Consider the following 57,033-nt stretch of genomic DNA (forward strand, 5'->3'; position numbering starts at 1 on the left):
GTCCCTCCGCCCGACAAGCTATTCCTACGCTTGCCAGGGCAGAACATACAAGCGACCTCCGGTCGCGATGCGGCGATTGCGGAGCGCCGGCTTCGACTCAGGCGGCTATCGCGAGCAGTCTCGCTCCCACCAAATCGTTTCTCATCCCGCATCGAGCAGGATGTCGACGCCGTCCGTCCTCACCCCGGTGCCGTCCTCCGTGCGCCCGATCAGTCGATACACCACGGTGTCGCCCTTGCCCTTCAGGTAGAGCGTCTGCGGTTCGTGGAAGTCGTACCGGCTGCGCAGCCGGAGATAGGTTGCGGTATCGACCTGCACCATGCCGGGTACACCTTCGGTGGTGATGCGGCTGGCCAGATTCACCGTGTCGCCCCACAGGTCGTAGATGAATTTCTTCTTGCCGACCACGCCGGCGACGACCGGGCCGGTGCCTATGCCTATGCGCAGATCGAGCAGTACGCCGGTGCCGGTGGTCTGGTTACGCAGCCAGTCGCGCATCTCCAGTGCAAGATCGGCGATGGCGGCGGTGTAGTCGGCGTTTCCGGAGTTCAGACCACCGGCCACCATATAGGCGTCCCCTATGGTCTTGATCTTCTCAAGGCCGCGCGCCTCGGCCTGTTCGTCGAAGCGGGAGAACACGCGGTTCAGCATCGAGAAAACCTGCGATGGCGTCATGCCGGCGGCGACCTGGGTGAAGTTCACGATGTCGGCGAACATGACGCTGACGTCGGCGAAGCCGTCAGCGATGTTCTTCTCGTTCTGCTTCAGCCGTTGCGCGACCGGACCCGGCAGGACGTTCAGCAGCAGTCGCTCCGAACGTTCCTGCTCCTGTTCCAGCAGCGTGTGCGCTTCGGCCAGCCGGCGCGCGATGATCTGTTTCTGTTCGATGGCAAAGCGCAGCAGCATGAACACGATGCTGGAGACGGCAAGAAAGTTCAGCGCGAAGAACACGACGCTGGTTTCCACCGGCACCAGCGCGTTGCGGTAGGTTGCGGCGTCAGCGAGGTAGTAGTCGAAGAAGCCGGTCAGTGCGACCAGGAAGGCGTAGGCGAAGAACCAGGCCAGCGCCTCGCGCGCGCCGATGCACAGGATGGCACCGATCGGTGCCAGCAGCCCCCACAGCAGGATGCCGCTGGCGGTGATGAAGTTGCCGATCGCCCATTGCGCAACGAAAGGCGCGAACAGGAAAAGTCCGAGCTGCGTGTTACGGAACAGCCGGAAATTGCCGCCGTACAGGAAGAGGGCGAGGTTGCCCGCCAGCAGCAGCTGGTAGGCGAAGGGCAGCGTGGCCGACAGCCGCGGCCCGAGACTCCAGTAGACCGCCAGCCACAGCGTCGAGGCGACGCAGACCAGGCCAGTCGCCAGCACCAGCAGCGACTTGTTCAGACGCTCGTCGGCGCTGTCCGTCGGCAGGATGCCGCCACGACGCAGGCGCGTGAAGAAGCCGGTACTCATCGCACGGGCCCTTGAAGATCTGTCGTTGTGGCGAGGCGGGTCACGGCAGCTGCCCGGAACTGATCATGCGGCCGAACAGCACGAAGCGCGATTCCCACAGCACCAGATCGTCGAACTCGCCGCCGACCGCGTCCGCGCTGCTGCTGCCCTCCCGCGCATACAGCGTCTGTTCGGCGTCATTTGCAGGTTGGGAACTGTTCACGTCTTCGTCAATGTTGCTCGTCGAATCGTCGGCGATCAGTGTGCCGACAGCAGTCGTCGCGCCGCGGCCGTTCTCGCCATGCGACCACAGCGCGTAGGCGACCGCGGTCTGGGTGACGATGTCCGAAGGCGTGCCGGCGGCATTGCGCGCGATGATCCTTAGGCTGCCGACGTCGCTGAGCGCGATGCGCCCGGCCGGGCTTTTCACCATTCCGGACGATACGACGTAGCCGAGCCGGTTGCCCCAGCCGTCGAGTCCGCGTACCCCCAGCGTCGTCCACGGCAGCAGGCCGCGCCGGCTGGCGCAACTGCCGCCGGCGCGGCTCTGTTCGGAGCCGTCGATGGCCGACACGGCGGGGCAGGGCAGCGAGCGATTGGCGACGGCGTAGGCGGTGACCGCCTCGCGCGCCTCGCGCAGCGCGTCCTGCGTTTCGGCGATGCGCGCGCGCAGCATGGCCATCTGCAGCGTACCGATCGCGCCGACGCTGAGCAGCGCGATGATGGTCAGCGCCACCGCGATCTCGACCAGCGTGAATCCGCGCGCCGTCTTCATGTTCCGCCGCACGGGCTGGCGCACGCCGGGAAGACGCCGAGCGCGCGCGACACGCTGCCGCCGTCGGCCAGCGTGATGCGTCCACCGGTGGCGGTGACGCAGATCTGGGTGCACCACAGGTTCTGCGTCCACCAGGGGTAGGGCGGCGTGCCGCCTGCGAGCTGGATGTCGCCGAGCACGCGCGCGCCGGCGGTGGCGAACAGGCGCGGCGTGTCCATGCCGAGCACGCTGTCGTTGAAGCCGTCGCCGGCGAGCCGCGTCACCGCATTCAGTCCGCCGCTGTGTGGGTAAGGCGTGCCGCCGACCTCGACGTCCTCCAGGAACTGCGCGAGGTCGCCACTGCGGCAGCCGGACAGACCGCTGACCGCACCGCGCTGCTGGCCGGGCAACGGCAGTCCGGGTGCGAAGATGACCGCCGCCAGCCGGCGACCGGTGGCGCCTTCTGCGTTCACTTCGACGATTTCACCCGGTGTGGCCGGATTCAGTGCGGGCTTGTCCGCCGATGTGCCGCGTTCGCTGGTCTGGATGTTGTTGCTGTAGCGCGGACTGCGGGCGTACCAGAGGCATTCCCCGGCGCCGTCGAGCAGCGGACCCAGGCCCAGCGTGCGCCAGGGCAGGCGACCGATGTGCGCGCTGCAGTTCAGATCCGATACGCCGTCGTTGTCTAGATCGGGGCAGGGCAGCGCGCCCGGCGAATTGTCGTGGCTGCCGGCTGCATTGCCGAGCGCGCCGTAGGCGACCAGCGCTTCGCGTGCCCGTGCCAGCGCGCGCTCGGTGGCCAGCGCCGCTTCGGCGCCCGGCGGCGATGAAAGGGCGCGTGCCAGCGTGGCCATCGCCAGCAGGCCGAGCAGACCGACCGCGATCAGCAATGCGCTGCCGTGCTGACGACGCTTCATCGGGTGCGCCCCGGGCGGATGTCGATGGCGGCACCCGATGGCGTGGCTTCGCCGGCTTCGTCCACCGCCGCCTGCTCGCCCGGACGCAGACGCAGCGGGCGGCCGTCGGCGCCCTTCAGTTGCAGGGTGGCGCCGACGGTACGGGCCGGCAGCGTCGACAGCGTTTCGCCATCGGCCGGCGCCCCATTCACGAACCAGGTCGGCGGGCCGGACGAACGGGTGACGACGCCGTCGTGGCGCACCGTGCCGACCTGACGCGGTGCGGTGTTGTCGACCGGCTGACCGCGACGGGCGTCCAGCCGGGCCCGTTCCTCGTCGCTGAAGAAAAGCCTGCCCAGCGGCTGCGCCGCAGCGGCGCCGCAGAGCGCGACGAGCAGCAGAGCAAGTACGTGCCGCTTCACGAGCCGGCTCCCTGGCGTGGCCGGAAGGTGATCCAGTCAAGCAGACAATCGGCCACCAGCTGTTCCGCGTCACTGGCGATGGCGGCGCGCGTGACGCTGCATTCGCGTACGCGCACGACGGCCGACGCGTTGAATGCGAGGTCGTCGAGCAGGGCGATCAGCTGACCTTCGTGCAGCAGCGGCATGCGGATGCGCAGCGTGCTGCCGGCGGCTTCGAGCTGATCGGCATCCGCCGGCGCGATCAGCGGATCGAGCGGACGCTGCGGCGAGAACTCGTAATCGACAGCACCGAGGTGGTGTCGTGCGCGCGCGTCGCGGATCAGCTCCACCCAGGCCAGTCGCTGCTCCGTACCGACCGCACCACGCTCGACCAGATGGCGGAAGCGGTCGATCTTGGCGGCGATTTCCGCTTCTTCGGCGCGTGCGCCGGCGAGCGCGCGCTGCGCCTCGGTGCGCGCGGCAAGGGCGCGCTCGTGTGCCTGACGCACGTCGCCGGCGAGCCGGGTGCTGGCCCACACTGCTGCCGCGCCGGCCAAGGCCATCGCCAGCGCCAGCAGCGCACTGGCGCCCGCCCTGCGCAGATCGTTCAGTCGCATCATGGTGCCAGCACCCTGCTGATGCGCAGCGAGAACGGTGGCGCATTGCCGGCGTCGGTCCGTTCGGTGCGGGTGCCGCCCCGCAATACCTGGCCGGATTCGAGATCGAAGGGCTGGCGCAGCACCTGGACGTCCAGTCCGGGGCGCACGCGTAACTGGCCGGCCAGCGCGTCGACCACCTCCAGTGCGCGCCGCTGCTGCGCACCGAATTCCTCCGGCAGATGGGCGTGCACGATCAGTTCGGCGCGCATCGGCGGCAGCGCAGCGGTGTTCCCGTTCGCCGGGTCGGCGGCGAGCCGCCATTCGAGCTTGTCCAGCGTCACTTGCGGCAGCTGTTCGAGTACCGCCCCCAGCTCACGCATCAGACCGTCCGGCATCGCGCTGCGCTGTTCGATCTGCAGGCTGCGCTCATGTACGACGCGCAGGGTGTCCAGCGGTACCGGCGTTGGCGGCAGCCGGCGGATGATGTCGGCGCGCGCACGCTGCGCGCGCTGCGCGTCGTCGTTCAGGCGCAGCGTGTCCTGTCGCATCTCGAAGCTGTCGAGTGCGCTGTGTGCCGAGAACAGTAGACAGGCCGCCAGTGCCACGCTGCCGGCGGCGCGCAGCGCAAAGCGGGTAAGCCAGAGGCGGTGGAAGCGACGTTCGGTCGACGGCGCGAACTGTTCCGCGGGGGGGCTGCGCATCAGCGCCTGCACGAACAGCGTTTCGCTGTTCATGTCCTGCGGCGGCGGGCGCAGGCCCAGGCGGGCAGCCGCCTGTTCGCTGTCTATCAGTTCGAACTGCAGCGTGTCGTTCGACCGGCAGGCGAGCGCGAAGTCGTCCATGTTTGCCGGCGGAACCAGCACGCGCACGGTCAGTGGCGTGTTGCGGGCGATCAGGCGCTGGCCGAGCAGATAGGGATGCAGCCGTCGCGCCTCTTCGGCGCAGGCGCGCGGCAGGTCGTTGCTGGACAGCGCGCTCAGCGGCGTGAGGCGGGAGAAGCGCAGCCGGCCGCCCTCGAAGAAGCTCTGCCGCACGCCGGCCGGGCTGATGCCCAGCAGCAGGGTCTGGCCTTCGGTCAGGCGCAGCCGTTCGAGTATCGGTTCACTGACCAGCGGTACGCTGTGGATGCCGCTCAGTGCCGCTTCCGCACCGCGCAGCGCGGCCAGCCAGGGCTCCAGGTGAGCCGGGCGGGTGAGCGCGCAGAACAGCATCTGCTCGTCGCGGCGGCCGCTGCGCAGCCGGCCGAGCGAATGCGCGCAGGTGAAGGGGGTGCCGAAGAAATGCTGCGCCAGCTTGCGACGCAGCAGCGACACGCGGTCGCCGCCGCGGACGAAGGGCACGCTCTCGGCGACGAAGGCTTCGTCCACCAGATCGCACAGCAGCAGGAAAAGACTGTCGCGGCGCTGGCGCAGGAACTCGGCGAACTGCGCATGGCCTTCGGCGTCGTTGGCGAAGCGCCCGCGCAGCGTCACCTCGCCGGCCCGCCATCCCCAGGCGACCAGTTGCGTGGCGTCGAGATAGAGCACGTGGCAGCGCGGCATCAGATCTTCAGCCGGGTCAGCATGTCGTAGACCGGCCCCAGCACCGAGAAGGCGACGCCCATCAGCAGCAGGCCGAGCACCAGCGTCAGCGTCGGTTCCATTGCCGCCTGCGCGCGGGCGATCGACTCGCGCACGTCGCGCGTGTAGAAGTAGGACACCTCACGCAGCGCGCGGTCGAGTGCGCCGGTGCTCTCGCCGACGCGCAGCATGCGCACGACCAGCGGCGGAAACAGGCCCACGCTCTGGAAGGCGGCGGTGACGTTCTGCCCCTGGCCGATCAGCATGCCGGCACGCCGCAGCGAGTCGCGCACCGCCTCGTTGCCGACCACGTCCTCCGAAGTACGCACGGCGTCGATGATGGGGATGCCGGCGCCGTACATCATCGCGAACATGCTGGCGAAGCGCGACAGCACCACCTTGTGCAGGATGGGGCCGACCACCGGCAGATTGAGCTTGATCCAGTCCACCCGCTGGCGCAGCGCCGGGTTGAGGCGCAGCAGGGCCGCACTGCCGACGATCGCCAGCACGACGAGCAGAATGAGCGCCGGCCACCAGGCCTGCAGGAATTCCGACGTACCCATCAGGATGCGCGTCTGCAGTGGCAGTTCGAGCCCGGTGTTGCGGAAGAAGCGCGCCAGATCGGGCACCACCACCAGCATCAGCACGCCGATCACGAACAGCAGGAAGGTGCCGACGATGGCCGGGTAGGTGAGCAGACGGCGGGTCTGCGACACCAGCTCGTCCTCCCACTTGAACGCTTCGACCTGTTCGCGCAGCACCTCCGGCAGGTTGCCGGTCAGTTCACCGGCGCGCACCAGCGCGCAGAACACTTTGCTGAAGGCGCCTGGATGCTCGGCCATGGCCTGAGACAGCGAGCGCCCGCCCTCGATGCTCTCGACCAGCGAGGCGACGATTTCGCGCATTCGCGGGTGCTCTGTCGAGTCGCGCAGGTCGGTCAGTGCTTCGATCAGCGGCACGCCCGAGCGCACCAGCTGCTCGAGGTGGAAGCTGAAGTTGATCAGTTCGATGCGCGGCAGGCTGTGGCCGAACAGCGGCTGCGCGTGCTTCATCGGCTGGCCGTTCACGAAGTCGAGCTGCATGCGCTTCAGGCGCATTTCCAGATCGACCAGATTGGCGGCATCCATACGGCCGAACACCATGCGGCCCTGCGCGTTCATCGCCTTGTACGAGAAGATGGCCACTGCGCTACCTCGCGTACCAGTCCGGCCCGCCCTGGCTCATGCGTTCGGTCAGGTCGACCACGCGCGCCAGCTCCTCCAGCGAGGTCGAGCCGTCGAGTACGCGCCGCAGGCCGTCCTCGGCCAGCGTACGGAAACCCTTGGCACGTGCCGCGTTGCGCAGTTCGCGCGAGGTGGCGCGGCGGGCGACCAGCTCGTCCAGGTCGGAATCCATGCGCAGCAGTTCCATCACCGCCAGCCGGCCACGGTAGCCGGTGAATTCACAGGCCGGGCAGCCGACCGCATCGTGAATGTCCGGCGGATTGCCGTCGCGCACGCCGAGCAGATGCACTTCGTGCGGTTCGGCCGTGCGCGCACGGCGGCAATAGACGCACAGCCGGCGCAGCAGACGTTGCGCGATCACGCCAATGATGTTGCCGGCCATGATGTCCGGCAGGATGCCGATGTCGAGCAGGCGCGGAATGGCACCCAGCGCCGAATTGGTGTGCAGCGTCGAATACACCTGGTGGCCGGTCATCGCGGCGCGGAAGGCCATGTCGGCGGTTTCGGCGTCGCGGATCTCGCCGACCAGGATGATGTCTGGGTCCTGCCGCATCATCGAGCGCACGCCGTTGGCGAAGTCCAGTTTCACCGACTCGGCGACCGAGGTCTGGCGGATCAGCGCCATCGGGTACTCGACCGGATCCTCCAGCGTCATGATGTTCACGCCTTCGGAATTGATGTGGTTCAGCACCGAGTAGAGCGTGGTGGTCTTGCCGCTGCCGGTCGGGCCGGTGGCGAGGATGATGCCCTCCGGTCGCGCGATCATCAGTTTCAGCTGGTCGAGCTGCGACTCGGCCAGACCGAGGCCGTCGAGCGGCACGATGCCGCGCGCGCGGTCGAGGATGCGCAGCACGATGTTCTCGCCGTGCAGCGTCGGCTGCGACGATACGCGGAAGTCCACCGGCCGGCCGCTGATGGTGAGCGAGATGCGACCGTCCTGGGGCGCGCGCATTTCAGCGATGTTCATGCCCGCCATGACCTTGATGCGCACCGCCATCGCCGGCCAGTAGGAGCGGTGCAGCGCACGGATCTGCCGCAGCAGGCCGTCGATGCGGTAACGGATGCGCAGGAAGCCTGCTTCCGGCTCGAAGTGGATGTCCGACGCTTCGCGCTTGACCGCATCGGTCAGCAGCGCGTCGATCAGACGCACCACCGGCTGGCTGTATTCGTCGGCCGACGCGGCCAGCGCACGGTAGTCGACCTCGCCGGTTTCCAGTTCGGTCAGGATGCCTTCGATCGACAGTTCGTGACCGTAGGCCTGGTCGATCGCGTGCGCCAGCTCGGTTTCGCCGGCCAGCACGGTGTCGAGGTCCATGCCCTCGGGCAGCAGCGCGCGCAGCTGGTCGAGGGCGACGATGTCGTTCACGTCGGACACCGCAACCGTCAGCCGGCGGGCGCTCGGCGCGTAGTTCAGCGGCAACAGCAGGTGGCGCTTGGCCAGCGCCTGCGGTACCAGGCGCAATGCGTCGGCATCGACCAGCGCGTGCGTCAGGTCGACCGTGCGCTTGCCCAGCGTGACGCCGAGCGCGTCGCGCAGCGTGGCTTCGCTGACGAAACCGAGCTGCACCAGCAGCCGGCCCATCGGAATGTTCTGCCGTTGCTGTTCCTGCAGCGCGATGCGCAGCTGGTCCTCGGACACCAGTCCTTGCGCCAGCAGCATCTGGCCAAGCGGCTGACGTTGCGGTTTGACCGGGGCATTCATCGCGTCAGCGTGCCTCCAGCGACAGGATGCGCGCCGCCACCGTGTCGGGATCGAAGGCGGCGGCCTGCTGTGCGCGCAGCGACATCGCTTCGCGGTAGTACTGCAGTGCGAGGCGCGGCTGGCGCAGCTGGTCGAGGCTGACGGCGAGGTTGTAGGCGTGGTCGGGCTGCCCGGGCGCCAGCGTGTAAGCGTTGAAATAGGCCTGCTGCGCCTCGCGCCAGCGCGCCTGCGACGCATACAGCGAACCGAGCGCGAAGGCGGCGGCGGCCGATTTTGGCTGGGCGGCCGCGATGTCGAGCAGGCGCGCTTCCTGGACCGCCGGATCGACGTTGTCGCTCAGCGCGACGCGAGCGGCGGTGTCCGACGGATCGACTTCGGCGATGCGCCGCATCAGCTGGCGCACGCCGGCTTCGTCACGCCGGTGCTGGGCGAGTGCGGCCAGGCCGTGCAGCGCGTCGGGGTTGCGCGGATCGGCGCGCAGCGCACGCTCGTAGGCGACGCGGGCGCGTTCGTACTCACCGGCCTGGAAGGCGGCGTAGCCGTCCGCGACGTCCTGTGGCACGGCGGGGGCGTTGCGGGTGATGCGGATCGGCGCGGCGGCTGGCGTGGGCGGGGGGGTCTCGACCGCCGGCGGGTTCGTCGTCAGCTGACCGGACAGGAAACGGGATGAATCCGGCACCGCCGACGCGGTGAGCGCGGGTAGGGGAGGCGCGGGCCGGCCGGGGGCGGTCGGCTCGGCAGCCGGTGCGATAGCGGCCGGGGTAGCCACGGCCACCGGAGACTGTTCGACCGGAGGCTTGACGGCTTCGGCCATGGGCGTGTTCGCCAGGGCTGCGACCGGTGTCGCCGCGGGTATCGAAGGCGCGGACCGGCCGCTGTCCAGCGACGACAACTGCCAGGCGACCCAGCCGCCGACGCACAGCAACAGCAGCGCGCCGCCGCCGAGCAGCCAGGCCAGGGGGGACGGGCGCGAAGTCGGCTTCTTCGCGTCGAACAGCAGGCGCGCCGCCTCGCTGCCCGGGCTGGCGGGTGGCGGAACGGACGGGGTGGGTTCCGGCACGTCGAGCCCGGCGAAGCGGGCGGCCTGAGCGATTTCGTCGTCGATCAGTTCGAGTTCGTGCGCCGGGGTGATGCGCGGGGCGACGGGCGCGGGCGGCGGCTCGGCGGCGGGCGTGTCGCCGCCTTCGTCGTCGCGACGCTTGGCTGCCTCGGCCTTCTTCAGTGCCTCCAGCAGCAGGCTCACGGTGCCGGCTCCGTGGTCGGCCCTTTCGGCGGCTGCAGCGTCGGCGGCGGAAAGGACGGCGTCAGGAAGTCACGACCCGGCAGCGCGCTGCTCAGCGGCGCGTAGTCGCCGTCCAGGCTGGCGTCGACGATGACCACCGGGCGGATCAGCACCACCAGTTCGGTCTTGCGCGAGGTTTCGTTGCGCGCCGACAGCAGCGGGCCGAGTATCGGCAGCACCGATACGCCCGGAATGCTGTCGCGACGGAAATTGATCTCGTCCTGCATCAGCCCGCCGAGCACGGCGGTTTCGCCGCTGGCCACGCGCATCACCGACTCCAGTTCGCGCGTCTGGATCACCGGCACCAGATTGGGGGTGCTGAGATCCGGTGTCGGATCCTGCGCGTCGCCCACCTTGCGCGAGATCGTCGGTCGCACATTGAGCAGCACGAAGCCATCGGCGCTGATCTGTGGCGTCACCGCCATCACCAGACCGACCGACACCGAGCGCGGCGTCGCGGTGAAGCTGCGTACCGCCTGCGTGTTGGTGTTGGCGACGACGTCCGACTTGATCTCGAAGTAGACGATGTTGTTGACCACCTTGAGCAGCGCGGTCTGGTTGTTCAGCACCGACAGTTTCGGGCTGGACAGCACCTTCACGTCGCCATAAGCCTCGAGCAGCTTGATGCTGTCCGACAGTTCGCGGTTTCGCCCGAGTCCGATCGCGAAGGGCTGATTGGTGGTGAAGTCAGTCGAGGTGGTGTTCAGCGACAGCGTGGCGCCACCGCGCTTGCCGCCGCCGGCGAAGGCGGTCCAGTCTATGCCCTGCTGGTAGTTGTCGGTCAGCTGCACCTCGGCAATGGTTGCTTCGATCAGCACCTGACGGCGCGCGATGCGGGTCACCTGGGTGATGAACTCCTGCACCTTCTCGTGCTGGCGTGAGGTGGCGCGCACATTGATGACGCCGGTCTCGGGATTCAGGATGACGGCCGCCGCTTCGCGAAAGGTGGTCCGCCGCTCGGGCGGCGTCGCCGTGCCATCGGCACCGCCCACCGGAGCCACCGCCGCGTCGCTGCTCTCGGCCGGCAGGAGCTTGTCGGTCTCGCGCAGCAGGTCGCGGATGTTGCGTTCTAGCGATTCCCAGAAGCGGTTCCGGGCGACGTTCTCGATGCGCGTGCTCGAACTGTTGCCGGCTGCCGTCGCCGCGCTGCCGGCCGCGCTGCCGCCGGTTGCGCCGCCGACCGCAGCCGACGTGGTCGAGGCGATCTGCGTGTTGATCGACACCGCGCCGGTCACGTCGCGCGACATGTTCACGTAGTCGACGCGGTAGCTACGCAGGAAGGGTGCGTCCGGCATCACCACCAGGTTCTGGCCATCCAGCTCGAAGCGCATGTCGACCTGGTGGGCGATGCGTGCCAGCAGTTGCGGCAGCGTCTGGTCGATCGCGTTCAGCGTGACCGCGCCCTCGATGCCCGGGTGGATGTCGACGTTGACCCGCGCGTCGCGCGCCAGCGCGAACAGCAGTTCTCGCACCGGTACCTGATTCACCACCACGCTGTAGGTTTCGGTCTTGTGCCGCGGTTGCGGCTGCGGTGGCGCGAGCGGCCGGGCGACCGGCGGCGGGATTTCGTCGGCCGGTCGCGCCGTGGGCTTGTCGGCCAGCACGTGGGCGGTTGACGCAGGTTGTGGCGTGTGCACGGCGCAGCCGGCCAGCAGCGCCATCAGGGCGCCGAGCAGAGCGGTGCGGCAGGGTCGGGAGGGCCGTCCGGCCCGGGTGTCGGCAGGTGCAGCACGCATCGATGCGGTCATGGTCGCGGTGGCGGACGGGGTTCGGAAAAGGATGGTACGCGCAATCATTGGCGGATCAAGATGATGCGCGGGCCATCGTACACGATAAATTCCATCGTCATTGTCCGTCGGCGCGCAGGCTGCGCAGCTGGCGGACGACGGGCCGCGTGCCGCGTATCCATTCGGGCATCGCCTCGACCGCCTGCTGCGCGCTGCGCAGATCGGCGAAGTCGCCGTAGATCACCGCGAGCTGCGTGTCGCCCGCGGTGTCCGTGCGGTAGGCGCGCAGCTGCTGCGCATCGAGCGCGCGGCCGGCGCGACGCACGTAGTCGAGCACGTGGTCGGCGCGACTGGCGGGCACCGACATCAGCTGCACGAACCAGCGCTCGCCCGGCGCCGTCGTGGACCAGGCGCGGCTCGCCGCCAGCAGCGCCTCCAGCGGATCGGCAGGGATCGGTGCGGGGGGCGTGACCGGCTCTTCTGCGCTCGCGGGCGGTTCGGCCGGGGCGGGTGCCGCCGCCGGTCGCTGCGTTGCGACCACCTCGGCGCGGGCGGCCACTGCGTCGGCGAGCGGCGGCTCGGCCACCCGGTCGCTGCGGCCGAGCAGGTAGCCGGCGCCGAGCAGCACGATTGCGCCCAGCAGCAGCAGCGCGTTGCGTGCTGCCTTGCGGGGCGGCGGCAGGTCGGCACGCGTCTGCGTGTCGGCGGCCGCGCGCTGCGCGTCGGCCAGCGTCACCGCGTGTGCGTTGCGGGCGAACGCGGCCAGCAAGGACTTGTCGGCCAGCACGTTGATGCGCCGGGTGAGGCCGCCGGAGTCGCGCGCGATGCGTGCCGTCGCCGCCCGCTCGAACACCGCCGGGCCGCGATAGCCGGCGGCGCGCATGCGGAAATCTATATAGGTCGCGACGTCGTCCGGTGCCAGCGGGTCGAGCCGGAAGTGCTGCGTGATGCGGTCCTTCAGCTGGCGCATGTCCGGCCGGTCGAGCAGGGCGTCGAGTTCCGGCTGGCCGAACAGCGCGATCTTGATCAGCTTGTGGCGCTCGGATTCGAGATTGGACAGCAGGCGGATCTGTTCCAGCGTATCGGCCGGCATCGCGTGCGCTTCGTCGATCAGCAGCACGATCTGCCGACCCGCCGAGAACTCGGCGACCAGCGCCTGCTGCACGGCGCGCAGCATGCGGTGAGCGCTGTCGCCAGCGGTTTCGGCGCAGCCCAGCTCGTCGGCCAGCACGGCCAGCAACTCGCCGCGGTTCATCAGTGGATCGGCCAGATAGATCGCGCGCAGGTGCGGCGGCAGTCTGCCGATGAGCACGCGCGCCAGCATGGTCTTGCCGGTGCCGACTTCGCCGCTCACCTTGACCAGGCCCTCTTCGCGGCCGAGCGCGTAGACCAGCGCGTCGAGCAGCGCGCTGCGGTTGGCGCCGCCGAAGAAGAAATCGGCGTGCGGAGTGATCAGGAAGGGCGCTTCGCGCAGGCCGAAGTGGTCGAGATACATGTCAGTCCTGCGCGCCGGCGTCGCCGTCCGGCGCTTCCATCCGGTGGTAAAGCGTGGTGCGCGCGATGCCGAGCAGGCGCGCCGCCGCGCTGACGTTGCCGCGCGCCAGCCGCATGGCTGCATCAATATAGGCGGATTCCCACTCGCGCAGCTTGGCGTCGAGGCGGAAGCCGCCAGCGCGCAGTTCGGCGGTGGCGATGTCTATCAGGTCACCGTCCTCGCCCGCAGCCGCACCGCTGCGTATGGTCGGGTCGAACTCGGCGAGCAGGGCCTCGCGCCCGACCTGCTGCCCCGGATACTTGGTGGCAAGACGGATGACGATGTTGCGCAGTTCGCGCACGTTGCCGGGAAAGCCGTAGTCCAGCCAGGCGGTGCGCGCCGCGGTGTCGAGCGTGAAGGGCGGGCGGGCGAGTTGGGCGCAGAACTGGCTGCGGAAGTGATCGAGCAGGCGCAGGCGGTCGTCGCCCATGTCGCGCAGCGGCGGCAGCGAAATGGTGAATACGCTGAGCCGGTGATAGAGGTCGGAGCGGAAGCGGCCGGCGCGCACTTCGGCGCCGAGGTCCCGGTTGGTGGCGGCGACGATGCGCGCGTTCGAGCGCCGCAGCTGGGTCTCGCCGACGCGCTGGAATTCGCCGTTCTCCAGCACGCGCAGCAGCTTGGCCTGCAGGTCCAGCGGCAGTTCGCCGATCTCGTCGAGGAAGAGCGTGCCGGCGGCGGCTTCTTCGAAATAGCCCGCGCGCGCCGACTGCGCGCCGGTGAACGCACCGCGGGCGTGACCGAACAGCGTAGGCTCGACCAGGCTGGGCGAGATCGCGGCGCAGTTCAGCGCCAGGAAGGGACGGTCGCTGCCGCCGACGGCGTGCAGACGGTTGGCCACGATGTCCTTGCCGGTGCCGGATTCGCCCTCGATCAGCACCGGGTAGGGCAGGCGTGCGTACTGTTCGATCTGAGCGCGCAGGCGCTCCATTTGCGCGCTGACGCCGATCAGGGCCGGCAGCGCCGGCGCTTCCTCCTCGTGGCAGGTCCGCGCCAACTGGCGCAGCAGCGCATTGAGCGCCTGCGGCTGCGCCGGTTTGGCGACGAATTCGGTGGCACCGAGTGCGCGCGCGTGGCGCGCGACGTTTTCCTCGCCCTGACCCGACAGCACGACGATGCGCGTGTCCGGCGAATGCGCCAGCAGGTCGGCGATCAGCGCGTAGCCTTCATCGGGACGATGCGGGTTGGGCGGCAGGCCGAGATCGATCAGCGCCAGCGCCGGCGGACTCGCCTGCTCGCGCAGCCAACTGATGGCTGCGCCGCGCGACGCGTGGCTGACCACGTCGAAATCCGCTTCGAGCAGGAAGGACAGCGAGTCGGCAATCAGCGGATCGTCGTCGACGATGAGCAGTCCGGGGCGGCTCGCAGGGGATCGGGCTGAATTCGGCATGTGTGCCGGCCATCATAGCGCAGCGCGCAGCGGTGGATTCCGCCCGGCGGAGGCGCCCGGCGCGTCTGCTACAATCCGCGACCTTTACCACAAGACCGTTCCGCGCTCGTGTCCGCTTCCCCTCCGGCCGAAGACATTCTGGTCGACCTGTCGAGTGTCGACTTCGCGTACGACAAGCGGCCCATCCTGACCGGCATCAGTCTGCGCATTCCGCGCGGCAAGCTCGTCGCCATCATGGGTGGCAGCGGCTGCGGCAAGACCACGCTGCTGCGTCTGATCGGCGGTCAGCTGAAGCCGACCGCCGGCCGCATCCAGGTGGCCGAACACGATCTGGCCAAGCTGTCGCGTCGCGACATGTACGCGCTGCGCCGGCGCATGGGCATGCTGTTCCAGTTCGGCGCGCTATTCACCGATCTGACCGTGTTCGACAACGTCGCCTTCCCGCTGCGCGAGCACACCGATCTGCCGGAAGACATGATCCGCGATCTGGTGCTGATGAAGCTGCATGCGGTCGGCCTGCGCGGTGCGCACAAGCTGATGCCGAACGAGCTGTCGGGCGGCATGTCTCGCCGGGTGGCGCTGGCCCGCGCGGTGGCGCTCGATCCGATGCTCATCATGTACGACGAGCCCTTCGCCGGCCTCGATCCGATCTCGCTGGCGGTGGTCGGTCAGCTCATCCGCAAGCTCAACGACGCGCTGGGTGCCAGTTCCATCATGGTGACGCACGACGTGCACGAATCGCTGGAAATCGTCGATTACATCTACTTCCTGTCGGGCGGCAAGGTGGTGGCACAAGGTACGCCGGACGAGATACGCGCCTCGACCGACCCCTTCGTGAAGCAGTTCGTCAATGCCGAAACCGACGGGCCGCTGCCCTTCCATTACCCGACCGACGATTACCGCAAGGCCCTGATGGAGGTCCGTTCATGATCGCGCGCGTATTCCGCGCCATGGGCGCCCGCACCGTCGATGGCATCTGGCGGCTCGGTTTCGCCACCCGCTTCTTCTTCGCCATCCTGCTGCGCTCGGGCACTTCGTTCGCGCGCTTCCAGTTGACGATACGCGAGGTGTTCTCGACCGGCGTGCTGTCGCTCATCATCATCCTGGTGTCCGGCTTCTTCGTCGGTCTGGTGCTCGGCCTGCAGGGCTACGAAACGCTGCAGCGCTACGGTTCCAGCGAGGCGCTGGGCATCCTGGTCGCACTGTCGCTGGTGCGCGAGCTGGGTCCGGTGGTCGCCGGCCTGCTGTTCGCCAGTCGCGCCGGCTCGGCGCTGACCGCTGAAATCGGCCTGATGAAGACCACCGAACAGCTGAAGGCGATGGACATGATGGCGGTCGACCCGATCGCCCGCGTCGTTGCACCCCGCTTCTGGGGTGGTGTCATTTCGATGCCGCTGCTGGCCGCCCTGTTCTCGACCATGGGCGTGTTTGGCGCCTGGTTCATCGGCGTCGTGTTCATCGGTGTCGATGACGGCGCTTTCTGGTCGCAGATGCAGGCGTCGGTCGATTTCCGCTACGACATCGTGAACGGCGTCATCAAGAGCGTCGTTTTCGGCTTCGCGGTCGCGCTGATCGCGGTTTTCGAAGGTTATGACTCGGCGCCCACCGCCGAGGGCGTGTCGCGGGCGATCACCCGTACCGTCGTCAATTCGGCGCTGGCCATTCTGGCGCTGGACTTTGTGCTGACCTCCTTCATGTTCAGGGGCAATGGATGAACCGTACCGTTCTCGACCTGTGGGTCGGTGTTTTCGTCGCTGTCGGCGTGGCAGCAGTGTTGTTTCTGGCACTAAAGGTTGGCAACCTTGCGTCCGCTAACATCGGGGAGACATACAGGCTGCAAGCCAACTTTGATAACATCGGCGGCCTGAAACCGCGTGCGCCCGTCAAAAGTTCGGGTGTCGTGGTGGGCCGGGTGACGGAAATCACTTTTGACCCGAATCTGTATGTCGCCGTGGTGAAAATGGATGTGGACAAGCGCTACAGTTTCCCGCGCGACACCTTCGCAACCATTCTGACCTCGGGTTTGCTGGGTGAGCAGTACATCGGTTTCGAAGTCGGTGGCGACACCGAAATGCTTCAGGCCGGTGCCACCATCACCAAGACGCAGTCTGCAGTGGTGCTTGAAAAGCTGATCAGCCAGTTCATGTTCAACAAGGCTGCCGAGAGCCCGACCGCTCCCGAGCAGTGACGTACCGAATGCATAGCCGGGAAGCCCGACAGATGACCAAAACCAACAAGCAGTCGAATCTCAACATCCGCTCGGTGCTTGCCGCCACCGCCGCAGCCGCGCTGTTCACCGGCTGTGCGACCTCGGGCAACCCCAAGGATCCGATCGAAGGCTACAACCGCGCGATGTTCTCGTTCAACGAGACGGTCGACAAGGCGGTGATCAAGCCGGTCGCCCAGGGCTACGACTTCGTGATGCCGGATCCGGTGCAGACCGGTGTATCCAATTTCTTCGCCAACATCGCCGACCTGTGGACGGGCGTTAACAACCTGCTGCAGGGCAAGCCGGTCGATGCGCTGTCGGATGCCGGCCGCGTGCTGGTGAACTCGACCCTGGGCATTCTCGGCCTGTTCGACGTCGCCACGCCGATGGGTCTCGAAAAGCACGAGGAAGATTTCGGCCAGACCCTCGGCCGCTGGGGTGTCGGCGATGGCGCCTACGTGGTGCTGCCGATTCTCGGCCCGCGCACCGTGCGCGATACCTTCGGTCTTGCTGCAGACATCTATGTCGACCCGGTGCGTGACGCCGATGGTCATCGCGGCTACCGCAACACCGCCATCGCGCTGCGCGCCATCGACACCCGCGCCAACCTGCTGAAGGCAGAGGATGCGCTCGAAGCGGCGGCCATCGACAAGTACGCCTATGTGCGCGACGCCTATCTGCAGCATCGCCGCAGTGCCATCCATGATGGCAACCCGCCGCGCGAAGCCGATGACTCGGCGTCGCTGCCGAGCGCGAACCTTCTGACGATGGAACCGCTCGAATCGACGTGGACGATGATGCTTGTCGGCGCGCCGGAGAAGTCGGACGTTGATGCAGCGAATGCGTCCGAGCCGGCCACCGGATCGGTGGACACCGCAGCCGTCTCGTTCTGATCGGCAAGCCCGGCGCTACGCCGGGCAGCGCGGTCATCACGGCCTGTCGCGTTCCGACAGGCCTCTTTCTTTTCCGGGAGCACATATGTTCAAGCGCTTTGTTCAATTACTGATGGTTGCCTTCGCCGCCAGTGCGGTCGCGCAGGCAAACGTGCTGAAGGCGCCCGACGTGCTGGTCAAGGAAGTGACCGAGGATGTCCTGACCACGCTGCGCACCGATCCGTCGATCAAGGCCGGCGATACGGCCAAGACGGCGGAACTGGTCGAAACCCGCGTGCTGCCGCATTTCAACTTCACGCGCATGACGGCGCTGGCGCTCGGCAAGGAGTGGCGTGCGACGACGCCCGAACAGAAGAAGGTGCTGACCGAAGAGTTCCGCACCCTGCTGGTCCGCACCTATTCGAACGCCCTGACCAGCTACCGCAACCAGACCATCGATTACCGCCCGTTCAAGATGGGCGCCGCCGACACCGACGTGACGGTGCGCACCCAGATCAACCAGCCGGGCGGTCGCCCAATTCCGCTCGACTACGCGCTGGAGAAGAAGGAAGAGGGCTGGAAGGTGTACGACGTGATGGTGTCGGGCGTCAGTCTGGTGACCAATTACCGCGAAACCTTTGCCGCGGAGATCCGCGCGGGAGGCGTCGACGGCCTGGTGAAGACGCTGCGCGCCAAGAACGCATCGAACGTGCCGGCGCCGCTGCCGGCACCGGCAACGGCGACAAAATGATCGCGCTCGACAACGGCGTGCTGCGCGTCAGCGGCACGATGCGACTGCCCGAGGCGATGGCGCTGCGCGACGCCGGTCTGGCGCTGCTGTCGTCGGCTGCATCCATCGACCTGTCGGCGGTCGAGGACGTCGATTCGTCGGCCATCGCCGTGCTGCTCGCGTGGGAACGTGCGAGCGGCGGCAGCGATGGCCCGCTGCCGGTCACCGGCGCACCGGCCGGATTGACCAGCCTGGCCCGTCTGTACGAGGTGTCGTCCTATTGCGGACTGGACGCCGACGACGCGACCGCTCGCTGATGTGTGCTTCTTCCGGTCTCCCGCGGGGGCCGGTACTGCAGTTTCTTCATGTCTGATTCCACCGCTGCCTTGCTGATCGAAGGCGTCTGCAAGCGATTCGGTTCGCTGCAGGCGCTCGACCACGTTACGCTCGAAGTGAAGCAGGGCGAGTTCTTCGGCCTGCTCGGGCCGAACGGCGCCGGCAAGACCACGCTGATTTCGTCCATGGCCGGCCTGTGCCGTGCCGATTCCGGCTCGATCCGCGTGCTCGGGCACGATACGGTGACCGACTATCGCGCCGCACGCGCCCGGCTGGGCGTCGTGCCGCAGGAACTGGTGTTCGATCCCTTCTTCACCGTGCGTGAGATGCTGCGCATCCAGTCCGGCTATTTCGGCTTGCGGCGCAACGACGACTGGATCGACGAAATCCTGCAGCGGCTCGATCTCGAGGCGAAGGCCGACGTGAACATGCGTCGCCTGTCCGGGGGCATGAAGCGACGCGTGCTGGTGGCGCAGGCGCTGGTGCACCGGCCACCGCTCATCGTGCTCGACGAGCCCACGGCCGGCGTCGACGTCGAACTGCGCCAGGGCCTGTGGGCCTTCGTGCGCGACCTGAACAGGCAGGGGCACACCATTGTGCTCACCACGCACTACCTCGAAGAGGCGGAGAGCCTGTGCGGCCGGATCGCCATGCTGAAACAGGGCCGCGTGGTGGCGCTGGAACGGACAGCCGACCTGCTGTCGCGCCGTGTGCAGCAGACGCTGCGCCTGCGTCTGGGCAGCGGCACCGCGTTGCCAGCCGAGTTTCGCGCCGTGGCGCGGGCCACGCCCGATGGCCGGGTCGCCATCGTGCTCGACAGCGCGGACGCTGTCGCTGCCTGTCTTGCACGCATGCACGCGGCTGGCGTCGCGCTCGACGACATCGAACTGGTGAAGCCCGATCTCGAGGACGTGTTCATTGCGATGATGCAGGAGGCCGCCTAATGAGCATGGCGCTGCGCACCCTGCTGTACAAGGAGCTGCTGCGGTTCTGGAAGGTGAGCTTCCAGACGGTGGGCGCGCCTGTGCTGACCGCGCTGCTCTATCTGCTGGTGTTTTCGCACGTGCTCGACCGCACGGTCGAAGTCTATGGCGGTGTCAGCTATACCGCCTTCCTGGTGCCCGGCCTGGTCATGATGAGCCTGCTGCAGAACGCCTTCGCCAACAGCTCGTCGTCGCTGATCCAGTCCAAGGTGACCGGAAACATCGTGTTCGTGCTGCTGCCGCCGATTTCCTACCGCGAATTCTTCGCCGCCTACGTGCTGGCTGCCGTGATTCGTGGCCTGGTGGTGGGCGCGGGCGTGTGGCTGGTGACGCTGTGGTTCGTCGAGCTGCCTTATGCCCATCCGCTGTGGATACTGTTCTTTGCCACCGTGGGTGGAGCAATTCTTGCAAGTCTTGGCGTGATTGCGGGCATCTGGGCCGACAAGTTCGACCAGTTGGCCGCTTTCCAGAATTTCGTCGTGATGCCGCTCACCTTCCTGTCGGGTGTGTTCTACTCCATACACACGCTGCCCGACTTCTGGCAGGCGGTGTCGCACCTGAACCCTTTTTTCTACATGATCGACGGTTTCCGTTACGGCTTCTTCGGACAGTCGGACGTTTCCCCGTGGATCAGCGCCCTGGTCGCGGGCGGCAGTTTCGCGGTGCTCGCGGGCATCACGCTGAACATGCTGGCGCGCGGCTACAAACTGAGAAGTTGAACATGGTCACTCCCGAAAGCATCCAGGCTTCCATCACCGCCGGCATCGACTGCCAGCACTGTCAGGTCGCTGGTGACGGCCAGCATTTCGAGGCCATCATCGTGTCGACGGCCTTCGAAGGCCTGCGCAGCGTGCGCCGCCACCAGCTGGTCTATGCCGCGCTGGGCGACCGCATGCGCGAGGAAATCCACGCGCTGTCGATGAAGACGCTGACGCCGGACGAGTGGAAGGCCTGATCGCCCGATGGACAAGCTGTTGATCGAAGGCGGCCATCGTCTGCACGGCGAGGCCGAAATGTCGGGCGCGAAGAACGCGGCGCTGCCCATCCTGTGCGCCGCGCTGCTGACGCGCGAGCCGCTCACGCTGACCCATGTGCCGCAGCTGAACGACATCGGCACCATGCTCAAGCTGCTGGCGCAGATGGGCGTGGCGGTGCAGCGCGACGGTTCGACCGTCACGCTGGATGCGTCCGGTATGAACAATCCGGTGGCGCCCTACGAAATGGTGAAAACCATGCGCGCCTCCATCCTGGTGCTCGGCCCGCTGGTCGCCCGCTGTGGCGAGGCGCGCGTGTCGCTGCCCGGCGGCTGCGCCATCGGCGCGCGCCCGGTGGATCAGCACATCAAGGGTCTGCAGGCGATGGGCGCCGAAGTCGCGGTCGAGCACGGCTATGTCGTCGCGCGCACGGCGCGGCTCAAGGGAGCGCGCCTGTTCACCGACATGGTGACGGTCACCGGCACCGAGAACCTGATGATGGCCGGCGTGCTCGCCGACGGCGAGACGGTGATCGAGAACGCCGCGCGCGAGCCCGAAGTGGTCGATCTGGCCAACTGCCTGGTCGCGATGGGCGCCCGTATTTCCGGCGCCGGTACCGACGTGATCCGCATCCAGGGCGTCGAACGCCTGCATGGCGCGACCCACCGCATCATGCCGGACCGCATCGAAACCGGTACCTATCTGTGTGCCGCCGCCGCGGCCGGCGGCGAAATCCGCCTGACCGGCACATCGGCCGGCTATCTGGACGCAGTGATCGACAAGCTGATGGACGCCGGCTGCGACATCCGCACCGAGAAGTCGCCGTCCTTCGAAGCCATCGTGCTGAAGGCGCCAGACAAGCTGAAGGCGGTGTCCATCCGCACTGCGCCCTATCCGGCCTTTCCGACCGACATGCAGGCGCAGTTCATGGCGATCAACACCGTGGCCGAAGGCACCGCCATCATCCGCGAGACGATTTTCGAGAACCGTTTCATGCACGCGGTCGAACTGGCCCGTCTGGGTGCCGACATCCGCATCGACGGCAATACCGCCGTGGTGCAGGGCGTGGCACAGCTCGACGGCGCGACCGTGATGGCGACCGACCTGCGCGCCTCGGCCGGTCTCATCATCGCCGGTCTGGTGGCGCGCGGTGAAACGCTGATCGAACGCATCTATCATCTGGACCGCGGCTACGAGCGCATCGAGCAGAAGCTCAGCGCGCTCGGCGCCACCGTCCGCCGCGTGTCCTGACGACACGCCATCCATACGAGGCACACCGTGCAAGGCATCACCCTGGCGCTGTCCAAAGGACGCATCTTCGAAGAAACGCTGCCGCTGCTGGCGGCGGCCGGCATCGTGCCGACCGACGATCCGGAGTCGTCGCGCAAGCTCATCATCGGTACCAACCGACCTGACGTGCGCCTGGTCATCGTGCGCGCCTCCGATACGCCGACCTATGTGCAATACGGTGCGGCCGACCTCGGCATCGCCGGCAAGGACGTGCTGCTGGAGCATGGCGGCGCCGGCCTCTACCAGCCGATCGACCTGAACATCGCGCGTTGCCGCCTCAGCGTGGCGGTACCGGCCGGTTTCGATTACGAACAGGCGGTGCGCCGGGGCGCGCGGCTCAAGGTGGCGACCAAGTATGTGCACACCGCGCGCGAACATTTCGCCGCCAAGGGCGTCCACGTCGACCTGATCAAGCTGTACGGATCGATGGAACTGGCGCCGCTGGTGGGTCTCGCAGATGCCATCGTCGATCTGGTCAGCAGTGGAGGCACCTTGCGTGCGAACAATCTGGTCGAGGTTGAACACATCATGGACATCAGCTCGCGTCTGGTCATCAATCAGGCGGCGCTCAAGGTGAAGCACGATCTGCTGACGCCCATCCTGGAGGCGATTCAGGGGGCGGTGCAGGCATGAGTGCAACGAAAATCAGCCGCTTTGATTCGAGCGAACCGGACTTTCTCGGTCGGCTGGATACGCTGCTGGCCTTCGAAAGTTCGACCGACGACGCGATCGAGACGGCCGTCGCCGGCATCCTGCGCGACGTCCGTGTGCGTGGCGACGAGGCGGTCATCGAATACACACGCCGTTTCGACCGCATGGACTGCGCCGCCATGGTCGAACTCGAACTGCCGCGCAGTGAGCTTGACGCCGCCTATGCGGGACTGGGCGATACGCAGCGCGCCGCGCTGGCCGAAGCCGCCGACCGCGTGCGGCTCTATCACGAGCGCCAGAAGCAGGATTCCTGGGAATACGCCGAAGCGGACGGCACCCGCCTCGGCCAGAAAGTGACGCCGCTGGACCGCGTCGGCCTCTACGTGCCGGGCGGTCGTGCGTCCTATCCCAGTTCGGTGCTGATGAACGCAATTCCGGCCAAGGTCGCGGGCGTCAAGGAACTGATCATGGTGGTGCCGACGCCAGGCGGCGAACGCAATCCGCTGGTCCTGGCCGCCGCGGCGATCACCGGCGTCGATCGCGTGTTCACGATAGGCGGCGCGCAGGCGGTTGCCGCGCTCGCCTACGGCACGCAGACCATTCCGCAGGTGGACAAGATCGTCGGCCCGGGCAACGCCTATGTCGCCAGCGCCAAGCGGCGCGTGTTCGGCACGGTCGGCATCGACATGGTGGCCGGTCCGTCCGAGGTGCTCATCATTTCCGACGGCCACGGCAATCCGGATTGGGTGGCGATGGATCTGTTCGCTCAGGCCGAGCACGACGAACTGGCGCAGTCCATCCTGCTGTGTACCGACGCCGCCTTCCTCGACCGCGTGCATGCGTCGATCGACCGGCTGCTGGCGGAAATGCCGCGCCGCGACACCATCGCCACTTCGCTTGCCAACCGCGGCGCGCTGATCAAGGTGCGCGATCTGGCCGAGGCCTGCGACCTCGCCAACCGCATCGCGCCTGAGCACCTCGAAATCTGCACCGAAGATCCGCGTGCGCTGGTCGATAGCATCCGTCACGCGGGTGCGATGTTCCTCGGCCACTACTCGGTCGAGGCGCTGGGCGACTACTGCGCCGGGCCGAATCACGTGCTGCCGACGATGCGCAGCGCGCGCTTCTCCAGCCCGCTGGGCGTGTACGACTTCCAGAAGCGCACCTCCATTCTCGACATTTCGGCCGAAGGCGCGCAGAAGCTGGGCCGTATCGCGTCGGTGCTGGCGCACGGTGAGGGCCTGCAGGCCCACGCCCGCTCGGCGGAAATGCGGCTGAAGGACTGACTTCCACGCGGCCACGACCCGGCGTACAGTGGCGCCCGGGTCGTGCGCCCGACCTGACCGGTCATGCGCACGTCGTTGCAGCAGTGAACCGATCAGGGAGCAGCCATGCAGCAGTCCGAACACCCCGAAGCGCCACAAGCCGTCGGGGATGCGCAGGATCTACCTTTCCCGGTGGTGCGTGAAGTCGGGCTGTTCGCCTGTTTCGACTGGCTTGGCCGGGCGTTTCAGGACATGCGCGCGAGTCCCGGTGGCAGCCTTTTCTACGGCGCCTGTTTTGCCTTCATGGGGCTGGTGCTGACCACGGTGTTCCGCCATGCCTATCACCTGACTTCGGCGCTGGTGTGCGGCTTCCTGCTGCTCGGCCCCTTCCTGTCGCTCGGCCTGTACGACCTGTCCCGCCAGCGCGAGGCCGGGCAGCCACCGGTGCTCGCGCATTCGCTCACCGCCGGCGGCCACAATGCCGGCGCGATCGGCGTATTTGCGGTCATCCTCATCATCATCTTCCTGGTGTGGGCACGTGCCTCGCTGGTCGTGTTCGCGCTGTTCTACACGACGCAGATGCCGTCGGTGGACCACTTCCTCGAACAGGTGCTGACGCTGCAGAACATTGAGTTCCTGATGGCTTACGCGGTGGTCGGCTTCATCTTCGCGTCACTGGTGTTCGGCGCCAGCGTGGTCGCCATTCCGCTGATGCTGGACCGTCGGCAGGACGCGGTGACGTCCATCCTCGCCAGTCTCTTCTCGCTCGGCCGCAATCCGGGGCCGATGCTGGTGTGGGCCGCGCTTATCGTGATCTTCGCGGTGATCGGCTTCCTGACCTTCTTCCTGGGCCTGATCGTGCTGATGCCGCTGGTCGGGCATGCAACTTGGCACGCCTACCGGGCGCTGATCGAACCACTTCAGCACCCGGCTGGCGCCGCCTAGCGCCGACGGAACAGGCCCAGCACGCCGAGCCCCGCCACCATCATCAGGGCGGTCGACGCTTCCGGCACGGCGGAGACCGCGAACGGCGTCGTGTCGGGCACGGCATCGGCATGAACGCCGTCGGTGAACGCGGTCCAGTTGGCGACGTCATTCACCGTGTTGCGATACGCCGCAAAATCGGCGGCGCCGCTGCGTGAGCCCGTGTAGCTGGCGTAATCGGTGCTGGCGGGCAGGGCGATCGCGTTCACCCCGGCGGTGAGTCCGGCAGCGCCCAGTGCCGTTGCGGCGGCGGCTGCACCTTCCGACGACACTGCGGCAAGAAAGGTGGTCGGAGCCGAGGTGCCGCTGCCGACATAGGCGTAGAGCGTGTCGGCCGTGCTGCTGAGCGCGGCATTGCCGGTGCCGGTCAGGCTGCCGGTGGATGCTGCGCGACCTGCCTGATCGATGTCGCTGAAACGGACGACCGTGCCGGCCGCGATGATGCCGGCGCCGGTCTGCCAGGTATGGAAGCCTTCGGAACTGGTGAAGGCGGCGCCATCCCAGTTGCTGTCGGTGAAGTAGATCGTGCTGTTGGCCGCGAGATCGGTCAGCGCGACGATGGCCCAGCCGTCCTCGTCGGCATTGAAGGCGGTAAACGCGATATCGCCCGCCCCGAGCGCGTGGGCGCCCTGCGCCGACAGGCACAGCGACGCGATGCACAGCATTCTTGCTGAAAACATGAACACCTCCTCCTGAATGAATGCAGCCGTTCCGGATGGAACGGCCTGCCGGGGGTGGTGTGTCTCCAGCGGCTGCGAGACCGCTCAGGCGATGTAATGGTTGATGTGTGTGCGCCCACCCGGCGTCAATCTATGACATCGGGTTGAAATATGCAAAAAGAATATTCAGCGCAGCGTCAGGCCGGTCCACCCCTGCTTGCGCAGGCACTCGTACAGTCCGCGGGTGACGGTGCCGGCCGTGGTGTCCGGCGCGTGGGCCTCGCCCAGCGTGGACAGGCATTGCGTCTGGTCGGCGATCAGTTCGTTCGCACCGGCGCCCATCTTCGACCACATGGCGATGCGCAGGCGGGCGAGCGGGTCTTTCGGAACGACGGGGGCCGGCGCGGCGGTGGTGCGTGTCGCCGGAGCGGGCCGGGCCGGCTCGGTGCCCGGCGTGGCCGCTTCGGCCGCGGCCGCCGGCTGCGCTTCAGCGACAGCTTCGCTGTCCTCGACCGACACCAGCGTGATCTGCGACAGCTCCTCGGTCGAGCGCGTCCACCACCCCTTCGTCTCCATGCACTGGATGAAGGCGGTCCGCTCCGTGGTGGTGCCCATGCAGGCGCGTTCGTCGCGGCGATAGTCGGCGCCACCGGCACCCTGCTTGAAGGACACGCTGGTGCAGCCGGCGAGCACGCCGAGGGTCAATGCGGAAAGGAAGAGCGGGCGGGTGAGGCGCATGGCTGAACGGGTGAGGGACGAAGACCTCTTCCGTTCAGCAAGAAGCGCTCCAGCGCGTCAGACGATGTCCTGCAGGGCTTCGACCAGTGCGTCGCACTGCGCATTGGTGCCCACCGTGATACGCAGGAACTGGTCGATGCGCGGCGCCTTGAAGTGGCGCACCAGGATGCGCCGCTCGCGCAGTTGCGCCGACAGCGCGGCTGCATCGTGTTGCGGGTGACGGACGAACAGGAAGTTGGCGGCCGACGGCAGCACTTCGAAGCCGAGTGCGGTCAGCTCCTCGGCCAGCCGCTCGCGGCTGGCGATGACGCGGCGGCGGGTCTGGTCGAACCACTCGCGGTCCTGCACCGCCGCAGTGGCGCCGGCCAGCGCCAGGCGGTCGAGCGGGTAGGAATTGAAGCTGTCCTTTACCCGGGTCAGGCCTTCGATCAGCGCCGGCTGGCCGATCGCGAAGCCGACACGCAGGCCGGCCAGCGAACGCGATTTCGACAGGGTCTGCGTCACCAGCAGATTGGGGCGCTTGGCCACCAGGGCGACCGCCGACTCGCCGCCGAAGTCGATATAGGCCTCATCGATCACGATCGGGCTGTCCGGCAGCGCCGACGCGAGACGTTCGATGTCGGACAGCGGCAGCAGACGGCCGGTCGGTGCGTTGGGGTTCGGAAAGATGACCGCGCCGGGACGGGCTTCGATGTAGTCGTCGACGCGGATCGCGAACTGGGCGTCCAGCGGCACGCACTGGTAGTCGATGCCGTACAGCCTGCAATAGACCGGATAGAAGCTGTAGGTGATGTCGGGGAACAGCAACGGCCGGTCGTGCTTGAGCAGGCCGATGAAGGTGTGTGCCAGCACTTCGTCCGAACTGTTGCCGACGAATACCTGGTCGGCGCCCACGCCGAAGTGCGCTGCGATCGCCTCGCGCAGCGCCAGTCCGGTCGGTTCCGGGTAAAGCTTCAGCCGGTCGCCGTCGACGTCCAGTTCGGCCTGCATGGCCGCGACGGCCCGAGGACTGGGCGGATAGGGGTTCTCGTTGGTATTGAGCTTGATCAGCCCGTCGATCTTCGGTTGTTCGCCCGGCGTGTAGGGCGACAGGGTGTGGACGACGGGACTCCAGAACTGGCTCATGACGGTGCAGGCGACGATGTGACTGTTGTTGGGCGGGACGTGTTGCGGTGCGCGCAGGCCGGCATGGCCCGTTGCAAGTCGATGTTATCATCCGGCCATCCCTGTTCCGGCGCGCAGCCGGGACGAATCACCGAAGCGACCATCTTCATGCGGCAAGCCGAAATCACGCGCAACACCCTGGAAACCCAGATCACGGTGCGCATCAATCTCGACGGAACCGGTCAGGGCAAGCTGGACACCGGCGTGCCCTTCTTCGATCACATGCTGGACCAGATCGTTCGGCACGGCCTGATCGACCTCGAAATCACCGCCAAGGGCGACCTGCACATCGACGCCCACCATACGGTGGAAGACGTCGGCATCACGCTGGGCCAGGCCTTCGCGAAGGCGGTCGGCGACAAGAAGGGCCTGCGTCGCTACGGTCACGCCTACGTGCCGCTGGACGAGGCGCTTTCGCGTGTCGTGGTCGACCTGTCCGGCCGGCCCGGGCTGGAGTACAACATCGACTTCACCCGCGCCCGCATCGGCGATTTCGACGTTGACCTGACGCGCGAGTTCTTCCAGGGCTTCGTAAATCACGCGCTGGTGACGCTGCACATCGACAATCTGCGCGGCATCAACGCGCATCACCAGTGCGAAACCGTATTCAAGGCCTTTGCCCGCGCGCTGCGCGCCGCCAGCGAGCGCGACGAACGTGCGGCCGGCCAGATGCCGTCGACCAAGGGTTCGCTCTGAGCCCGTCCTGACGCCAGCGTTTCACCCTCTTCCGATTCAGCCGCACTCATGACTCGCGTTGCCATCATCGATTACGGCATGGGCAATCTGCGTTCGGTCGCCAAGGCGATCGAGCACGTCGCACCTGAAGCCGAGGTCATCGTCAGCAGCGACGCACGCGTCGTCGCGGGCGCAGACCGCGTCGTGTTTCCGGGGCAGGGCGCCATGCCGGACTGCATGCGCGAACTCGACGCGCGCGACCTGCGCGGCGCCGTGCTCGATGCCGCTGCGAACAAGCCCTTCCTGGGCATCTGCATCGGTCTGCAGATGCTGTTCCAGCACAGCCAGGAAGGCGACGTGCCGGGCTTGGGTGTGCTCGCCGGCGACGTGAGGCGCTTTGTCGATCCGCGCGATCCGGTGTCCGGGGCCCGGCTGAAGGTGCCGCACATGGGCTGGAATGGCGTGAGACAGACGCGCGCACATCCGATGTGGGACGGCATCGCCGACGACGAACGCTTCTATTTCGTGCACAGCTACTTCGTGCAGCCGGTCGATGCGGCGCTGACCGCGGGCGAAACCTCCTACGGCGCAGCCTTTACCAGTGCGATAGCGCGCGATAATATTTTTGCGGTGCAGTTTCACCCGGAAAAGAGCGCGCACGCCGGTCTGCGCCTGCTGGCCAACTTCATCGGCTGGATGCCCTGATACCTGGTGCCCGACGATGCCGTCGGGGACTTCTCCCTTCCACTCTCCCAGACACGACACGACTCGCGCCATGCTGCTCATTCCCGCCATCGACCTCAAGGACGGCCACTGCGTACGCCTGAAGCAAGGTGATATGGACGTGGTGACCGTATTTTCGGAAGACCCGGCTGCCATGGCCCGCCATTGGCTCGATGCCGGTGCGCGCCGCCTGCATCTGGTGGACCTCAACGGCGCAGTCGCCGGCAAGCCGAAGAACGAATCGGCGATCAAGGCCATCGTCAAGGAACTGGGCGACGAAATCCCGATCCAGCTTGGCGGCGGCATCCGCGATCTCGATACCATCGAGCGCTACCTCGACGACGGCATCAGCTACGTCATCATCGGCACCGCGGCGGTCAAGAGTCCGGGCTTCGTACACGATGCCTGTGGCGCCTTCCCCGGCCACATCATCGTTGGCCTCGACGCCAAGGATGGCAAGGTGGCGGTGGACGGCTGGTCCAAGATGACCGGCCACGACGTGATCGATCTGGCGAAGAAATTCGAGGATCAGGGCGTCGAGGCGATTGTCTATACCGACATCGGTCGCGACGGCATGCTCAGTGGCGTGAACATCGACGCCACGGTGAAGCTGGCGCAGGCGCTGCGCATTCCGGTCATCGCGTCGGGCGGCATCACCAATCTCGACGACATCCGCGGTCTCTGTGCGGTCGAGGACGAAGGCGTGATCGGCGCCATCACCGGCCGCGCCATCTACGAAGGCACACTGGATTTTGCGGCGGCCCAGGCGGAAGCCGACCGTCTCAACGGCGAAAGCTGAACTTCACATCGCGCACGGCGCGGAAACGACATGCTAGCCAAGCGCATCATTCCCTGTCTGGACGTCAACGCCGGCCGCGTGGTCAAGGGCGTCAATTTCGTGTCGCTGAAGGACGCCGGTGACCCGGTCGAGATCGCCCGTCGCTACGACGAGCAGGGCGCCGACGAGCTGACCTTCCTCGACATCACCGCCAGTTCCGACGCGCGCGACATCATCCTGCACGTGGTCGAGCAGGTGGCCGAGCAGGTGTTCATCCCGCTGACCGTCGGTGGCGGCGTGCGCGCGGTCGAGGACGTGCGTCGCCTGCTCAACGCCGGCGCCGACAAGGTGAGCATGAACACCGCCGCGATCAAGGATCCCGATCTGGTGGCGCGTGCCTCCGGCAAGGTCGGTTCACAGTGCATCGTCGTCGCCATCGACGCCAAGCGCGTTGACGATCGCGACGGCCGGCCACGCTGGGAAGTGTTCACGCACGGCGGCCGCAACCCGACCGGGCTCGATGCGGTCGAGTGGGCGCAGAAGGTCGAATCGCTGGGCGCCGGCGAAATCCTGCTCACCAGCATGGATCGCGACGGCACCAAGAACGGCTTCGACCTCGCGCTGACCCGCGCCGTGTCGGACGCGGTGCGCATTCCGGTCATCGCCTCGGGCGGCGTCGGCAACCTCGACCATCTGGTCGACGGCGTGGTCGAAGGCGGCGCCGACGCAGTGCTCGCGGCCAGCATTTTCCACTTCGGCCAGCACACGGTGCGCGAGGCCAAGGAACGGATGCGCGAGCGCGGCATCGAGGTGCGCCTGTGATGACCGCACCGGCCTGGATCGACGCCATCGACTGGGACGACAAAGGTCTGCTGCCGGTCATCGTGCAGGAAGCGTCGACCGGCGACGTGCTCATGTTCGCCTGGATGAACCGTGACGCGCTGGTCCGCACGGCGGAACTGCGCGAGGCGGTGTTCTGGTCGCGCTCGCGCGGAAAGCTGTGGCACAAGGGCGAGGAATCCGGCCACACGCAGAAGGTGCTCGACATCCGCCTCGACTGCGACCGCGACGTGCTGCTGCTGAAGGTGGAGCAGACCGGCGGTATCGCCTGCCACACCGGCCGCCACAGCTGCTTCTTCCATTCGCTGACCGATGGCCGCTGGGACGAGGTCGACCCGGTCATCAAGAACCCGGACGAGATATACAAATGATCGATATCGAAGTGCTGCGCCGCGTCGCGCAGACCATCGCCGAGCGCAAGAGCGCCGAACCCGGTTCGTCCTACGTGTCCTCGCTGTTCCACAAGGGCACCGACGCGATCTGCAAGAAGGTGGCCGAAGAAGCGGCCGAGACCATCATGGCGTCCAAGGATGGCGACGTCGGCCACGTCGTGCGCGAGGTGACCGATCTGTGGTTTCACTCCATGGTGCTGCTGGCCCATCACGGCCTGACCGTGGACGACGTGCTGCATGAATTCCGCCGCCGCGAGGGCATTTCGGGCATCGACGAGAAGCGCTCGCGCACGAACGGCTGATCACGCTCGCAATACGGTAATACACGTATTTGAAACTCCCGACCTCACGGACAGACTGACACCATGCACGACCCCAACTGCATCTTCTGCAAGATCATCGAGGGCAAGATCCCGTCGCGCAAGCTGTACGAGGACGACCTGATCTACGCCTTCCACGACATCAACCCGCAGGCACCGGTGCATTTCCTGATCATCCCGAAGATGCACGTCGCCACGCTGTACGACGCCAGCGGAGCGCACGAGGCCGTCCTCGGCCGCATGCTCTCCAAAGCGGGCGAACTGGCCCGCATGGCAGGTGCCGAGGAGGGCTTCCGCACCATCATCAACTGCGGAAAGGTGGGTCGGCAGGAGGTGTATCATCTTCACATGCATGTTCTGGGCGGCGACCATCCCCTGCCGCCCATGATCGTTTCCGAGAGGTAATCCCATGGGTTCATTCAGCATCTGGCACTGGCTCGTCGTGCTCGTCATCGTGCTTCTGGTGTTCGGCACCAAGAAGCTGCGCAACATCGGCTCCGATCTCGGCGGCGCGGTCAAGGGCTTCAAGGAAGGCATGAAGGGCGCCGAAGGCAGCGCCCCGGCCGACCAGCCGACCCAGAGCGTCGGTCACACGATAGACGTGAAGGCGGAAGAGAAGGTCAAGTCCTGATCGCGGCGGCCATCGGCCGCTCCTTCATTCACCGGGCGGGCTGTCGGCCCGCCCGGCTCATTTCCACGTCCCCATGTTCGACATCGGTTTCTCCGAATTTTTCATCATCGGCATCGTGGCGCTCATCGTGCTCGGTCCCGAGCGCCTGCCGCGTGTCGCCCGCACGGCCGGCCATCTGCTGGGCCGGCTGCAGCGCTACGTCAGTGACGTGAAGGCGGACATTTCGAAGGAAATGCAGCTCGAGGAACTGCGCAAGCTGCAATCCCAGGTCGAACAGCAGGTGCGCGAAGTAGAACGTCAGGCCAACGAGGCGACCGGTTCGGTCGCCAAGGAGGTCGACGGTCTGAGCGACCAGATGCGCGCCGCGATGGCCGAACAGGAAAAGTACGCGGCGATCGAGCAGGCCGAGACGGCGGCGCAGACTGCCGAGCCGGCGCCGGCCGCCGTGCCTGCGCCTGAACCCGTTTCCGGCCAGCTCTCCCTCGATATTCCGCCGCCGGAAGCCAAACCGGTGTCGTCCGACAAGACATGAGCGAGCAGACCGAAAGTTTCATCTCCCACCTAGTCGAACTGCGTGACCGGCTGCTGCGTGCGGTGGCGGCCATCGTCATCGTGTTCATCTGCCTGATGCCCTGGGCCGGCGACATCTATGACCTGCTGGCGCGCCCGCTGATGATCGCGTTGCCGGAAGGCACGAAAATGATTGCCACGGGCGTCGTCACGCCCTTCTTCGTGCCGGTCAAGGTGACGATGATGGTGGCCTTCCTGATCGCCCTGCCAGTGGTGCTCTACCAGGCGTGGGCCTTCGTCGCGCCCGGCCTGTATGCGCACGAAAAGCGGCTCGGGCTGCCGCTGATCGTTGCCAGCACGCTGCTCTTCCTGGCGGGCATGGCCTTCTGCTATTTCTTCGTGTTCAAGACGGTGTTCCACTTCATTTCGGAGTTCGCCCCGAAGAGCATCACGCCAGCGCCGGACATCGAGCAGTACCTCAGCTTCGTGCTGACCATGTTCACGGCCTTCGGCGTCACCTTCGAGGTGCCGGTGGTGGTGATCGTGCTGGTGCGCTTCGGCATCGTCAGCATCGAAAAGCTGAGGGAGGCGCGTCCTTACGTGATCGTCGGCGCCTTCGTGGTGGCCGCAGTCGTCACGCCGCCGGACGTGGTGTCGCAGCTGATGCTGGCCATTCCGCTGTGCGTGCTGTACGAACTCGGGATCGTAGTGGCGCGCTTCACTGGCCGCTCGCCGGCACGCGACGACGAGCGGGACGCGGCGGCCTGATCTTCCGCCAGATCCTTATTCGCGGTTCTTCGCGGCGACGCCGTTGATCGGCCGCTTGCCGACGTTCACGACGACGTCGCGCTCGCCGCCGCTGCGATAGAGCTTCAGCGTCGCCTGCTGGCCCGGCACCAGTGCCGCGATCAGCTGCAGCATGCCGCTGGCGTCCTTTACCTTCTTGCCATCGACTTCGAGCAGCACGTCACCCGGCCGCACACCGCCGCGGTCAGCCGGGCTGCCGCGCATGACGCCGGCGATCAGTGCGCCGCCGCTCATCGGGTACTTGAAGCTTTCGGCCAGTTCCGGCGTCAGCTCCTGCACCTCGACGCCGACCCAGCCGCGGGTGACCGACCCGCTGGCGACGATCTGTTCCATCACGCTGCGCGCGGTGCTGACCGGTATCGCGAAGCCGATGCCGAGCGAGCCGCCGCTGCGCGAGTAGATGGCGGTGTTGATGCCGACCAGATTGCCGTTGGCGTCGATCAGCGCGCCGCCGGAGTTGCCCGGGTTGATGGCGGCGTCGGTCTGGATGAAGTTCTCGAAGGTGTTGATGCCGAGCTGCGAACGGCCGAGCGCGGACACGATGCCCATGGTGACGGTCTGGCCGACGTCGAAAGGATTGCCGATGGCCAGTACGACGTCGCCGATGCGCAGCGCGTCGTTGTCGCCGAAGCTGGCGGCCGGCAGCTTGGTCGGCGCCTTGACGCGCAGGACGGCGAGGTCGGATTCCGGGTCGCTGCCGATCAGCGTCGCCGGATACTTGCCGCCGTCGTTCAACGACACCTCGATTTCGTCGGCCGCTTCGACCACGTGGTTATTGGTCAGCACGACGCCGTCCTCGCTGACGATGACGCCGGAACCCAGGCCCATCTGACGCTGCGGCTGGCTGCCCAGGCGGTCGCCGAAGAAGTGACGGAACACCGGATCGTTCATCAGCGGATGCTGCGGTGTGCGCACCGCCTTGGTGGTGAAGATGTGTACCACCGAGGGCAGCGCTTTCTGCGCGGCATCGGCGTAGCTCACCACTTTCGCGGCTTCGATGCGCGTCGTCACGGGGGGCGGTTCGGGCAGCAGCGTGCTGATCGAGGGTGCCGTCGGCGTACCGTTCGGAACCGTTGTCGAACGGCTTGGCAGCCATTCCGGTTTCAGCGTCGCGACGACGAAGAGCACGGCCAGGGCGGCAGTGACCGATTGAGCAAAGACCAGCCACAGACGCTGCATAATTCGGCAACCAGAAACGGGGGAAGAATGGACAGGACGCAGCTGCAACGACATCTGGATGACCTGCTGGAAGCCGCGCGCTTCAAGGATTATTGCCCAAACGGCCTGCAAGTGGAAGGCAGGGCCGAGGTCGCCCGGGTGGTCTGTGGCGTCACCGCCAGCCTGGCGCTGATCGACGCTGCCATCGAGCGTGACGCGCAGGCCATCGTCGTGCATCACGGCTGGTTCTGGCGTGGCGAGGACGGCCGCATCACCGGCATGCGGCGCACACGCATTGCCCGGCTGCTGGCGCACGACATCAATCTGTTCGCGTATCACCTGCCGCTGGATGCGCACCCCGAACTGGGCAACAACGCGCAGCTCGGGCGCGTGCTGGGCCTGACGCCGACCGCCGTCGTGGGCGACCAGGGGCTGCTGTGGATAGGCGAACCGGCCGCGCCGGCCAGCGCCGGTGAGCTGGCCGAACGTTTCGGCGCCGCACTTGGCCGCACGCCGCTGCTGGTCGGTGACGCACAGCGCACGGTGCGGCGGATCGCCTGGTGCACCGGCGGCGCGCAGGGCATGTTCGAACAGGCGATCGACGCGGGGGCCGACCTCTACCTGTCAGGCGAGATTTCGGAACAGACGACGCATACCGCACGCGAATCGGGTGTCCCCTACATCGCTGCCGGCCATCACGCGACCGAGCGCTACGGCGTGCAGGCGCTGGGCGAACACCTTGCGCAGACCTGCGGACTCCAGGTGGCTTTCGTCGATATCGACAATCCCGCCTGACCTGAGACTCGGGCAGAACAGACCCTAGAGCAGGGCGAGGCGGGATGCGCTGGTATTGGTGACCGGCGGATTCGCGATCAGCCACTCCAGCATGCTCTTCAGCAGCAGGATGTCGTCGATCACGCCGAGCGGGAAACCGACGCGGGTGCCGGCGCGGTTGTCGCGCAGCAGTTCGGTCAGGTAGTCCAGACAGTCCTGGTTCGGCCAGGTGGCGTTCACGCGCGCCATGATGTGGGCGAACTGTTCGACCGATTCCGAAGTGGTCGGGCCGCTGAAATGCTCCCAGTCCGGCACCTTCACGTTGAATGCGCGATTCAGCTTGGGCGCCAGATCGTCGTATTCGCCGCGCCGGCCACCCTTGTGGTAGAGGTCGAGCAGCTTGAGCCACGGGATCAGCGACTCTTTCGGGTAGTCGCGCAGGAACTCGGACAGGGTCTGGGCGGCGCCTTCCGAGCGGCCGAAGGACATCATGATTTCGGCCAGTTCGAGCACGTGTTCGTGCGAGGGGGGCGCTTCCTCGTTGGCCGGCGGGGCACTCTGGTCGATGTTCAGCGTGCTGCTCGGCGGGATGCCGGTATTGCTGCTGACCAGGCGCGGACCGCTGGTCGCCGGGGCGGCGCTTTCGCTGCTGCCTGTGCTGCTGGCCGTGCCAACGAAGGTGTCGAACTCGAGGTCCAGACGCGCGGGTTTGCGATCTTCGGTCGCCGCTTCGGGAGCCAGTTCGAAATCGACGCTCGACCGATCGACCGCCGACAGCGGATCCTGCTCGGCGACTTGCGGCGTCGCTTCAGCGTCGCTCGCCCGGGCGTGGATCTGCATGTCGTCCATGTGTTCGGCTGGCGCTTCGCCCGGGAAGTAACCGATGGACGACACAACCGCCTGTGCCATCGCTGGCGTGGTGCGCTGTTCGGCCGGTGTGTCATCGACGCGAGCAGGGCGCGACCAGTTCGGTACGGGAATGTCGGCGAAAACCGGCGGCGCGTCGGCACCGCCCTGCGCGTACTCGGTGTCGGCCGCGCGCTGATCGCGCCGGCGCGGCGGCGCGGTGTTGGCGAGACTGGCTTCGATTTCGCGCTGGCGGCGGGCGCTGGCTTCGGCGACGGCCTGGGCGCGACGGCGCCACAGCCAGCCACCGCCAAGTACGGCGCCGGCGGCGAACAGGCCCAGACCGGCGACCATCCAGTTCATGCCCGGCGCAAGAGGTTCCACATCGGCGGGGGCGTCCGGCGGCAGCTTGGTGATCACCTTGACCGGCTCGTTGGTCAGGCCGGGCGGCGGGGGCGGCGTTTCGGTCGCCTCCTCCTCGACGTCGACGGGCTGTTCGACGACCGGGGCGGCGCTGTCGACGGGCGCTTCGGCCGCGCCCGCACCCGCGGTCGCGGGTGGCGTTTCGGTGGGCAGTACCGCCGGGGCGCGTGTGGCGTCGAGCGTCCCGCTGCTCCGGTCGAGCTGCTTTTGCAGCGCCTCCAGCCGCGCCTCAAGCTGCTTCACCTTGTCGGCAATCGCCAGATGGGTGGCGATCTGCTCGTCCAGTGCCGCGAGCAGTTTCTGTTCGGTACGCAGTGCTTCGCGCTGGGCTTCGCTGGCCTCCGGCCGCACCGCCATGCCGCCCGACATCTTCAGACCGTTGCCGGAATCCAGACCGGGGGCGACGAACAGGCGATCGCCGGCCGGCGGCGCAGCTTCGGTGCGGCGAGGTTTGCGCGCAGCACGCGGCTTGGCCGGCGCCGGCTCGACCTCGCTACGCGCGGCTTCGCCTGCCGTCGGCGGCGCGGCGTCGGTGGCGGGCGCAGCGACCGGCCGGGCGCGCTCACGCGGTACGGGGGCTTCGGCCGGGGGACTGTCCGGTGTGACCGCGGTGATCGGCTGCATCAGCACCGTGTACTCGCGGACCACTTCGTGGCCGCAGCCGATGCGGACGCCGACCATCAGGATGGGTTCATTGACCGGCGTGCCGCTGCTGATGACAACGGTGCGACCTTGCGTGCGGATGCGTCCGGCGGTGAGCCAGGGCAGGTCGTCTGCGCCCGCGGAGGGCGGGATGTCGATCGAGAAACAGCTGCTTGCAGGCACGTCGTCGTCGCTGCCCAGCAACGCGACCTCGGCGCGGAACGGTTCGCCGATTGCCGAACGCGCCTTGATCGCCCCGAGCCCGAGCGCCAGTGCGTGCGGTGCGTGCAGACCGACCGCCAGCAGCGCGGCCGCGAGCAGCGTCGGGCGCAGCCGCGATCGGTTGCGTGCGAGCGCAGTGACGGGCGTATGCAATTGAGGAAACTCCGTGCCGGAATGCAGGTGGCGGTCCGTGGTCATGTGTGTTTTTCGGCAAGCCGAGGGGAAACTTTACTTTAGTGGCGCGTGCTTTCGTGAGCCGCGCCAGACAAGGCGATGCGGGACGAGGCAAAATTGTGTGTCACGACAGTTCTGCTGGAGGCTGCATGCACCCGATGTTGTTCGAACTTTCTCCGCCCGCCTTGCCGATCCGCGGTTCGACGACGCGTTTCCCGGTGCGGCGCATCTACTGCGTCGGTCGCAATTACGCTGACCACGCGCGCGAGATGGGTCATGACCCGACCCAGGAGCAGCCCTTCTTCTTCTCCAAGCCGGCTGACGCGCTGGTGTGCGCGCCGGCCTCGGTGCCCTATCCGTCGGCGACGTCGGACCTGCAGCACGAGGTCGAACTGGTGGTCGCGCTGCACGCGGGCGGCCGCAATCTCGACGCCACGCAGGCGCGCGCCGCCATATATGGGTATGGCGTCGGCCTCGACCTGACGCGTCGCGACCTGCAGCGCGCGGCGCGCGACAAGGGGCAACCTTGGGACATGGGCAAGGGGTTCGATTTCAGCGCGCCGGTGTCCGAGCTGGTGCCGGCCAGCGTCTGCGGGCATCCGCGCAGCGGGGCGATCGAACTGTCGGTGAATGGGCAGCTGCGTCAGCGGGGCGATCTGTCCGACATGATTCTCGACGTTGAAACGTTGATCGAGCGCCTGTCCCGCCTGGTCGAACTGCGTGCCGGCGATCTGCTGTTCACCGGTACGCCGGCCGGCGTGTCGGCGCTTCTGCCCGGCGATCATGTCAGCGCCGAGGTTGCCGGCGTCGGGCAACTGCGCGTCGACATCGCCCCCGCGCTGGACTGAATTGTTTCGCTGCAGTGCAGCGATGCTCTGTATAATTATGGATTACGTGGTCCGGCCCGCACGCCGGAATGCGGGTGTCGACCGCCAACCGGCGTCGCGATGCGCAACAAGACTCGTGAGGGCTACAACCCGAAGCGGGCGTTTCACCATCCTGTGCAGACAACAAGGCGAGGAATACGCATGAAGATCCATGAGTATCAGGCGAAGGAGGTATTGCGCCGTTTCGGTGTGGTCACGCCGCGCGGAGTACCGGTTTTCGAGGTTGACCAGGCTGTGGCCGCAGCGGAATCGCTGGGCGGCAAGGTTTGGGTGGTCAAGGCGCAGATCCACGCCGGTGGCCGAGGCAAGGGCGGCGGCGTCAAGGTGGCGAAGTCGCTCGATGAAGTGCGCGAATTCGCGAAGCAGATCATGGGCATGCAGCTGGTGACGCACCAGACCGGCCCGGAAGGCCAGAAGGTCCGCCGCCTGCTGATCGAGGAAGGCGCCGACATCAAGAAGGAATACTACGTCGCCGCACTGACCGATCGCGCGACGCAGAAGGTGGCGATGATGGCCTCGTCGGAAGGCGGCATGGACATCGAGGAAGTCGCCCACAACACCCCGGAAAAGATCATCAAGGTGTTCATCGACCCGCTGGTCGGCATGACCGACGCGCAGGGCAAGGAACTGGCCGACGGCATCGGCGTTCCCGCCGCGTCGCAGGCGCAGGCGATCGACACATTCAAGAAGCTGTATACCTGCTACATGGAAACCGATGCCTCGCTGGCGGAAATCAATCCGCTGATTCTCGAAGGCAACGGCAACATCAAGGCGCTGGACGCCAAGTTCAACTTCGATTCGAACGCGCTCTACCGTCATGAAGACATCGTGGCCTTCCGCGACCTCGATGAAGAGGACGCGGCCGAGATCGAGGCCTCGAAGTTCGATCTCAGCTACGTGTCGCTGGACGGCAACATCGGCTGCCTGGTGAACGGTGCCGGTCTGGCCATGGCCACCATGGACGTGATCAAGCTGTACGGCGCCGAGCCGGCCAACTTCCTCGACGTGGGTGGTGGCGCCACCACCGAGAAGGTGACCGAGGCGTTCAAGATCATGCTGCGCAACCCCAACGTGCGCGGCATCCTGGTGAACATCTTCGGCGGCATCATGCGCTGTGACACCATCGCGACCGGCGTCGTCGCCGCTGCGCGCGAGGTGCACCTGACGGTGCCGCTGGTGGTGCGCATGAAGGGCACCAACGAGGAACTGGGCAAGCAGATTCTGGCGGACTCGGGTCTGCCCATCATTTCGGCCGACAGCATGGCGGATGCGGCACAGAAGATCGTTGCCGCCGTGGCCGGACACTGAGGGGAGAACCAGACATGTCGATTCTGATCAACAAGGACACCAAGGTCATCACCCAGGGCATCACCGGGAAGACCGGCCAGTTCCACACCCGCATGTGCCGCGACTACGCCAATGGCGCGAACTGTTTCGTCGCCGGCGTGAATCCGAAGAAGGCCGGTGAGGACTTCGAAGGCATCCCCATCCACGCCACCGTGGCCGAGGCGAAGGCCGCCACCGGCGCCACCGTGTCGGTCATCTACGTGCCGCCTCCGGGTGCGGCCGCGGCGATCTGGGAAGCGGTCGAAGCCGACCTCGACCTGGTCATCTGCATCACCGAAGGCATTCCGGTGCGCGACATGCTGATGGTGCGCAACAGGATGAAGGCAAAGGAAGCGGCCGGCGGCAAGAAGACGCTGCTGCTGGGACCGAACTGCCCGGGTCTGATCACGCCGGACGAAATCAAGATCGGCATCATGCCGGGCCACATCCACAAGAAAGGCCGCATCGGCGTGGTCAGCCGCTCCGGCACGCTGACCTATGAAGCGGTCGGCCAGCTGAGCGAGATCGGCCTCGGCCAGTCGAGCGCGGTCGGCATCGGCGGCGACCCGATCAACGGACTCAAGCATATCGACGTGATGCGCATGTTCAACGACGATCCGGACACCGACGCGGTGATCATGATCGGCGAGATCGGCGGTCCGGACGAAGCCGAAGCGGCGCAGTGGTGCAAGGCCAACATGAAGAAGCCCATCGTCGGCTTCATCGCCGGCGTCACCGCACCTCCGGGCAAGCGCATGGGTCACGCCGGTGCGCTGATCTCGGGTGGTGCCGACACCGCCGACGCCAAGCTCGCGATCATGGAAGAGTGCGGCTTCACGGTGACGCGCAATCCGTCGGAAATGGGCAAGCTGCTCAAGGGTCTGCTCTGATCCTGAAGCACTGAGTTGTTGTTGCAGTGCACAGGGCCATCGCGCAAGCGGTGGCCCTTTTCATTTGTGCCCGTCATGAAGCTCTGTCGGTAGAATCCGCGCTTTCGCATTCCGGGCGCAACACGATGGATTTCTCTTCTCCCGAATTCTGGCTTGCCGTTGGCCAGATCATCATGATCGACATCCTGCTTGGCGGCGACAACGCGGTCGTGATCGCGCTGGCCTGCCGCAAGCTTCCGCCGGCGCAGCGCAGGCTGGGCATCATGTGGGGCACGGCCGGTGCGGTGTTCCTACGCGTGATCCTCATCATGTTCGCGCTGACCCTGCTCAAGGTGCCGTACCTGAAACTGGTCGGCGCACTGCTGCTGCTGTGGATCGGCATCAAGCTGCTGATGCCCGAGGACGAGGACGAGCACGCCAACATCAAGCCCAGCGACAAGCTGTGGGGCGCGGTGAAGACCGTCATCGTGGCCGATCTGGTGATGAGCGTGGACAACGTGATCGCGATTGCCGGCGCCGCCGAGGGCGCGGGTGGCGACCATCAGCTGCCGCTGGTCATCTTCGGCCTGCTGGTGTCCATCCCCATCATCGTCTGGGGCAGCCAGCTGGTGCTCGGTCTGATGACGCGCTATCCCTTCATCGTCACGCTGGGTGCCATGCTGCTGGGCTGGATTGCCGGCACGATGGCGGTGACCGATCCGGCGATTCTGCCCTACGTGCCGCTGGACGCGGCCAGCACCGTAGACAAACCGGAGGCGTCGGCCTTGGTGCGCTACGGGGCCGGCATTGTCGGTGCGCTGCTGGTGCTGGCGGTCGGGAAGATCATCGCCTCGCGCCAGAAGCCGGTCGATTTCCCCATCCAGTGATCGCGCGCGAGCCGTGAGCCTCTACCTCACCGAAGACGACGTCCGGCAGCTGCTGACCCTGCAGGACGCCCTCGTCGCGGTCGAGGACGCGCATCGCTGGCACGCCGCCGGCGAAGCCATCGACACGCCGCGCGCGCGCAGCCGTACGCCGACGTCGGCGCTGCACATCCTGCACGGTGCCGTGCTGCCGCTCGGCGTGATGGGCTACAAGAGTTACACGACCAGCCGCGAGGGCGCGCGCTTCTGGGTGCATCTGTTCGATGTCGCCAACGGCCGGCCGCTCGCCGTGCTGGAAGCCGACTACCTCGGCATGATGCGCACCGGTGCAACCGGCGGCCTGGCTGCACGCGTGCTGTCGCGCGAAGAAGCGCGCAGTGCGGTGGTGTTCGGGGCCGGCTGGCAGGCACGCAGCCAGATCGAGGCGCTGTGCGCGGTACGCAACGTCGAACGTATTCAGGTGGTGGCGCGCAAGCGCGACAAGCTCGAAGCCTTCTGTGCCGAGCAGTCGCAGCGGCTCGGACGCGATATCGTGCCGGCCGAAGACATCGAATCGGCCGTGCGTAGCGCCGACGTGGTGGTCACCATCACCACCGCGACCGATCCGCTGTTCGACGGCCGCTGGCTCGGTGAAGGCACGCACGTCACCGCTGCCGGATCGAATGCGCTGATCCGCCGCGAAATCGACGAAGCCACGATACGCCGCGCCGCCGTGATCGCGGTCGACGCGCGCGCCACGGCCTTGCGTGAATCCGGCGACCTGCTGCCGGCGCTGGAGAAGGGGCGGCTGAACGAGTACGGCATGACCGAACTGGGCGAACTGCTGGTCGGCATGCGACCGGGACGGCGCAGCGCCGCCGACATCACGCTGTTCGAATCCCAGGGTATGGCGATACAGGATCTGGTGCTTGCCGCGCGCGTGGTCGACAAGGCCCGTGCGGCCGGTCTCGGGCGCGATCTTCCCTACTGATTTCCACACCTGATTTCCGCCGCGCCGCGGATTCGGCACGGCAAGCGTGAAATTCCACCGCGTCGCGCCAACCGTCGTTTGACTGTGTTGAGGCTGAACTGCAAGAATATGTGACAGGCGTCTGTTTTTCCGCGTGAGTTCGCCAACGCGAGAGCGGATGGCATACACAACAAGCCGACAGGCACCGTCACCCGTCTCCGGGGGCGCGACAACTTTGCGGGGGTGAGCGTGACCAAGGCCGCTATCTGGAAGACCGACTGGTTCCTTGGCGTCGTCATCAGCCTGCTTTTCCTGTTCTCCGCTCAGTCCGACCTGATCCAGAGCCTCGAGCGCAAGGCCTACGATGTGGGCGTCAGTGCAACCGATCGCACGCCCAGTCCGCGCATCGCCATCATTGCGATCGACCAGCAGAGCATCGACAACATCGGTCGCTGGCCGTGGCCGCGCGACGTGCATGCGCGCATGATCGACAAGCTGGCGCAGGCGCAGTCCAAGGTGGTCGGCACCACCATCTTCTTTGCCGAACCGCAGATCGACCCCGGCTTGGCCTACATCAACAAGCTGCTGGCCATCGATGCGCAGGTGCGCTCAGCTGCCGCGGTACCGCCAACCGAGGGCGAGCAGCTGCCATCTGCCGCCGAATCGCTGGATGCCTTCTCTGCCGTGCTGCGTGAAGCCGAGGCGGCGCTGAATACCGACCGGCAACTTGCGGACAGCGTGGCCAGGGCCGGTAACGTGGCGCTGCCCATGCTCTTCCTCGACGGCGAGCCGCAGGGGCGGCCGGACAAACCGCTGCCCGAGTTCGTGCGCCTGATGGCGCTGAAGAATATCGAAGGCAGCGAGCCGCTGCCGCCGCTGACGCTGGACGTGTCGGCCGGCGTGATCGAGCCGCTGGGCAAGGTGGCGGCTGCGGTCGGTCACCTGAATCCGTCCATCGATCGGGACGGAGGCCTGCGGGTGCAGCCGCTGGTGATGACGCACTTCGATCAGCTCTATCCTTCGCTGCCGCTGCTGATCGCGGCGAAAAGCTTGAATCTCGGCGTGGACGACATCCGCGTGAAGCTCGGCGAGTCGGTCACGCTGGGACGTCTGAAGGTCGCGACCGACCCCAGTCTCGGCATGTACAGCTTCTATTACCGGGGGGCGGACGGCAAGGCGGCGTTTCCGGTCGATTCCTTCTTCGACGTGATGAGCGGCAAGATTCCGCTCGACAAGTACCGCGACAGGATCGTGCTGATCGGCCAGACCGCACCCGGCATCGGCAATTTCTACGCGACACCGGTGTCGCCGGCCATGTCCTCGGTCGAAGTGATGGCGCACGGGCTGTCGAGCATCCTGCAGGAACACTTCTTCGTGTCGCCGTCCTGGGCCTGGGCGGCCGAGTTCGGCGTGTTCCTGCTGATCGCCCTCTACCTGATCGTGCTGCTGCCGCGACTGAAGGCCGGGCTGGGCGCCGGCGTCACCGCGGTGCTCTTCGTCGGGTTGCTGGCCACTCACTTCGTGCTGATGACCGGCCAGCTCATGTGGCTGCAACTGATGCTGCCGGCGACGCTGCTGCTGGTCGGTCACCTGCTGCTGACGACCAAGCGCTTCCTGGTGACCGAGCGCGGCAAGGTGAAGTCGGACGAGCAGTCCGCCGAATCCAACCGCATGCTGGCGCTGGCCTTCCAGGGACAGGGCCAGCTCGACATGGCCTGGGACAAGTTCCGCCAGGTGCCGCTGTCCGATGCGGTCATGGAGAACCTGTACAACCTGGCCCTCGATTTCGAGCGCAAGCGTCAGTTCAACAAGGCGGAATCGGTGTTCCGCCACATGGCCGACTTCAATCCGAAGTTCAAGGACCTGGAAACACGGGTCAAGCGGGCCAAGGCGATGTCGGAAACCGTCATGCTGGGCGGCAGCGGCGGCGGGCGCACCAATACCAGCATCCTCGAGGACGGCACGGTCGAGAAACCGATGCTGGGCCGCTACCAGGTCGAGAAGGAACTGGGCAAGGGCGCGATGGGCGTGGTGTACCTCGGTCGCGACCCCAAAATCAATCGCGTGGTCGCGATCAAGACCATGGCGCTGTCGCAGGAATTCGACGAGGAAGAACTGGCCGACGTGAAGGAGCGCTTCTTCCGCGAGGCGGAGACGGCCGGCCGTCTGAACCACCCGAACATCGTCACCATCTTCGACGCCGGCGAGGAGCACGACCTCGCCTACATCGCGATGGAGTTCCTGAAGGGGCGCGACCTGGTGCCCCAGACGAAGCCGGGCCATCTGATGCCGCTGCCCAAGGTGATGGACATCGCGGCCCGGGTGGCGGACGCGCTGGCCTATGCGCACGGCAACAACGTCGTGCACCGCGACGTGAAGCCGGCCAACATCATGTACGAAGCGGAATCGGACCAGGTCAAGGTGACCGATTTCGGCATCGCGCGCATCACCGACTCGTCGCGCACCAAGACCGGCATGGTGCTCGGCACACCGTCCTACATGTCGCCCGAACAGCTGGCCGGCAAGAAGATAGATGGCCGTTCCGATCTTTTCTCGCTTGGCGTGATGCTGTTCCAGATGGTCTGCGGCAAGCTGCCTTTCGAAGGGGATTCGATGGCGCAGCTGATGTTCCGCATCGCCAACGAACAGCACCCGGACATCCGCGACCTGCGGCCGGACGTGCCGGACTGCCTGTCCGCCATCATCGACCGCGCGCTGGCCAAGGACGCGGACGCCCGTTACCAGTCCGGCAACGACATGGCGGCCGACCTGCGCACCTGCGCCGGCAATCTCACCCAATCCCTCTCACAGGTCGACTTCAGCATCTGACATGAATCAGGATCTCAGCCCTTCACTGCAGATGGTCAGCCGCTCCGACTCCGGCATGGTGCGGACGCACAACGAAGATGCCGTCGCCACCCACCCGGCAATCGGCGTGGCCGTGCTCGCCGACGGCATGGGCGGTTACAACGCCGGCGAAGTGGCGAGCGGCATGGCCACCGCGGTGATCAGCACCGAACTTCAGCAGGGCCTCGTCGAGGGCCGCAAATCGATATCCGAACTGCTGGAAGCGGTGATCGGCCACGCCAACGAGTCGATCTACCGCGCGGCCGAAAGTCAGCCGCAGTACTCCGGCATGGGCACCACGCTGGTGATGGCGGTGTTCCGCGATAACCACATATCCGTAGCGCATATCGGCGATTCGCGCATGTACCGGCTTCGTGGCGACGTTTTCGAGTGCGTCACCCGCGATCATTCGCTGTTGCAGGAGCAAATCGACAGCGGCATGATTACGGAGGAAGACGCCAGACGCTCGCAGAACAAGAACCTCGTGACACGTGCGCTCGGTGTCGATCCGGTGGTCGAACCGGAAATCCATACCTACGAGGTCGAGACCGGCGATGTCTACCTGTTCTGTTCAGACGGTCTGAACGACATGGTCGAGAACGAGGACATCGAACTGACGCTGAAGGCGCTGTCGGCCAATCTCGATCTGGCCGCCGAACAGCTGGTGCAGATGGCGAACGACAATGGCGGGCGCGACAACGTTTCGGTGATACTGGTCAAGGTACTGCAGCCTTTCCCGGTTGCCCGGCGCGGCTGGCTTGCGCGACTGCTCGCATGGTTGAAGTAAAGGACTGGAAAATGGCAAAACTCATACTCAGCATGGATGGTCTGGTCCTCAAGGAGCTGCCGCTCGCCAAGGAGCGCACGACCATCGGGCGCAAGCCGCACAACGACATCCAGATCGACAATCTCGCGATCAGCGGTGAGCACGCGGTCATCGTCACCATCCTCAACGATTCCTTTCTCGAGGATCTGAACAGCACCAACGGCACCTATGTAAACGGTCAGCCGATCAAGAAGCACTTCCTGCAGAACAACGACGTGGTGGAACTGGGCAAGTACCGCCTGAAGTACATCAACGACACGCCTGCGCAGGCGCCGGCGCCGGACTTCGAGAAGACCATGGTCCTGCGCCCGGACATGATGCGCAAGCCGCCGGCAGAGGCGCCGACCGCGCCGCCGGTGGTGCCGATGCGCTCGGCGACCGAGACGCAGGCCGGCTTCCGCGCTGGCGCGTCGGTGCCGGCCGGCACCTCGATGGGCGGTGGCATGCCGCCGCCAGCGCCGGTCGCGCCGCCGCAGCCGGCGGCGCCCGCCGCGGCGCCGAATCAGATCGGCGCCATCCAGATCCTCAACGGCGCCAACGCCGGGCGCGAGCTGGAACTGACGAAGACGCTGACCACGCTCGGCAAGCCAGGCCTGCAGGTGGCGGTGATCACGCGGCGGCCGCAGGGCTACTTCATCACCCATGTCGAGGGCGCCAACTTCCCGGTGGTCAATGGCAGCCAGCTCGACGCCCAGGCGCACCCGCTGAGCGATCATGACGTGATCGAGATTGCGGGCGTAAAGATGGAGTTCTTCATCAAGCGCTGAGCCGGCACGCCTCGCTCATGTTGCTCCGTCCTGTGCGCTGCGCTGTCCGGTCGGCGACCCGCCGGCCGGCCCCTGATCGCTTGCCCCGCGCCGGGGCTGCCCGGTGAATCAGCACGTGCTGAAGTACGGCATCGGCCTGGTGCTGGTGCTCGTGCTGCTCGGGCACGCCGCCCGCTTCTACCAGATACCGGTTCTCGGCAATCTGGACCACATCGCCTACGACACCAAGCTGTCGCTGACCATGCCGCGCACGCGCGACGAGCGGGTGGTCATTCTCGACATCGACGAGCGCTCGCTGGCCGAAGTCGGCCGCTGGCCCTGGGGGCGGGAGCGTCTGGCGACCTTGATGGACAAGCTGTTCGATCACTACGGCGTGATGCTGTTGGGTGTCGACGTGGTGTTCGCCGAGCCCGATACCAGTTCCGGTCTGCCCACGCTCGAAGGCCTGGCCGCCGGACCGCTCGCCGACAACGAGGGCTTCCGTGCCGAGCTGGACGGGCTGCGACCACAGCTCGATTACGACAAGCGCTTTGCTGCGTCGCTGCAGAATCGCCCGGTGCTGCTGGGCTACTACTTCAGCGATCGCGGCGACGGACTGAGCAGTGGCGCGCTGCCCGACCCGGTGCTGCCGGCCGGGACTTTCCGTGGCCGCAACATCGCGTTTGCCAGTTTCAACAGCTTCGGTGCCAATCTGCCGCTGTTCCAGTCGTCGGCACTCGGCGCCGGTCATTTCAACCCGCTGCCCGATTTCGACGGCCTCAACCGCCGCGTGCCGATGCTGGTCGAGTACAAGGGCGCCTATTACGAATCGCTGTCGCTGGCGGTGGTGCGTACCCTGCTGGGCAGCCCGAAGCTGGCACCGGGCTACGCCGACGGGGGGCTGTTCGGGGTGAGTGCCCGCGACTATGCCGGGCTGGAGTGGCTGGAACTGCAGTCGGCGCGCGGAACCTTGCGTCTGCCGGTGGACGAGAACGTCGCCGCGCTGATTCCCTATCGCGGTCCGCAAGGCAGTTTCGCATACTACTCGCTTGCGGACGTGCTGGCCGGGCGCACGCCGGTCGACGCGCTGAAGGGGCGCGTCGCCCTTCTGGGCACGACTGCACCCGGTCTGCTCGACCTGCGGGCGACGCCCGTCGGCAGCTCCTATCCTGGGGTGGAGATCCACGCCAACCTGATTGCCGGCATGCTGGACGGCCATATCAAGCACCGGCCCCAGTACGTGACCGGATTCGATGTTGTCGTGCTGCTGCTGGTCGGCGGCCTGCTGTTGTGGGCGCTGCCGCGCATGTCCCCGATGAATGCCACGCTGCTGTCGGCGGGCATGCTGCTGCTGCTGCTGGGCATGAACTTCGCCTTCTGGCAGTTCGCCGACTTCGTGCTGCCGATCGCGGCCAGCCTGCTGCTGGTGGTCGGGCTGTACGCGCTCAACATGTCCTACGGCTACTTCTTCGAATCGCGCTCGAAGCGGCAGTTCGCGCGCATGTTCGGCCAGTACGTGCCGCCCGAACTGGTCGAGGAAATGAGCCGCAACCCCGAGCACTACAGCATGGAAGGTCGCAACGCCGAACTGACCATACTGTTTTCCGACATCCGCGGTTTCACCAGCATTTCGGAAGGGCTGGAACCGAAACAATTGACGCAGCTCATGAACGAATACCTGGGTGCAATGACTTTCGTCATTCAGGATCAGCGCGGTACGCTCGACAAATATATCGGCGACGCGATCATGGCTTTCTGGGGGGCGCCGGTGGACGATCCGGCGCACGCGATCCACGGGGTGACGGCCGCGTTGCAGATGCAGTCAAGACTGGCCGAACTGAACAGTCACCTGACCGCGCGCGGCTGGCCGGAGCTGAAGATAGGCATCGGTGTGAACACCGGCACGGTCACTGTTGGCGACATGGGGTCGCCGGTACGCAAGGCCTATACTGTGATGGGCGACGCGGTCAATCTGGCTTCACGCCTCGAAGGACTGACCAAACAGTATGGCGTGAGCATTCTCGTCGGCGATGAAACGCGGCGCGCCGTCAAGGGCGTCGTGTTCCGCGAGGTGGATCGCGTGCGGGTGAAGGGCAAGGACGAGCCGGTATCGATCTACGAGCCGCTGGCGATGGAAGTCGATTTCGATCGTGCGCGGCTGGAAGAGCTGAAGTTGTGGAATCAGGCGCTGCGCCAGTTCAGGAACCAGGAATGGGATCAGGCCGAACTGACTCTGTTCAACCTGCAGCGCATGGACCCGGGGTGCGTGCTATACGGCTCCTACGCGGAGCAGATCGGACACTATCGCCGTTCGCCGCCCGGTAAGGGCTGGGACGGCGTGCGTACCTTTGATACGAAGTAGGCGGACGAAAACGGACTTACGCGCGGGAAACAGATGAGGATACGGGTGCTCGGTTGCAGTGGTGGCATAGGCGGTGCGCATTTGCGCACCACGTCGCTGCTTGTCGACGACGATATCCTGATCGACGCCGGAACGGGTGTGGGCGATCTGTCGATCGCCGAACTGGCACGCATCGACCATGTCTTCGTCACCCACAGCCACCTCGATCACATCGCCTGCCTGCCGCTGATGGTCGATACGGTGGGCGAGCTGCGTTCGCGCCCGCTGACCGTATGGACCACCGCGCCGACGCTGGAGGTGTTGCGGCGGCACATCTTCAACTGGTCGATCTGGCCCGATTTCACCGAAATTCCATCGGTCGAGCGGCCGTTCATGACTTTCCGTGAGCTGCGTGTCGGCGACGAGATCGACATGGGCAGCCGGGCGATCCGTGTGCTGCCGGCCCAGCACACGGTGCCGGCGGTCGGCTACGCGGTGCGTTCATCCGGCGGCACGCTGGCCTTTTCCGGCGACACCACCGTGTGCGACGAATTCTGGGACGCCGTCAACGCCTTGCCCGATCTGCGCTACCTGATCATCGAAACCGCCTTTCCCGACCGCGATCGCCAGCTTGCGGTGATGTCCCGCCACCTGTGCCCGGACATGCTTTCGGGGGAGCTGGAGAAGCTGCGCCACCCGGCCGATATCTACATCACCCATCTGAAACCAAGCCAGATGGACATGACCATGCGTGAGATTGCCGACACGCTCGGCTCGCGCAAGCCGCACATGTTGCGCAACAATCATGTTTTCGACTTCTGACCATTCGGCGCGCGGCAGGACGGCCGCGCGGGTCAGCGGTGACGGGGTGAACAAATGAGTGCAGTACTACCGCCGGCGAGCGATCTGGGCGCGATGAGCGATGTGTCGAGCCGGCTGGCGTTCTTCAAGAACCTGCAGGGCGTGACGACCAAGATTCACGCCACCACCAACATCGACGAAATCATGCTTGAACTGTCGCAGGAAATTTCTGCGCTGTTCAACGCCGACCGCCTGACCATCTACGTGCTGGGCGACGACCGGTCGACCATCGTGTCCAAGGTCAAGACCGGTCTGAATTCGTTCAAGGATCTGCGCCTGCCGCTGACCGAGCAGTCGATCGCCGGCTTCGTCGGCATGAGCCGCAAGCTGCTCAACATCCGCGACGTCTACGACGAGGCCGAGCTGAGGTCGCATTCGTCCAGCCTGAAGTTCCTCGACGGCGTGGACAAGAAGACCGGCTACCGCACCAAGCAAATGCTGGTCGCGCCGATTCTCGACCCAGAGAAGAAGGATCTGCTGGGCGTGGTCCAGCTGATCAACAACAAGTCCGGCCAGCCCTTCTCGGCGCTGGCCGAAGAAGGCCTGCTGAGCATGGCGCACACGCTGGCAGTGGCTTTCCAGCAACGCAGCAAGCCGACGCACGTGGTCAAGTCGAAATACGACTATCTGGTCGTCGATGGCGTCATGTCGCCGCAGGAGTTCGACCTCGCCTCGCGCGCGGCGCGGCGCAAGGGCGTCGATGTCGAGGACGTGCTGGTACGCGATTTCCAGGTCAAGCAGCAGGCGATCGGTGCCTCGCTGTCGAAATTCTTCGGCGTCGCCTACGAGCCGTTCAAGCCCGAGCGAGTAAAACCCTTCGACCTGATCAGGAACCTGAAGCGCGAGTACCTCGAAGAGCAGCAATGGGTGCCCGTGGAGGACTCCAGCGAAGGCATCGTCGTCATTGCGCTCGACCCGGAGAAGGTGAAGGGTGCGCGCGTCGTCAACAACATCTTCCCGAAGGCCAAGCTGGTCTTTCGCGTCACCACCACGAAAGAATTCGTGCAGACGCTGGATCAGTTCTACGGGTCCACGATGGACGACACCAGTGTCGGCGACCTGCTGTCCGACATGCTGGAAGAGGACGAGGTGCACGACGCAGGTGGCGACGACGTCACGGCCGCTGCCGACAACGAACTGGTCCGGCTGGTGAACAAGATCATCATCGACGCCTACCAGCAGGGCGCATCCGACATCCACATCGAACCCCGCCCGGGCAAGGACAAGACCCAGGTGCGTTTCCGCAAGGACGGCACCTTGCACCCCTACATCGAGGTGCCGGCCAGCTACCGCAGCGCGCTGGTCACCCGCCTGAAGATCATGTGCGACCTCGACATTTCCGAGCGCCGCAAGCCGCAGGACGGCAAGATCAAGTTCCGCAAGTTCGGCCCGCTGGACATCGAACTGCGAGTGGCCACGATACCGTCGGCCGGCGGCGTCGAGGACGTGGTGATGCGTATCCTCGCCGCCGGCGAGCCGATACCGATCGACAAGCTGGGCGTACTGCCGCACAACCTGTCGCGACTGAAGGAAGCGGTGAGCAAGCCCTACGGCCTGTTCTTCGTATGCGGTCCGACCGGCTCCGGCAAGACGACTACGCTGCATTCCATCCTCAGCCACATCAACACGCCGGAAACCAAGATCTGGACCGCCGAGGATCCGGTCGAAATAACGCAGAAGGGCCTGCGTCAGGTACAGATCAACAAGAAGGCGGGGCTCGATTTCGCCGCCATCATGCGCGCGTTCCTGCGCGCCGATCCGGACGTGATCATGGTCGGTGAAATGCGCGACAAGGAAACCGTGGCCATCGGCATCGAAGCGTCGCTGACCGGTCACCTGGTGTTCTCGACGCTGCATACCAACAGTGCACCGGAATCCATCGTCCGCCTGCTCGACATGGGCATGGACCCGTTCAATTTTGCCGACGCGCTGCTCGGCGTCCTGGCCCAGCGGCTGGCCAAGCGTCTGTGTCCGAAGTGCAAGGAGGCCTATCACCCGGACGCCGCCGAAATGAAGCACTTCCTCGAAGAGTACTGCGAGGAGTTGCGCAATACCGCCGACTTCAAGGTCGACGCCGAAGGGGCGATGGATCGCGTGTTGAAGGACTGGATCAAGGCCTACGCCGACGACAAGGGGCGCTTCACGCTGTATCGGCCGAAGGGCTGCCCGGACTGCAGCAATACCGGCTACCGCGGCCGGCTGGGCCTGCACGAACTGATGCTCGGCACCGACCGCATCAAGAAGAACATCCAGGAACGCGAACGCGTCGCCACCATGCTCGCCACGGCACTGGAAGAGGGCATGCGTACGCTGAAGATGGACGGCATGGAAAAGGTGCTGTCCGGGCTGACCGACATGAAGCAGGTCCGCGCGGTCTGCATCAAGTAGCGCGCCGCGGCACATGGACAAGTTCGACGACCTGCTGCGGCGCTTCGAGGATCTCAACGAGATCGGCGCCGCACTGTCGAACGAACGCAATATCGAAGCGCTGCTCGAAAAGATACTGCTCGCCGCCAAGGCCATCACCCATGCCGACGGTGGCACGCTGTATCGAACCGACGAAAGTGGTGAGCATCTGCGCTTCGAAATCATGCGCACCGACTCGATCGGCATCGCGATGGGCGGCACCAGCGGCAAGCGGATCGTGTTTCCACCGCTGCCCCTGCATCTGCCGGGTGGCCAGCCGAATCTGTCCATGGTCGCCGCCTACTGCGCGCTGAACCGCTGTACCGTCAATATCGCCGACGCCTACGCGGCCGAAGGCTTCGACTTCTCGGGTACTCGCGCTTTTGATGCCCGCACCGGTTACCGTTCGACCAGTTTCCTGACCGTGCCGATGATGAACCACGAAGGTCGGGTCATCGGCGTGCTGCAACTGATCAACGCTGTCGACCCGGCGAGTGGCGTGGTGGGCGTGTTTTCCGATTCCGATCGCCGGCTGGCCGAGTCGCTTGCATCGCAGGCCGCCATTGCGCTGACCAACCGGCAACTGGTGAGCCAGCTCGAAGCGCTGTTCGAATCCTTCATCACGTTGATCAACAATGCGATCGACGAAAAATCGCCCTACACCGGTGGCCACTGCCAGCGTGTGCCGACGCTGACCATGATGCTGGCCGAGGCGGTCAACGACACGACCGAAGGCCCGCTGGCCGACTTCACGATGACCGACGCCGACCGCTACGAGCTGAAGATCGCCGGCCTGCTGCACGACTGCGGCAAGGTGACCACGCCGGTGCACGTGGTCGACAAGGCGACCAAGCTGCAGACCATATTCGACCGCATCCAGCTGGTCGACGCGCGCTTCGAACTGATACGGCGCGACATCGAACTCGCCACCCTGCGCCGGCAACTGGCGCTCGGGCCGGACCCGACGCCTGCCATGCGGGAACGGGTCGAGCGCGACGGTACCGATCTGCTCAATGAGGTCGAGGGCGACCGCACCTTCCTGCGCCAAGCGAATATCGGCTCGGAGCGCATGAGCGACGCTGACGTCGAGCGGGTGCACGCGATCGCACGGCGCTGGTCGTGGACCGACGCCCACGGCGTCGTCCATCCCTGCCTTAGCGCCGACGAGGTCGAGAACCTGACCATACGCGCCGGCACGCTGACCGGCGCAGAGCGCGAAATCATCAATTACCACATCGTTTCGACGATACGCATGCTCGAATCGCTGCCCTGGCCGCGCCACCTGACCAATGTGCCGGAGTACGCAGGTGGCCATCATGAACGGATGGACGGCAAGGGCTACCCGCGCGGTCTGACCCGCGAGCAGATGAGCGTGCAGGCCCGCGTGATGGGCATCGCCGACATCTTCGAAGCGCTGACCGCAAAGGACAGGCCGTACAAGCGGCCGATGAAGCTGTCCGAAGCGCTGCACATCCTCGGCAAGTTCCGCCTCAACGGCCACATCGACCCCGACCTGTTCGATGTGTTCGTCCGCCAGCAGGTCTACCTGCGCTACGCCGAGAAATTCCTGGACCCGGAACAGATCGACCACGTCGACCTTTCTGCCATTCCTGGCTACGCGGTGAACTGACGTTTTTTGTCACATGCTGCCGGTGAACGGCAGGACAAAAGCATCTGTGTCGAAACGTGTCTCGGCGCCCGGAACGAAAAACCCTTGTGTTTCAGCGAACTGTAAAAAAGTGCTAAAGCTGGCACCCGCCTTGCTCGATATCACCCTGAGCGCAGACGCGCCCGTTCCGTTCAATACAGGAGAGAGTGATGAAAAAGGTTCAGCAAGGTTTCACCCTGATCGAACTGATGATCGTGGTCGCGATCATCGGCATTCTGGCGGCGATCGCGATTCCGCAGTATCAGGACTACGTCACGCGAGCCCGCTGGACGGATAACATCAGTTCGGTTGGCGGAATTAAAGCTGCGATTGGTGAATGTGTTCAGCGAGAAGGGGCTGTGGCGTCGTGTGATACGGTTGGCGAACTCGGTTTGCCAGCTATCACCAACCCCGCAAATGGTACCGTCACGATTACCGCGGACACCGCGGCAATTCAGATTGCAGGGGCAAACCAACTTGCCGGTTGTACCGTAACTCTCACACCTGGGGCGCTGGGTGGAACCAATCTGACCTGGACGACGACGGTAAGTGGAACAATGAATGGAAATGCGTGCGGCAAGCGCCAGACGGGCCTTGGTACCTAACGCAATGCAGGTCGTTTCAAAAAAACTCCCGCTGGTCGGGAGTTTTTTTTTGGCATTCTCAATAGTGCCGTTTTTTCTTACCAGTCATCTCGATTGGTACTTTCATGACTTGTCTCGCATAGCGCAGGTTGTGTTGGTCTTGCTAATGTCGTTTTGTTCTTTTCGGGTGCCGAGACGAATATCGAATAAGTTTGTGGTGATATCACTTCTACTGTTGAGCGGTGTGGTCGGGGCCGGTCGCTGGGGAGCTATTGAGTCGCTCCACTTCATGGCGCTCATAGGGTGTGCTTGGATCTGGTTCTGTCGTCTAAGGGAGCGTCCAGAGCCCCAGTTGCCGAGCTTGCTGTTCGGTCTGTCAGCACTTTATCTTGTATTGGTCCTTTTGCCGCGATGGATGGCGTTTGCATCGGAAGTCTTTGTTTTTTATCCGAGCGATTTTTTTTCCGGTTTTGAGAATCCGCGTTTTTTCGGCCATTGGGTCACGTTAACGTTGCCCTTGATGGTCCACGTGGTTCTGCGCGAGGCGGACAAAACGAGGGAAATCCTGCGCCACGCATTGTGGGTGGTGGTGGCGATGTGGGTGGCTTTCGCCATCGCATCTGGAACGCGAGGGAGTTGGCTTGCCTTGGGTCTGGTCACAATGGCGCTACCTATGGTCGGACCGGCCGGCGCGCAATTGGCCCGCGGAACAATAGTGGCTGCGGTGTGCGGTTTGGTGATCTATCTTCTGATGTTTCTGGTGGTTCCTTTTTTAATGCAAGGAAGCGTAGCCCTCGTTGGTGTTGAGCGACTTTCTGAAGGCGCACAGTTATCGAGACGTGACGAACTCTGGTCTCTTTCGCTCAAGGGGATCGCTGCTCAGCCGTTTCTGGGGGCAGGTCCAATGATGTTCGCTGCAACCAATAATGGAGTGGGGGCGCACCCGCACAATGTCATTCTACAGTTGGCCTATGAATGGGGGCTGCCGCTCACGATCTTGCTCGTGTACGTCGTTTTTTGGGCAGGTTTGAGGCAGCTGAGCGTGTGTCGTCAGCACGGGAACCCTCTGCGTGCAGCTTTGCTTGCGTCGATCACGGGCGGCCTTATTCAAGCTCAACTCGATGGCATTCTTGTCATGCCATTCAGCCAGACGTTATTTGCCCTTTTATGTGCATGGCTTGGTTCTCTAACGCCGCGTGATCAGTACCTCGAAATGGACCGTGGCTTTGCGGTGCGAGCATTGTGTTGTGCTTGCGCCATCGCATTGGGAATACTGTGTCTGCCGGAATTGCAGGACCTCCGGAAGTGGGAAACGGCCACCCTTGACGAAATGGGGGCGTCTCAGTTCTTACCCCGATTCTGGGTACAAGGCGTGATCCCTGCTGACAGTCAGTCCAGACTGCTTACTGGTCAATAAGATCTGTCCCCAGGCAACAGCGCAGCACTTGCTGAGTTGCACCATCCCTTACGCGGTTGGTGATCCACCATATTGCCCCCTTCTTCACCGACCACTCCGCCTCCTCACCCGACAGCAACAGCGCCGCCACCCGCCCCAGCGTCGGCTGATGCCCCACCACCAGAACTGCCCCGCTGCCCGTCGGCCACTCGGTCGCCGCGATCAGGTCAGCGACCGACGCGTCGGTGCTCAGCAGCCGTGAGGTTTCGAAATCCAGTTCCAGTGCCTGCGCGGTCTGCTGGCAACGGGTGGCCGGGCTGACCAGGATGCGGGTGTTCTTCGGCAGGCGGGGTTTCAGCCAGGCGGCCATCTGCTTGGCCTGCTTCTCGCCGCGCGCGGAGAGCTTGCGGCTGGCGTCGGGTACGGTGTCGAGCGCTTCGGCGTGGCGCCACAGGATCAGTTCCATCGATGTCTCCTCGTGTTCTTGTCGGGCGCGCGCAGTGTGGTGAGGCGACGTGACGGATGCATGACACGAAGCTCCGGATTCAGCGCGGGCGAGGCATGCGCTCCAGGCGCTTGAGCAGCTTTGGCGCCTCGTCAACGATTTTCCGGTAGCGCGGCATGTGATGGGCGGCGATCTGCGCGACCGCAGCGAGCCGGGCCGGGTCGCTGCCGGCGGCGGCCAGCAGGCGCGGGCCGGCCTGGCTGAGATCGTTGATGAAACCCAGTTGCTCCTGCGCGGCCGCCAGTGTTTCGAGCGCGCGCCGGGCGCGATTGGCGTGCAGCAGCGGCAGGTTGAATTCGAGCGCGTAGCGCAGCCGCTTCACGTCGATGCGCAGCGCGTGCAGCGCGGCGATGTCGCCCGATCTCGCCAGACGGGCGGCGGCAATCATGCGGGTATGGGCGCGCGCAAGACGCTTTCTGGCGAGGGCGGCCAGCGTCGGCGCGTCCGGCCGTTCGTCGAGCCGGTGCAGCACGTCGAGCAGCGCGATCATCAGTCGCGCCTGCCGACCGTCCTGCAAGGCACGGATGACGCGCTCGCGCACTTCGCTGCGAATGGCATGCAGCGTGCGGGCGAGCTCGTTCAGCTCTGGCGTGGCTGTCGTCCCGAGCAGCGGCGCCACCAGTTCGGACTGCAGTACGTCGCGGTCACGCAACTCGCCCAGTTCGCACGCCAGCGCACGCAGGTGCTGCG

The 57,033-nt window shown here is 65.9% G+C and carries 57 protein-coding genes (1 of these 57 only partly in view); 38 read left to right on the forward strand and 19 right to left on the reverse strand.

The window, feature by feature from the left end; translation table 11 throughout:
• Positions 1-141 precede the first annotated feature (141 nt).
• The 12 genes from IV112_RS12965 to IV112_RS13020 form a co-directional block, all read right to left on the reverse strand.
• A complete protein-coding gene (locus tag IV112_RS12965; protein WP_304003928.1) occupies positions 142-1,455 on the reverse strand; it encodes an adenylate/guanylate cyclase domain-containing protein in 1,314 nt (437 codons plus the stop codon).
• 40 nt (positions 1,456-1,495) lie between these two features.
• Positions 1,496-2,209, reverse strand: coding sequence for a type II secretion system protein (locus tag IV112_RS12970; RefSeq protein ID WP_304003930.1), 714 nt, complete (start codon positions 2,207-2,209; stop codon positions 1,496-1,498).
• On the reverse strand, positions 2,206-3,105 hold the full coding sequence (locus IV112_RS12975) for a hypothetical protein (RefSeq protein ID WP_304003932.1): 900 nt from the start codon (positions 3,103-3,105) through the stop codon (positions 2,206-2,208). The genes IV112_RS12970 and IV112_RS12975 overlap by 4 nt, the downstream gene beginning before the upstream one ends.
• A complete protein-coding gene (locus IV112_RS12980; protein ID WP_304003934.1) occupies positions 3,102-3,506 on the reverse strand; it encodes a hypothetical protein in 405 nt (134 codons plus the stop codon). Before IV112_RS12980 ends, IV112_RS12975 begins: the two co-directional genes overlap by 4 nt.
• A complete protein-coding gene (locus IV112_RS12985; RefSeq protein WP_304003936.1) occupies positions 3,503-4,105 on the reverse strand; it encodes a hypothetical protein in 603 nt (200 codons plus the stop codon). The genes IV112_RS12980 and IV112_RS12985 overlap by 4 nt, the downstream gene beginning before the upstream one ends.
• Complete coding sequence (locus tag IV112_RS12990; RefSeq protein ID WP_304003937.1) at positions 4,102-5,625, reverse strand: hypothetical protein; 1,524 nt, start codon at positions 5,623-5,625, stop codon at positions 4,102-4,104. Before IV112_RS12990 ends, IV112_RS12985 begins: the two co-directional genes overlap by 4 nt.
• Positions 5,625-6,827: a type II secretion system F family protein gene (locus IV112_RS12995; RefSeq protein WP_304003939.1), complete on the reverse strand. Its 1,203-nt coding sequence runs from the start codon at positions 6,825-6,827 to the stop codon at positions 5,625-5,627. Before IV112_RS12995 ends, IV112_RS12990 begins: the two co-directional genes overlap by 1 nt.
• A gap of 4 nt (positions 6,828-6,831) precedes the next feature.
• Complete coding sequence (locus IV112_RS13000; RefSeq protein WP_304003941.1) at positions 6,832-8,568, reverse strand: GspE/PulE family protein; 1,737 nt, start codon at positions 8,566-8,568, stop codon at positions 6,832-6,834.
• Between the two features lie 4 nt (positions 8,569-8,572).
• Positions 8,573-9,811, reverse strand: a complete 1,239-nt coding sequence (locus IV112_RS13005; protein WP_304003943.1) for a tetratricopeptide repeat protein — start codon at positions 9,809-9,811, stop codon at positions 8,573-8,575.
• On the reverse strand, positions 9,808-11,586 hold the full coding sequence (locus IV112_RS13010) for a type II secretion system protein GspD (RefSeq protein WP_304003944.1): 1,779 nt from the start codon (positions 11,584-11,586) through the stop codon (positions 9,808-9,810). Before IV112_RS13010 ends, IV112_RS13005 begins: the two co-directional genes overlap by 4 nt.
• A gap of 109 nt (positions 11,587-11,695) precedes the next feature.
• Complete coding sequence (locus IV112_RS13015) at positions 11,696-13,072, reverse strand: AAA family ATPase (protein ID WP_304003945.1); 1,377 nt, start codon at positions 13,070-13,072, stop codon at positions 11,696-11,698.
• A gap of 1 nt (position 13,073) precedes the next feature.
• Positions 13,074-14,498, reverse strand: coding sequence for a sigma-54-dependent transcriptional regulator (locus IV112_RS13020; RefSeq protein ID WP_304003947.1), 1,425 nt, complete (start codon positions 14,496-14,498; stop codon positions 13,074-13,076).
• A gap of 108 nt (positions 14,499-14,606) precedes the next feature.
• Between IV112_RS13020 and IV112_RS13025 the strand changes: the two genes are divergently transcribed.
• The 13 genes from IV112_RS13025 (at position 14,607) to IV112_RS13085 (ending at position 24,753) form a co-directional block, all read left to right on the forward strand.
• Positions 14,607-15,428: an ABC transporter ATP-binding protein gene (locus tag IV112_RS13025; protein ID WP_304003949.1), complete on the forward strand. Its 822-nt coding sequence runs from the start codon at positions 14,607-14,609 to the stop codon at positions 15,426-15,428.
• The gene (mlaE, locus tag IV112_RS13030) at positions 15,425-16,213 is read left to right on the forward strand and encodes a lipid asymmetry maintenance ABC transporter permease subunit MlaE (protein WP_019919473.1); all 789 of its coding nucleotides are present in this window, start codon (positions 15,425-15,427) and stop codon (positions 16,211-16,213) included. Before IV112_RS13025 ends, mlaE begins: the two co-directional genes overlap by 4 nt.
• Entirely contained in the window at positions 16,210-16,686 is a 477-nt protein-coding gene (gene mlaD / locus IV112_RS13035; RefSeq protein WP_020163562.1) for an outer membrane lipid asymmetry maintenance protein MlaD, read from the forward strand. The genes mlaE and mlaD overlap by 4 nt, the downstream gene beginning before the upstream one ends.
• A 32-nt stretch (positions 16,687-16,718) precedes the next feature.
• The gene (locus tag IV112_RS13040; RefSeq protein WP_304003953.1) at positions 16,719-17,600 is read left to right on the forward strand and encodes an MlaA family lipoprotein; all 882 of its coding nucleotides are present in this window, start codon (positions 16,719-16,721) and stop codon (positions 17,598-17,600) included.
• 85 nt (positions 17,601-17,685) lie between these two features.
• Positions 17,686-18,330, forward strand: a complete 645-nt coding sequence (locus IV112_RS13045; protein WP_304003955.1) for an MlaC/ttg2D family ABC transporter substrate-binding protein — start codon at positions 17,686-17,688, stop codon at positions 18,328-18,330.
• Positions 18,327-18,626, forward strand: coding sequence for an STAS domain-containing protein (locus IV112_RS13050; protein WP_304003957.1), 300 nt, complete (start codon positions 18,327-18,329; stop codon positions 18,624-18,626). Before IV112_RS13045 ends, IV112_RS13050 begins: the two co-directional genes overlap by 4 nt.
• A 48-nt stretch (positions 18,627-18,674) precedes the next feature.
• Positions 18,675-19,589 (forward strand): ABC transporter ATP-binding protein, encoded by a 915-nt coding sequence (locus tag IV112_RS13055; RefSeq protein ID WP_304003958.1) that lies wholly within the window; start codon positions 18,675-18,677, stop codon positions 19,587-19,589.
• The gene (locus IV112_RS13060) at positions 19,589-20,347 is read left to right on the forward strand and encodes an ABC transporter permease (protein ID WP_304003960.1); all 759 of its coding nucleotides are present in this window, start codon (positions 19,589-19,591) and stop codon (positions 20,345-20,347) included. The genes IV112_RS13055 and IV112_RS13060 overlap by 1 nt, the downstream gene beginning before the upstream one ends.
• A gap of 2 nt (positions 20,348-20,349) precedes the next feature.
• The gene (locus tag IV112_RS13065) at positions 20,350-20,583 is read left to right on the forward strand and encodes a BolA family protein (RefSeq protein WP_020163568.1); all 234 of its coding nucleotides are present in this window, start codon (positions 20,350-20,352) and stop codon (positions 20,581-20,583) included.
• 7 nt (positions 20,584-20,590) lie between these two features.
• A complete protein-coding gene (gene murA, locus IV112_RS13070; RefSeq protein ID WP_304003963.1) occupies positions 20,591-21,853 on the forward strand; it encodes a UDP-N-acetylglucosamine 1-carboxyvinyltransferase in 1,263 nt (420 codons plus the stop codon).
• A gap of 27 nt (positions 21,854-21,880) precedes the next feature.
• Positions 21,881-22,525, forward strand: coding sequence for an ATP phosphoribosyltransferase (gene hisG / locus IV112_RS13075; protein WP_019919464.1), 645 nt, complete (start codon positions 21,881-21,883; stop codon positions 22,523-22,525).
• Positions 22,522-23,829, forward strand: a complete 1,308-nt coding sequence (gene hisD / locus IV112_RS13080) for a histidinol dehydrogenase (RefSeq protein ID WP_304003965.1) — start codon at positions 22,522-22,524, stop codon at positions 23,827-23,829. The genes hisG and hisD overlap by 4 nt, the downstream gene beginning before the upstream one ends.
• Before the next feature lie 105 nt (positions 23,830-23,934).
• Positions 23,935-24,753 (forward strand): DUF2189 domain-containing protein, encoded by an 819-nt coding sequence (locus IV112_RS13085; RefSeq protein WP_304003967.1) that lies wholly within the window; start codon positions 23,935-23,937, stop codon positions 24,751-24,753.
• Here IV112_RS13085 and IV112_RS13090 read toward each other — a convergent pair.
• The 3 genes from IV112_RS13090 to hisC form a co-directional block, all read right to left on the reverse strand.
• Positions 24,750-25,457, reverse strand: a complete 708-nt coding sequence (locus tag IV112_RS13090; protein WP_425763016.1) for a PEP-CTERM sorting domain-containing protein — start codon at positions 25,455-25,457, stop codon at positions 24,750-24,752. The two genes, IV112_RS13085 and IV112_RS13090, sit on opposite strands and share 4 nt — an antisense overlap.
• Positions 25,458-25,637: 180 nt before the next feature.
• Positions 25,638-26,189, reverse strand: a complete 552-nt coding sequence (locus IV112_RS13095; RefSeq protein ID WP_304003970.1) for a hypothetical protein — start codon at positions 26,187-26,189, stop codon at positions 25,638-25,640.
• 57 nt (positions 26,190-26,246) lie between these two features.
• Positions 26,247-27,314, reverse strand: coding sequence for a histidinol-phosphate transaminase (gene hisC, locus IV112_RS13100; protein WP_304003971.1), 1,068 nt, complete (start codon positions 27,312-27,314; stop codon positions 26,247-26,249).
• A gap of 147 nt (positions 27,315-27,461) precedes the next feature.
• Between hisC and hisB the strand changes: the two genes are divergently transcribed.
• From hisB to tatC, 10 genes are all read left to right on the forward strand, one after another.
• Complete coding sequence (gene hisB / locus IV112_RS13105; protein WP_304003973.1) at positions 27,462-28,049, forward strand: imidazoleglycerol-phosphate dehydratase HisB; 588 nt, start codon at positions 27,462-27,464, stop codon at positions 28,047-28,049.
• Between the two features lie 48 nt (positions 28,050-28,097).
• The gene (gene hisH, locus IV112_RS13110) at positions 28,098-28,733 is read left to right on the forward strand and encodes an imidazole glycerol phosphate synthase subunit HisH (RefSeq protein ID WP_304003975.1); all 636 of its coding nucleotides are present in this window, start codon (positions 28,098-28,100) and stop codon (positions 28,731-28,733) included.
• A 70-nt stretch (positions 28,734-28,803) separates the two neighbouring features.
• Positions 28,804-29,550, forward strand: coding sequence for a 1-(5-phosphoribosyl)-5-[(5-phosphoribosylamino)methylideneamino]imidazole-4-carboxamide isomerase (gene hisA / locus IV112_RS13115; RefSeq protein ID WP_304003977.1), 747 nt, complete (start codon positions 28,804-28,806; stop codon positions 29,548-29,550).
• Positions 29,551-29,580: 30 nt separating this feature from the next.
• Positions 29,581-30,351, forward strand: a complete 771-nt coding sequence (gene hisF, locus IV112_RS13120; RefSeq protein WP_304003979.1) for an imidazole glycerol phosphate synthase subunit HisF — start codon at positions 29,581-29,583, stop codon at positions 30,349-30,351.
• Complete coding sequence (gene hisI, locus IV112_RS13125) at positions 30,351-30,740, forward strand: phosphoribosyl-AMP cyclohydrolase (protein WP_304003981.1); 390 nt, start codon at positions 30,351-30,353, stop codon at positions 30,738-30,740. The genes hisF and hisI overlap by 1 nt, the downstream gene beginning before the upstream one ends.
• Entirely contained in the window at positions 30,737-31,063 is a 327-nt protein-coding gene (locus IV112_RS13130) for a phosphoribosyl-ATP diphosphatase (RefSeq protein WP_019919453.1), read from the forward strand. Before hisI ends, IV112_RS13130 begins: the two co-directional genes overlap by 4 nt.
• Before the next feature lie 63 nt (positions 31,064-31,126).
• A complete protein-coding gene (locus IV112_RS13135) occupies positions 31,127-31,486 on the forward strand; it encodes a histidine triad nucleotide-binding protein (protein WP_304003983.1) in 360 nt (119 codons plus the stop codon).
• Positions 31,487-31,490: 4 nt separating this feature from the next.
• A complete protein-coding gene (gene tatA / locus IV112_RS13140) occupies positions 31,491-31,712 on the forward strand; it encodes a Sec-independent protein translocase subunit TatA (RefSeq protein ID WP_019919451.1) in 222 nt (73 codons plus the stop codon).
• A gap of 73 nt (positions 31,713-31,785) precedes the next feature.
• Complete coding sequence (gene tatB / locus IV112_RS13145; protein ID WP_019919450.1) at positions 31,786-32,244, forward strand: Sec-independent protein translocase protein TatB; 459 nt, start codon at positions 31,786-31,788, stop codon at positions 32,242-32,244.
• Positions 32,241-32,990 carry a twin-arginine translocase subunit TatC gene (tatC, locus tag IV112_RS13150; RefSeq protein WP_019919449.1) on the forward strand — a complete coding sequence of 250 codons (750 nt, stop codon included), beginning with the start codon at positions 32,241-32,243 and terminating at the stop codon, positions 32,988-32,990. Before tatB ends, tatC begins: the two co-directional genes overlap by 4 nt.
• 15 nt (positions 32,991-33,005) lie before the next feature.
• Here the strand turns inward: tatC and IV112_RS13155 are convergent, their stop codons facing one another.
• Positions 33,006-34,208, reverse strand: coding sequence for a Do family serine endopeptidase (locus IV112_RS13155; protein WP_304003987.1), 1,203 nt, complete (start codon positions 34,206-34,208; stop codon positions 33,006-33,008).
• Between the two features lie 27 nt (positions 34,209-34,235).
• Here IV112_RS13155 and IV112_RS13160 point away from each other — a divergent pair, with 27 nt between their 5' ends.
• Positions 34,236-34,982, forward strand: a complete 747-nt coding sequence (locus IV112_RS13160) for a Nif3-like dinuclear metal center hexameric protein (RefSeq protein WP_304003989.1) — start codon at positions 34,236-34,238, stop codon at positions 34,980-34,982.
• A 24-nt stretch (positions 34,983-35,006) separates the two neighbouring features.
• Here IV112_RS13160 and IV112_RS13165 read toward each other — a convergent pair whose 3' ends face one another.
• Complete coding sequence (locus IV112_RS13165) at positions 35,007-37,292, reverse strand: type IV pilus assembly protein FimV (protein ID WP_304003990.1); 2,286 nt, start codon at positions 37,290-37,292, stop codon at positions 35,007-35,009.
• Between the two features lie 125 nt (positions 37,293-37,417).
• On the opposite strand from IV112_RS13165, the gene IV112_RS13170 reads away from it, so the two are divergent.
• From IV112_RS13170 to IV112_RS13240, 14 genes are all read left to right on the forward strand, one after another.
• Positions 37,418-38,116, forward strand: coding sequence for a fumarylacetoacetate hydrolase family protein (locus IV112_RS13170; RefSeq protein ID WP_304003992.1), 699 nt, complete (start codon positions 37,418-37,420; stop codon positions 38,114-38,116).
• A gap of 180 nt (positions 38,117-38,296) precedes the next feature.
• Positions 38,297-39,463 (forward strand): ADP-forming succinate--CoA ligase subunit beta, encoded by a 1,167-nt coding sequence (gene sucC / locus IV112_RS13175; RefSeq protein ID WP_019919445.1) that lies wholly within the window; start codon positions 38,297-38,299, stop codon positions 39,461-39,463.
• A gap of 14 nt (positions 39,464-39,477) precedes the next feature.
• Entirely contained in the window at positions 39,478-40,371 is an 894-nt protein-coding gene (gene sucD, locus IV112_RS13180) for a succinate--CoA ligase subunit alpha (protein WP_304003995.1), read from the forward strand.
• 125 nt (positions 40,372-40,496) lie between these two features.
• Positions 40,497-41,237, forward strand: coding sequence for a TerC family protein (locus tag IV112_RS13185; RefSeq protein WP_304003997.1), 741 nt, complete (start codon positions 40,497-40,499; stop codon positions 41,235-41,237).
• A gap of 13 nt (positions 41,238-41,250) precedes the next feature.
• The gene (locus IV112_RS13190) at positions 41,251-42,204 is read left to right on the forward strand and encodes an ornithine cyclodeaminase family protein (RefSeq protein ID WP_304003998.1); all 954 of its coding nucleotides are present in this window, start codon (positions 41,251-41,253) and stop codon (positions 42,202-42,204) included.
• Positions 42,205-42,426: 222 nt separating this feature from the next.
• Positions 42,427-45,012, forward strand: a complete 2,586-nt coding sequence (locus tag IV112_RS13195; protein WP_304004000.1) for a CHASE2 domain-containing serine/threonine-protein kinase — start codon at positions 42,427-42,429, stop codon at positions 45,010-45,012.
• Between the two features lie 31 nt (positions 45,013-45,043).
• Positions 45,044-45,817 carry a Stp1/IreP family PP2C-type Ser/Thr phosphatase gene (locus IV112_RS13200; protein ID WP_304004228.1) on the forward strand — a complete coding sequence of 258 codons (774 nt, stop codon included), beginning with the start codon at positions 45,044-45,046 and terminating at the stop codon, positions 45,815-45,817.
• Between the two features lie 11 nt (positions 45,818-45,828).
• Positions 45,829-46,623, forward strand: coding sequence for an FHA domain-containing protein (locus IV112_RS13205; RefSeq protein WP_304004002.1), 795 nt, complete (start codon positions 45,829-45,831; stop codon positions 46,621-46,623).
• Between the two features lie 103 nt (positions 46,624-46,726).
• Complete coding sequence (locus IV112_RS13210; RefSeq protein ID WP_304004004.1) at positions 46,727-48,964, forward strand: CHASE2 domain-containing protein; 2,238 nt, start codon at positions 46,727-46,729, stop codon at positions 48,962-48,964.
• 33 nt (positions 48,965-48,997) lie between these two features.
• The gene (locus tag IV112_RS13215; protein WP_304004005.1) at positions 48,998-49,765 is read left to right on the forward strand and encodes a 3',5'-cyclic-nucleotide phosphodiesterase; all 768 of its coding nucleotides are present in this window, start codon (positions 48,998-49,000) and stop codon (positions 49,763-49,765) included.
• 54 nt (positions 49,766-49,819) lie between these two features.
• Positions 49,820-52,192: a GspE/PulE family protein gene (locus IV112_RS13220; protein WP_304004008.1), complete on the forward strand. Its 2,373-nt coding sequence runs from the start codon at positions 49,820-49,822 to the stop codon at positions 52,190-52,192.
• Positions 52,193-52,205: 13 nt separating this feature from the next.
• Complete coding sequence (locus tag IV112_RS13225; RefSeq protein WP_304004009.1) at positions 52,206-53,840, forward strand: HD family phosphohydrolase; 1,635 nt, start codon at positions 52,206-52,208, stop codon at positions 53,838-53,840.
• A gap of 188 nt (positions 53,841-54,028) precedes the next feature.
• Entirely contained in the window at positions 54,029-54,463 is a 435-nt protein-coding gene (locus IV112_RS13235; RefSeq protein ID WP_368500491.1) for a pilin, read from the forward strand.
• A gap of 331 nt (positions 54,464-54,794) precedes the next feature.
• On the forward strand, positions 54,795-55,859 hold the full coding sequence (locus tag IV112_RS13240; RefSeq protein WP_304004011.1) for an O-antigen ligase family protein: 1,065 nt from the start codon (positions 54,795-54,797) through the stop codon (positions 55,857-55,859).
• Here the strand turns inward: IV112_RS13240 and IV112_RS13245 are convergent.
• Complete coding sequence (locus tag IV112_RS13245; protein ID WP_304004013.1) at positions 55,846-56,304, reverse strand: SixA phosphatase family protein; 459 nt, start codon at positions 56,302-56,304, stop codon at positions 55,846-55,848. The genes IV112_RS13240 and IV112_RS13245 overlap by 14 nt on opposite strands.
• 79 nt (positions 56,305-56,383) lie before the next feature.
• Positions 56,384-57,033: the end of a CYTH and CHAD domain-containing protein gene (locus IV112_RS13250; RefSeq protein ID WP_304004016.1), read on the reverse strand. 841 nt of this gene lie beyond the right edge of the window; 650 of the gene's 1,491 nt are visible here — the last part of the coding sequence; its start codon lies off the right edge, out of view; the stop codon is at positions 56,384-56,386.

The sequence above is a fragment of the Methyloversatilis discipulorum genome (assembly GCF_018780585.1).
In the GTDB taxonomy this organism is placed as follows: Bacteria; Pseudomonadota; Gammaproteobacteria; order Burkholderiales; family Rhodocyclaceae; genus Methyloversatilis; species Methyloversatilis discipulorum_B.

Coding starts and splice junctions, on each gene's coding strand:
- IV112_RS12965 (WP_304003928.1), bottom strand. CDS start 1,455: ATGAGTACCGGCTTCTTCACGCGCCTGCGTCGTGGCGGCATCCTGCCG.
- IV112_RS12970 (WP_304003930.1), bottom strand. CDS start 2,209: ATGAAGACGGCGCGCGGATTCACGCTGGTCGAGATCGCGGTGGCGCTG.
- IV112_RS12975 (WP_304003932.1), bottom strand. CDS start 3,105: ATGAAGCGTCGTCAGCACGGCAGCGCATTGCTGATCGCGGTCGGTCTG.
- IV112_RS12985 (WP_304003936.1), bottom strand. CDS start 4,105: ATGATGCGACTGAACGATCTGCGCAGGGCGGGCGCCAGTGCGCTGCTG.
- IV112_RS12990 (WP_304003937.1), bottom strand. CDS start 5,625: ATGCCGCGCTGCCACGTGCTCTATCTCGACGCCACGCAACTGGTCGCC.
- IV112_RS13000 (WP_304003941.1), bottom strand. CDS start 8,568: ATGAATGCCCCGGTCAAACCGCAACGTCAGCCGCTTGGCCAGATGCTG.
- IV112_RS13010 (WP_304003944.1), bottom strand. CDS start 11,586: ATGCGTGCTGCACCTGCCGACACCCGGGCCGGACGGCCCTCCCGACCC.
- IV112_RS13015 (WP_304003945.1), bottom strand. CDS start 13,072: ATGTATCTCGACCACTTCGGCCTGCGCGAAGCGCCCTTCCTGATCACT.
- IV112_RS13020 (WP_304003947.1), bottom strand. CDS start 14,498: ATGCCGAATTCAGCCCGATCCCCTGCGAGCCGCCCCGGACTGCTCATC.
- mlaE (WP_019919473.1), top strand. CDS start 15,425: ATGATCGCGCGCGTATTCCGCGCCATGGGCGCCCGCACCGTCGATGGC.
- mlaD (WP_020163562.1), top strand. CDS start 16,210: ATGAACCGTACCGTTCTCGACCTGTGGGTCGGTGTTTTCGTCGCTGTC.
- IV112_RS13040 (WP_304003953.1), top strand. CDS start 16,719: ATGACCAAAACCAACAAGCAGTCGAATCTCAACATCCGCTCGGTGCTT.
- IV112_RS13045 (WP_304003955.1), top strand. CDS start 17,686: ATGTTCAAGCGCTTTGTTCAATTACTGATGGTTGCCTTCGCCGCCAGT.
- IV112_RS13050 (WP_304003957.1), top strand. CDS start 18,327: ATGATCGCGCTCGACAACGGCGTGCTGCGCGTCAGCGGCACGATGCGA.
- IV112_RS13055 (WP_304003958.1), top strand. CDS start 18,675: ATGTCTGATTCCACCGCTGCCTTGCTGATCGAAGGCGTCTGCAAGCGA.
- IV112_RS13060 (WP_304003960.1), top strand. CDS start 19,589: ATGAGCATGGCGCTGCGCACCCTGCTGTACAAGGAGCTGCTGCGGTTC.
- IV112_RS13065 (WP_020163568.1), top strand. CDS start 20,350: ATGGTCACTCCCGAAAGCATCCAGGCTTCCATCACCGCCGGCATCGAC.
- murA (WP_304003963.1), top strand. CDS start 20,591: ATGGACAAGCTGTTGATCGAAGGCGGCCATCGTCTGCACGGCGAGGCC.
- hisD (WP_304003965.1), top strand. CDS start 22,522: ATGAGTGCAACGAAAATCAGCCGCTTTGATTCGAGCGAACCGGACTTT.
- IV112_RS13085 (WP_304003967.1), top strand. CDS start 23,935: ATGCAGCAGTCCGAACACCCCGAAGCGCCACAAGCCGTCGGGGATGCG.
- IV112_RS13090 (WP_425763016.1), bottom strand. CDS start 25,457: ATGCTGTGCATCGCGTCGCTGTGCCTGTCGGCGCAGGGCGCCCACGCG.
- IV112_RS13095 (WP_304003970.1), bottom strand. CDS start 26,189: ATGCGCCTCACCCGCCCGCTCTTCCTTTCCGCATTGACCCTCGGCGTG.
- hisC (WP_304003971.1), bottom strand. CDS start 27,314: ATGAGCCAGTTCTGGAGTCCCGTCGTCCACACCCTGTCGCCCTACACG.
- hisB (WP_304003973.1), top strand. CDS start 27,462: ATGCGGCAAGCCGAAATCACGCGCAACACCCTGGAAACCCAGATCACG.
- hisH (WP_304003975.1), top strand. CDS start 28,098: ATGACTCGCGTTGCCATCATCGATTACGGCATGGGCAATCTGCGTTCG.
- hisA (WP_304003977.1), top strand. CDS start 28,804: ATGCTGCTCATTCCCGCCATCGACCTCAAGGACGGCCACTGCGTACGC.
- hisF (WP_304003979.1), top strand. CDS start 29,581: ATGCTAGCCAAGCGCATCATTCCCTGTCTGGACGTCAACGCCGGCCGC.
- hisI (WP_304003981.1), top strand. CDS start 30,351: ATGACCGCACCGGCCTGGATCGACGCCATCGACTGGGACGACAAAGGT.
- IV112_RS13130 (WP_019919453.1), top strand. CDS start 30,737: ATGATCGATATCGAAGTGCTGCGCCGCGTCGCGCAGACCATCGCCGAG.
- IV112_RS13135 (WP_304003983.1), top strand. CDS start 31,127: ATGCACGACCCCAACTGCATCTTCTGCAAGATCATCGAGGGCAAGATC.
- tatA (WP_019919451.1), top strand. CDS start 31,491: ATGGGTTCATTCAGCATCTGGCACTGGCTCGTCGTGCTCGTCATCGTG.
- tatB (WP_019919450.1), top strand. CDS start 31,786: ATGTTCGACATCGGTTTCTCCGAATTTTTCATCATCGGCATCGTGGCG.
- tatC (WP_019919449.1), top strand. CDS start 32,241: ATGAGCGAGCAGACCGAAAGTTTCATCTCCCACCTAGTCGAACTGCGT.
- IV112_RS13155 (WP_304003987.1), bottom strand. CDS start 34,208: ATGCAGCGTCTGTGGCTGGTCTTTGCTCAATCGGTCACTGCCGCCCTG.
- IV112_RS13160 (WP_304003989.1), top strand. CDS start 34,236: ATGGACAGGACGCAGCTGCAACGACATCTGGATGACCTGCTGGAAGCC.
- IV112_RS13165 (WP_304003990.1), bottom strand. CDS start 37,292: ATGACCACGGACCGCCACCTGCATTCCGGCACGGAGTTTCCTCAATTG.
- IV112_RS13170 (WP_304003992.1), top strand. CDS start 37,418: ATGCACCCGATGTTGTTCGAACTTTCTCCGCCCGCCTTGCCGATCCGC.
- sucC (WP_019919445.1), top strand. CDS start 38,297: ATGAAGATCCATGAGTATCAGGCGAAGGAGGTATTGCGCCGTTTCGGT.
- sucD (WP_304003995.1), top strand. CDS start 39,478: ATGTCGATTCTGATCAACAAGGACACCAAGGTCATCACCCAGGGCATC.
- IV112_RS13185 (WP_304003997.1), top strand. CDS start 40,497: ATGGATTTCTCTTCTCCCGAATTCTGGCTTGCCGTTGGCCAGATCATC.
- IV112_RS13200 (WP_304004228.1), top strand. CDS start 45,044: ATGGTCAGCCGCTCCGACTCCGGCATGGTGCGGACGCACAACGAAGAT.
- IV112_RS13205 (WP_304004002.1), top strand. CDS start 45,829: ATGGCAAAACTCATACTCAGCATGGATGGTCTGGTCCTCAAGGAGCTG.
- IV112_RS13215 (WP_304004005.1), top strand. CDS start 48,998: ATGAGGATACGGGTGCTCGGTTGCAGTGGTGGCATAGGCGGTGCGCAT.
- IV112_RS13220 (WP_304004008.1), top strand. CDS start 49,820: ATGAGTGCAGTACTACCGCCGGCGAGCGATCTGGGCGCGATGAGCGAT.
- IV112_RS13225 (WP_304004009.1), top strand. CDS start 52,206: ATGGACAAGTTCGACGACCTGCTGCGGCGCTTCGAGGATCTCAACGAG.
- IV112_RS13235 (WP_368500491.1), top strand. CDS start 54,029: ATGAAAAAGGTTCAGCAAGGTTTCACCCTGATCGAACTGATGATCGTG.
- IV112_RS13245 (WP_304004013.1), bottom strand. CDS start 56,304: ATGGAACTGATCCTGTGGCGCCACGCCGAAGCGCTCGACACCGTACCC.